66 protein-coding genes (1 of these 66 running past the window's edge) are annotated in these 56,711 nt (G+C 70.9%); 45 read left to right on the forward strand and 21 right to left on the reverse strand.

Features of this window, described 5'->3' with window-relative positions:
- The 21 genes from AQJ91_RS42335 to AQJ91_RS42435 form a co-directional block, all read right to left on the reverse strand.
- Window positions 1–598, reverse strand: a 598-nt coding sequence (locus AQJ91_RS42335; RefSeq protein WP_234383368.1) for an MSCRAMM family protein, incomplete at its 3' end; no start/stop codon positions are given.
- Between the two features lie 62 nt (window positions 599–660).
- Window positions 661–1,170 carry a hypothetical protein gene (locus AQJ91_RS42340; RefSeq protein ID WP_067033544.1) on the reverse strand — a complete coding sequence of 170 codons (510 nt, stop codon included), beginning with the start codon at window positions 1,168–1,170 and terminating at the stop codon, window positions 661–663.
- A gap of 26 nt (window positions 1,171–1,196) precedes the next feature.
- Window positions 1,197–1,691: a hypothetical protein gene (locus AQJ91_RS42345; RefSeq protein ID WP_067033546.1), complete on the reverse strand. Its 495-nt coding sequence runs from the start codon at window positions 1,689–1,691 to the stop codon at window positions 1,197–1,199.
- Window positions 1,692–2,615: an SPDY domain-containing protein gene (locus AQJ91_RS42350; RefSeq protein ID WP_067033549.1), complete on the reverse strand. Its 924-nt coding sequence runs from the start codon at window positions 2,613–2,615 to the stop codon at window positions 1,692–1,694.
- A 45-nt stretch (window positions 2,616–2,660) separates the two neighbouring features.
- On the reverse strand, window positions 2,661–3,341 hold the full coding sequence (locus tag AQJ91_RS42355; RefSeq protein ID WP_067033551.1) for an HAD family hydrolase: 681 nt from the start codon (window positions 3,339–3,341) through the stop codon (window positions 2,661–2,663).
- Window positions 3,338–4,423 (reverse strand): MFS transporter, encoded by a 1,086-nt coding sequence (locus tag AQJ91_RS42360; RefSeq protein ID WP_407697041.1) that lies wholly within the window; start codon window positions 4,421–4,423, stop codon window positions 3,338–3,340. Before AQJ91_RS42360 ends, AQJ91_RS42355 begins: the two co-directional genes overlap by 4 nt.
- A gap of 74 nt (window positions 4,424–4,497) precedes the next feature.
- Window positions 4,498–5,730 carry an ATP-grasp domain-containing protein gene (locus tag AQJ91_RS42365; protein WP_067033722.1) on the reverse strand — a complete coding sequence of 411 codons (1,233 nt, stop codon included), beginning with the start codon at window positions 5,728–5,730 and terminating at the stop codon, window positions 4,498–4,500.
- Window positions 5,731–6,227: 497 nt separating this feature from the next.
- Complete coding sequence (locus AQJ91_RS42370; RefSeq protein ID WP_107122688.1) at window positions 6,228–7,421, reverse strand: MFS transporter; 1,194 nt, start codon at window positions 7,419–7,421, stop codon at window positions 6,228–6,230.
- Between the two features lie 44 nt (window positions 7,422–7,465).
- Complete coding sequence (locus tag AQJ91_RS42375) at window positions 7,466–8,047, reverse strand: winged helix-turn-helix transcriptional regulator (protein WP_234383369.1); 582 nt, start codon at window positions 8,045–8,047, stop codon at window positions 7,466–7,468.
- Window positions 8,044–8,931, reverse strand: a complete 888-nt coding sequence (locus AQJ91_RS42380; protein ID WP_067033557.1) for a winged helix-turn-helix transcriptional regulator — start codon at window positions 8,929–8,931, stop codon at window positions 8,044–8,046. The genes AQJ91_RS42375 and AQJ91_RS42380 overlap by 4 nt, the downstream gene beginning before the upstream one ends.
- A 30-nt stretch (window positions 8,932–8,961) precedes the next feature.
- Entirely contained in the window at window positions 8,962–9,384 is a 423-nt protein-coding gene (locus AQJ91_RS42385; protein ID WP_067033559.1) for a hypothetical protein, read from the reverse strand.
- A gap of 15 nt (window positions 9,385–9,399) precedes the next feature.
- Window positions 9,400–9,843: a hypothetical protein gene (locus AQJ91_RS42390; protein WP_067033562.1), complete on the reverse strand. Its 444-nt coding sequence runs from the start codon at window positions 9,841–9,843 to the stop codon at window positions 9,400–9,402.
- On the reverse strand, window positions 9,840–10,307 hold the full coding sequence (locus tag AQJ91_RS42395) for a hypothetical protein (RefSeq protein WP_067033565.1): 468 nt from the start codon (window positions 10,305–10,307) through the stop codon (window positions 9,840–9,842). Before AQJ91_RS42395 ends, AQJ91_RS42390 begins: the two co-directional genes overlap by 4 nt.
- Window positions 10,308–10,417: 110 nt before the next feature.
- Complete coding sequence (locus AQJ91_RS42400; RefSeq protein WP_067033567.1) at window positions 10,418–10,762, reverse strand: SH3 domain-containing protein; 345 nt, start codon at window positions 10,760–10,762, stop codon at window positions 10,418–10,420.
- A 202-nt stretch (window positions 10,763–10,964) separates the two neighbouring features.
- The gene (locus AQJ91_RS42405; protein WP_067033570.1) at window positions 10,965–11,678 is read right to left on the reverse strand and encodes a hypothetical protein; all 714 of its coding nucleotides are present in this window, start codon (window positions 11,676–11,678) and stop codon (window positions 10,965–10,967) included.
- A gap of 56 nt (window positions 11,679–11,734) precedes the next feature.
- Window positions 11,735–12,427: a hypothetical protein gene (locus AQJ91_RS42410; RefSeq protein ID WP_067033574.1), complete on the reverse strand. Its 693-nt coding sequence runs from the start codon at window positions 12,425–12,427 to the stop codon at window positions 11,735–11,737.
- 29 nt (window positions 12,428–12,456) lie between these two features.
- Window positions 12,457–12,912 (reverse strand): GNAT family N-acetyltransferase, encoded by a 456-nt coding sequence (locus tag AQJ91_RS42415; RefSeq protein WP_067033577.1) that lies wholly within the window; start codon window positions 12,910–12,912, stop codon window positions 12,457–12,459.
- A 29-nt stretch (window positions 12,913–12,941) separates the two neighbouring features.
- Complete coding sequence (locus AQJ91_RS42420; RefSeq protein ID WP_067033579.1) at window positions 12,942–13,577, reverse strand: DUF3631 domain-containing protein; 636 nt, start codon at window positions 13,575–13,577, stop codon at window positions 12,942–12,944.
- Window positions 13,574–14,065 (reverse strand): hypothetical protein, encoded by a 492-nt coding sequence (locus AQJ91_RS42425; RefSeq protein WP_067033582.1) that lies wholly within the window; start codon window positions 14,063–14,065, stop codon window positions 13,574–13,576. The genes AQJ91_RS42420 and AQJ91_RS42425 overlap by 4 nt, the downstream gene beginning before the upstream one ends.
- A complete protein-coding gene (locus AQJ91_RS42430) occupies window positions 14,062–14,655 on the reverse strand; it encodes a DUF4913 domain-containing protein (RefSeq protein WP_067033584.1) in 594 nt (197 codons plus the stop codon). The genes AQJ91_RS42425 and AQJ91_RS42430 overlap by 4 nt, the downstream gene beginning before the upstream one ends.
- Window positions 14,656–14,862: 207 nt before the next feature.
- Entirely contained in the window at window positions 14,863–15,618 is a 756-nt protein-coding gene (locus AQJ91_RS42435; protein WP_067033587.1) for a DNA-methyltransferase, read from the reverse strand.
- 535 nt (window positions 15,619–16,153) lie between these two features.
- Between AQJ91_RS42435 and AQJ91_RS42440 the strand changes: the two genes are divergently transcribed.
- The 45 genes from AQJ91_RS42440 to AQJ91_RS42665 form a co-directional block, all read left to right on the forward strand.
- Window positions 16,154–17,263: a C40 family peptidase gene (locus AQJ91_RS42440; protein WP_067033590.1), complete on the forward strand. Its 1,110-nt coding sequence runs from the start codon at window positions 16,154–16,156 to the stop codon at window positions 17,261–17,263.
- 214 nt (window positions 17,264–17,477) lie between these two features.
- Window positions 17,478–17,786 carry a DUF6112 family protein gene (locus tag AQJ91_RS42445; RefSeq protein ID WP_067033593.1) on the forward strand — a complete coding sequence of 103 codons (309 nt, stop codon included), beginning with the start codon at window positions 17,478–17,480 and terminating at the stop codon, window positions 17,784–17,786.
- A complete protein-coding gene (locus AQJ91_RS42450; RefSeq protein WP_067033596.1) occupies window positions 17,786–18,469 on the forward strand; it encodes a hypothetical protein in 684 nt (227 codons plus the stop codon). The genes AQJ91_RS42445 and AQJ91_RS42450 overlap by 1 nt, the downstream gene beginning before the upstream one ends.
- A 41-nt stretch (window positions 18,470–18,510) precedes the next feature.
- A complete protein-coding gene (locus tag AQJ91_RS42455) occupies window positions 18,511–19,875 on the forward strand; it encodes an SCO6881 family protein (protein ID WP_067033599.1) in 1,365 nt (454 codons plus the stop codon).
- Between the two features lie 87 nt (window positions 19,876–19,962).
- Window positions 19,963–21,435, forward strand: a complete 1,473-nt coding sequence (locus AQJ91_RS42460) for an SCO6880 family protein (protein WP_067033602.1) — start codon at window positions 19,963–19,965, stop codon at window positions 21,433–21,435.
- A gap of 22 nt (window positions 21,436–21,457) precedes the next feature.
- Window positions 21,458–22,051: a hypothetical protein gene (locus tag AQJ91_RS42465; RefSeq protein ID WP_067033605.1), complete on the forward strand. Its 594-nt coding sequence runs from the start codon at window positions 21,458–21,460 to the stop codon at window positions 22,049–22,051.
- Between the two features lie 30 nt (window positions 22,052–22,081).
- Window positions 22,082–22,531 (forward strand): DUF6238 family protein, encoded by a 450-nt coding sequence (locus tag AQJ91_RS42470; protein ID WP_067033608.1) that lies wholly within the window; start codon window positions 22,082–22,084, stop codon window positions 22,529–22,531.
- Window positions 22,532–22,558: 27 nt separating this feature from the next.
- A complete protein-coding gene (locus tag AQJ91_RS42475; protein ID WP_067033611.1) occupies window positions 22,559–24,073 on the forward strand; it encodes an ATP-binding protein in 1,515 nt (504 codons plus the stop codon).
- Between the two features lie 193 nt (window positions 24,074–24,266).
- Window positions 24,267–24,671: a hypothetical protein gene (locus tag AQJ91_RS42480; RefSeq protein ID WP_234383370.1), complete on the forward strand. Its 405-nt coding sequence runs from the start codon at window positions 24,267–24,269 to the stop codon at window positions 24,669–24,671.
- Window positions 24,668–25,144: a hypothetical protein gene (locus tag AQJ91_RS42485; protein WP_067033618.1), complete on the forward strand. Its 477-nt coding sequence runs from the start codon at window positions 24,668–24,670 to the stop codon at window positions 25,142–25,144. The genes AQJ91_RS42480 and AQJ91_RS42485 overlap by 4 nt, the downstream gene beginning before the upstream one ends.
- Before the next feature lie 17 nt (window positions 25,145–25,161).
- Window positions 25,162–25,950: a hypothetical protein gene (locus AQJ91_RS42490; protein ID WP_067033621.1), complete on the forward strand. Its 789-nt coding sequence runs from the start codon at window positions 25,162–25,164 to the stop codon at window positions 25,948–25,950.
- A 48-nt stretch (window positions 25,951–25,998) separates the two neighbouring features.
- The gene (locus tag AQJ91_RS42495) at window positions 25,999–26,508 is read left to right on the forward strand and encodes a hypothetical protein (protein ID WP_067033624.1); all 510 of its coding nucleotides are present in this window, start codon (window positions 25,999–26,001) and stop codon (window positions 26,506–26,508) included.
- Between the two features lie 133 nt (window positions 26,509–26,641).
- Window positions 26,642–27,598 carry a DUF8094 domain-containing protein gene (locus tag AQJ91_RS42500; protein WP_234383371.1) on the forward strand — a complete coding sequence of 319 codons (957 nt, stop codon included), beginning with the start codon at window positions 26,642–26,644 and terminating at the stop codon, window positions 27,596–27,598.
- A 40-nt stretch (window positions 27,599–27,638) separates the two neighbouring features.
- Window positions 27,639–28,349: a hypothetical protein gene (locus AQJ91_RS42505; RefSeq protein ID WP_067033627.1), complete on the forward strand. Its 711-nt coding sequence runs from the start codon at window positions 27,639–27,641 to the stop codon at window positions 28,347–28,349.
- Window positions 28,346–28,891 carry a hypothetical protein gene (locus AQJ91_RS42510; protein ID WP_067033629.1) on the forward strand — a complete coding sequence of 182 codons (546 nt, stop codon included), beginning with the start codon at window positions 28,346–28,348 and terminating at the stop codon, window positions 28,889–28,891. Before AQJ91_RS42505 ends, AQJ91_RS42510 begins: the two co-directional genes overlap by 4 nt.
- A 138-nt stretch (window positions 28,892–29,029) precedes the next feature.
- Window positions 29,030–29,515, forward strand: coding sequence for a hypothetical protein (locus AQJ91_RS42515; protein WP_234383372.1), 486 nt, complete (start codon window positions 29,030–29,032; stop codon window positions 29,513–29,515).
- A gap of 122 nt (window positions 29,516–29,637) precedes the next feature.
- Window positions 29,638–30,330, forward strand: coding sequence for a glycosyltransferase (locus AQJ91_RS42520; protein ID WP_067033732.1), 693 nt, complete (start codon window positions 29,638–29,640; stop codon window positions 30,328–30,330).
- Entirely contained in the window at window positions 30,330–30,863 is a 534-nt protein-coding gene (locus tag AQJ91_RS42525; protein WP_067033633.1) for a hypothetical protein, read from the forward strand. The genes AQJ91_RS42520 and AQJ91_RS42525 overlap by 1 nt, the downstream gene beginning before the upstream one ends.
- 20 nt (window positions 30,864–30,883) lie before the next feature.
- A complete protein-coding gene (locus AQJ91_RS42530; protein ID WP_067033636.1) occupies window positions 30,884–32,062 on the forward strand; it encodes a hypothetical protein in 1,179 nt (392 codons plus the stop codon).
- The gene (locus tag AQJ91_RS42535) at window positions 32,040–32,513 is read left to right on the forward strand and encodes a hypothetical protein (protein ID WP_234383373.1); all 474 of its coding nucleotides are present in this window, start codon (window positions 32,040–32,042) and stop codon (window positions 32,511–32,513) included. Before AQJ91_RS42530 ends, AQJ91_RS42535 begins: the two co-directional genes overlap by 23 nt.
- Before the next feature lie 2 nt (window positions 32,514–32,515).
- Window positions 32,516–32,857, forward strand: coding sequence for a hypothetical protein (locus AQJ91_RS42540; RefSeq protein WP_067033639.1), 342 nt, complete (start codon window positions 32,516–32,518; stop codon window positions 32,855–32,857).
- Window positions 32,858–33,010: 153 nt separating this feature from the next.
- Window positions 33,011–34,225 carry an MFS transporter gene (locus AQJ91_RS42545; RefSeq protein ID WP_067033642.1) on the forward strand — a complete coding sequence of 405 codons (1,215 nt, stop codon included), beginning with the start codon at window positions 33,011–33,013 and terminating at the stop codon, window positions 34,223–34,225.
- An 80-nt stretch (window positions 34,226–34,305) separates the two neighbouring features.
- Entirely contained in the window at window positions 34,306–34,749 is a 444-nt protein-coding gene (locus tag AQJ91_RS42550) for a hypothetical protein (RefSeq protein ID WP_067033645.1), read from the forward strand.
- A 287-nt stretch (window positions 34,750–35,036) separates the two neighbouring features.
- On the forward strand, window positions 35,037–35,258 hold the full coding sequence (locus AQJ91_RS42555; protein WP_067033648.1) for a hypothetical protein: 222 nt from the start codon (window positions 35,037–35,039) through the stop codon (window positions 35,256–35,258).
- A 194-nt stretch (window positions 35,259–35,452) separates the two neighbouring features.
- The gene (locus tag AQJ91_RS42560) at window positions 35,453–36,595 is read left to right on the forward strand and encodes an AAA family ATPase (RefSeq protein WP_067033651.1); all 1,143 of its coding nucleotides are present in this window, start codon (window positions 35,453–35,455) and stop codon (window positions 36,593–36,595) included.
- Window positions 36,592–38,391: a vWA domain-containing protein gene (locus AQJ91_RS42565; RefSeq protein WP_067033654.1), complete on the forward strand. Its 1,800-nt coding sequence runs from the start codon at window positions 36,592–36,594 to the stop codon at window positions 38,389–38,391. Before AQJ91_RS42560 ends, AQJ91_RS42565 begins: the two co-directional genes overlap by 4 nt.
- A gap of 250 nt (window positions 38,392–38,641) precedes the next feature.
- On the forward strand, window positions 38,642–39,091 hold the full coding sequence (locus AQJ91_RS42570) for a hypothetical protein (protein WP_067033737.1): 450 nt from the start codon (window positions 38,642–38,644) through the stop codon (window positions 39,089–39,091).
- A gap of 106 nt (window positions 39,092–39,197) precedes the next feature.
- Complete coding sequence (locus AQJ91_RS42575) at window positions 39,198–39,635, forward strand: hypothetical protein (RefSeq protein ID WP_234383374.1); 438 nt, start codon at window positions 39,198–39,200, stop codon at window positions 39,633–39,635.
- Window positions 39,632–40,378 (forward strand): hypothetical protein, encoded by a 747-nt coding sequence (locus AQJ91_RS42580; RefSeq protein ID WP_067033657.1) that lies wholly within the window; start codon window positions 39,632–39,634, stop codon window positions 40,376–40,378. The genes AQJ91_RS42575 and AQJ91_RS42580 overlap by 4 nt, the downstream gene beginning before the upstream one ends.
- Before the next feature lie 461 nt (window positions 40,379–40,839).
- A complete protein-coding gene (locus AQJ91_RS42590; protein WP_107122687.1) occupies window positions 40,840–41,589 on the forward strand; it encodes a hypothetical protein in 750 nt (249 codons plus the stop codon).
- Complete coding sequence (locus tag AQJ91_RS56830; protein WP_234383375.1) at window positions 41,586–42,344, forward strand: hypothetical protein; 759 nt, start codon at window positions 41,586–41,588, stop codon at window positions 42,342–42,344. The genes AQJ91_RS42590 and AQJ91_RS56830 overlap by 4 nt, the downstream gene beginning before the upstream one ends.
- 37 nt (window positions 42,345–42,381) lie before the next feature.
- Window positions 42,382–43,128, forward strand: coding sequence for an SPDY domain-containing protein (locus AQJ91_RS42600; protein ID WP_067033663.1), 747 nt, complete (start codon window positions 42,382–42,384; stop codon window positions 43,126–43,128).
- Between the two features lie 288 nt (window positions 43,129–43,416).
- Window positions 43,417–43,782, forward strand: coding sequence for a hypothetical protein (locus AQJ91_RS42605; RefSeq protein WP_234383376.1), 366 nt, complete (start codon window positions 43,417–43,419; stop codon window positions 43,780–43,782).
- Window positions 43,779–44,579, forward strand: a complete 801-nt coding sequence (locus tag AQJ91_RS42610; RefSeq protein WP_067033669.1) for an SPDY domain-containing protein — start codon at window positions 43,779–43,781, stop codon at window positions 44,577–44,579. The genes AQJ91_RS42605 and AQJ91_RS42610 overlap by 4 nt, the downstream gene beginning before the upstream one ends.
- A 111-nt stretch (window positions 44,580–44,690) precedes the next feature.
- Complete coding sequence (locus tag AQJ91_RS42615; RefSeq protein ID WP_067033673.1) at window positions 44,691–45,056, forward strand: hypothetical protein; 366 nt, start codon at window positions 44,691–44,693, stop codon at window positions 45,054–45,056.
- Window positions 45,057–45,252: 196 nt separating this feature from the next.
- Entirely contained in the window at window positions 45,253–46,080 is an 828-nt protein-coding gene (locus AQJ91_RS42620; RefSeq protein ID WP_234383377.1) for an SPDY domain-containing protein, read from the forward strand.
- Between the two features lie 68 nt (window positions 46,081–46,148).
- Entirely contained in the window at window positions 46,149–46,745 is a 597-nt protein-coding gene (locus tag AQJ91_RS42625; protein ID WP_067033675.1) for a hypothetical protein, read from the forward strand.
- 453 nt (window positions 46,746–47,198) lie between these two features.
- Window positions 47,199–48,656, forward strand: coding sequence for a type IV secretory system conjugative DNA transfer family protein (locus AQJ91_RS42630; RefSeq protein ID WP_407697040.1), 1,458 nt, complete (start codon window positions 47,199–47,201; stop codon window positions 48,654–48,656).
- 201 nt (window positions 48,657–48,857) lie between these two features.
- A complete protein-coding gene (locus tag AQJ91_RS56835; RefSeq protein WP_234383378.1) occupies window positions 48,858–50,447 on the forward strand; it encodes an alpha/beta fold hydrolase in 1,590 nt (529 codons plus the stop codon).
- Between the two features lie 23 nt (window positions 50,448–50,470).
- Window positions 50,471–51,343: an adenine nucleotide alpha hydrolase family protein gene (locus AQJ91_RS42640; protein ID WP_079085625.1), complete on the forward strand. Its 873-nt coding sequence runs from the start codon at window positions 50,471–50,473 to the stop codon at window positions 51,341–51,343.
- Window positions 51,343–52,611 carry a DNA cytosine methyltransferase gene (locus AQJ91_RS42645; protein WP_107122691.1) on the forward strand — a complete coding sequence of 423 codons (1,269 nt, stop codon included), beginning with the start codon at window positions 51,343–51,345 and terminating at the stop codon, window positions 52,609–52,611. The genes AQJ91_RS42640 and AQJ91_RS42645 overlap by 1 nt, the downstream gene beginning before the upstream one ends.
- Entirely contained in the window at window positions 52,611–53,738 is a 1,128-nt protein-coding gene (locus tag AQJ91_RS42650; RefSeq protein WP_067033686.1) for a DnaB-like helicase N-terminal domain-containing protein, read from the forward strand. The genes AQJ91_RS42645 and AQJ91_RS42650 overlap by 1 nt, the downstream gene beginning before the upstream one ends.
- 64 nt (window positions 53,739–53,802) lie before the next feature.
- Window positions 53,803–55,173 (forward strand): SPDY domain-containing protein, encoded by a 1,371-nt coding sequence (locus tag AQJ91_RS42655; protein WP_079085626.1) that lies wholly within the window; start codon window positions 53,803–53,805, stop codon window positions 55,171–55,173.
- A 169-nt stretch (window positions 55,174–55,342) separates the two neighbouring features.
- Window positions 55,343–56,647: a helix-turn-helix domain-containing protein gene (locus AQJ91_RS42660; protein WP_079085627.1), complete on the forward strand. Its 1,305-nt coding sequence runs from the start codon at window positions 55,343–55,345 to the stop codon at window positions 56,645–56,647.
- A 10-nt stretch (window positions 56,648–56,657) separates the two neighbouring features.
- Window positions 56,658–56,711: the beginning of a restriction endonuclease-related protein gene (locus AQJ91_RS42665; protein ID WP_159054794.1), read on the forward strand. It continues 1,194 nt past the right edge of the window; the window shows 54 of its 1,248 coding nt (coding positions 1–54); the start codon lies at window positions 56,658–56,660; its stop codon lies off the right edge, out of view.

Here is a 56,711-nt window from a genome sequence, read left to right on the forward strand (position 1 = left end):
CGATCTGCTTGACCCAGAACGTTGTGCCCGTACGGCTGTTGACAGGCAGCTTCGCGGAGGCGGTACCGCCTGCGCCGGTGGTGAGAGTGAGAAGGGTGGTGTCGCCCGTCCCGATGTTGACGGTGGATCCGGGCAGCAGCTTGCCGCTCTTGCTGTCCCTGGCCTTCAGGGTGACCGTGGCGGGCTTGAAGGGGTCGATGATCGTCAGCGGAGTGTTGGCGCCGGGGGTGACGATGACGTCCTGGTCGTCGACCACGTCATGCAGTGGGCTGCCGCTGGAAGCCTCCTTGAGCCGGTAGACCCCCGGCGGGAGGTCTTCGAAGGCCAGTTTGCCGTCGGCGTTGGTCTCGCCACTGGCGGCCTGCTGGCCTTGGGAGTCGAGCAGGGTGAACGACGCGCCGGCGAGGACGTCTCCTCCGGGATCCTTTTTCAGGATGGTGACCCCGCCGGTCTCAGCCGCGCTCAGCGGGACAGTGGAGGTGGACGGGGTCGGCTCGGAGGTCTGTGCCGCGGCGGCCGGTGCCAGGGACACGGTGCTGGCCACGGCGGCGAGGGTGACGGCTGTGGCGGGCAGGCGGCGGGCAGGGCGGGTGTGCAAGAAGGGGAGTCTCCTGAGTGGGGCGCGGGCGGGGCTGCCCGTCGAGTGATGGCTGAGGCCGGTCAGCGGGTACGGCGCGGGGGCTGGACCCGTGGGGCAGTTGGTACTTGACGTGTTCGTGCCGGGCGGCGTGACGGCTCGGTGGTCGCGTAGCGGCGGGCCGCTGCTCGTACGAGATTTTCCTGGTCTTCGATGGGCAGTGTCTCGATGCGGGCCAGGCCCTGGGCGATGGTGGGGCCGAAGAGCGGGCCGGCGGGCTTGCCGGCGGCTTGGACGATCTGGGCGGCTGCGTCGGCTTCGACGAGGATGCCGTACTGGTCGGGGATGTTGAGCAGGTCGGCGGCGTGGTAGCGGAAGCCGTCGATGGCCTCGGTCAGGGTGAAGTCGTCGTGCATGACGTCCTCGACCAGGTCGAGCAGGGTCAGCGTGGCGGAATGCAGCCGGGCGGAGAAGTCCGGGTCCGTGAGCCAGGGACCCTGCGGTCCCAGCGGGGTACGGGACTCGGGTTCGACGGTGCGGGTGGCCTCGGGTTGCAGCCGGCGCCGGAAGGCAAGCCAGCGGGGCGGGGGCATGGGCTTCTCCGTGTTCGGGGAGCGGGTCAGCGTGTTCGGGTTCCTGTGGGGCCGGCCTGGGCTGTGGGGATGTTGCGCGCCGTACCGGCCGCTGGCCGGGAGCGTGCGGTGGTCGTCCAGGCTCCGGGGAACCAGACCTGCGTGTACTGCTCGATCGCGGCCCGCAGTCCGCTGACGTCCGCGCCGCTCCACGGCGGCTGGCGGTTGTGGTGGCGCAGGTCGAGGATGCGGGCGTAGCCGCTGTAGCCGGGTTGGACCTCATGTGCGGCGTCGCGCCGGGTGAAGGTGTCGTGTTCGTCGAAGGTGAGGACCACGGCGTCGACGTCCCCCTTCTCGGGGTGGACGACGGCAAGGCGCAGACCGTCGTACTCCCTTTCGCGGATGGTGCGCGAGAAGTCGATCCGCAGCCGTAGCAGGGAGTTGGGCAGCGGGGTGGCGTAGTAGGTGTTGCCGACGATGGTGCTCTCGGTGAACGGGAGCGTGAGGTGCTCGGTGAAGAACTGCTGAGCGTGCAGGGACACTTACGGGTTGCCTTCTGACGTGCGGGGCAGGAGAGGCCGGTTCAGCGGCGTGGGCTGCTGCGGGCTGCTGCGGGCTGCGGCGGGAGCTGTGGCGACGGTGGTGGTGCTCCAGCGCGGGACACTGCGAGTTCCAAGGGCCGGCGGGCGGCGGGCGGCGGCGCGCTGGACGTCGAGGGGCGTGGGAACTCGCGGTGCGGGCGGCGTGATAGGGGTGAGCTGTGCGGATTCGCGCAGCCAGGGGAGCATGCCGTCTTTCCAGCGCGGCAGCGGTGTCGGGTCGGCGACGCTCTGGGTGATGGCCTTGACCAGGGCGGTCGGTGTGTGGGTGGTGGCGGTGGCGTACCAGCGGGCGTGGCCGCTCTTCGGGCCTCCCCAGAGGTGCCAGCGGGCCTGAAGGGTGGTGAGTTCCTTCTCCGGGTCGAGGCGGCCGGTGGTGTATTCGAGGGTGGCCATCCCGTCGGGGGGCTTCAGTTCCATCACGCCCCAGCGCGGGTGCTGGAACTGCCAGCCGTTCTTGATCAGCGGGACCACGGCGTCGAAGGCGCCGAGCTCGGGGTCCTTCAGGTCGGGCGGGGCGAGATAGGTGTCGGGGCCGGCGGTGTATGCCTGGGCGAGGGCTGTGGTGAAGGCGGTGACGAACTCCGTCGGGCAGTTGTCGTTGAAGCTCACGCCCCATGCGGGCGGGCCGAAGCGGTCACGGTAGGCGTTGATCCTCCATAGTCCGTCGTCGTCTCCCTCGGGCAGGAATCCGAGTCGGATGCGGTGGTCGGGTGCGGTGACGTAGGCGTTGCCGAGGTCATCGTTACGCAGGTCGAAGCCGAGCGCGAGGAGCGGCTCCAGCGCGGGGTCGCCGACGGCGGTGCTGCCGGCGAGGTAGCGGGGAGAGACGAGGACGTCGCCGTCGATCTCTTCGGTATCGGGCACAAGGGTCCTGGGGTCAGCAGTGGTGTCGAGCAGGGGAAAGCGAGATCAGCGGCTGGTGCCGCGCGGGGCTGCTGTCGGGCGCACGGAGGCCGGGCCGACGGAAAGGAGCTGCTCGGCCAGGTCGGCGGGTTGGCCGGTGTAGTGCAGGGTGCGCAGGCCGAGCTCGGCGGCAGCCTGGCAGTTGTCTTCGCGGTCGTCGATGAACAGCACACGTCCGGGATCGGTGATGCCGGTGGCCGTCAGGGCGTGTTCGTAGGCGGCCGGGTGGGGCTTGCACAGGCCCAGGCGGGCCGAGTACAGGGCGTCGGCCATCAGCTCGCGCCGCCAGCCGGTGGCATCCAGGACGTTGCTGAGGTAGGCAGGGGCGTTGGAGAGCAGCACCATGGGCAGCCCCGTGGCGCGGGCGCGGCGCAGGATGTCGAGGACGCGGTCGTCGGTGCGGATCCACATGGCGGTGTCGGCTGTGCGTAGGGTGCGCAGCCACCACGCGCCAGGGTGGTGACCGAGGACCTTGGCCCAGTAGGCGAGATCGCTGAGTCCGCCGGAGTCGTACGCCTCCCGGGGTGCCCAGAAGGCGTCCTGGAAGGAGGCCACTTGCCCGCTGGGCCACTCGGCCAGATCAGCGAGGCGGGTCCACATGGCGGAGGTGGGCTGTCGGCCCAGGACACCGTTGTAGTCGATGATCACGGCGTCCGCGCGGGTCGGCGTAAGGGAAGTGCTGGTCAAGGGGCGGAGTTCTCCAGGGCTTTGCGGGACAGGGTGGCGACGCCGGCTGCGAGGAGGGCTGGCAGCAGCAGCGCCATCGGCAGGGTGGTGAGGGTGGCGAGGGCGCCGATGAGAGCGGGTCCGGCGAGCAGGCCGACGTAGCCGGTGACCGCGACGGTGGCGACCGCGCGGGGGCCGCCGACGCCGGCGGCGGTGATCAGGCTGGGGATCGTGACCGACAGGCCCAGGCCGAAGGCCGCCCACCCGGCAAGGGCGAAGGCGATGGTGGAGCCGGCCAAGCCCGTGGCGAGGCCGAGGGCGGCCAGGGCGGCACCGGTTCGCACGACGGCGACAGCGCCGTAGCGGGTGGTGAGCCGGTCTCCGGCGAGTCGTCCGGCGGCCATGGCCGCGCTGTAGAGGGCGAACGCTGCCGCGCTGGTCGCGGCCGTCGCATCCAGGCTGTGCAGGTGGACGGCGGCCCAGTCAGCGGCGGCCCCCTCGCCCAGCAGGGTTGCTGCCGCCAGCGCGCCCAGCAGCCACAGACGGGGCCGGGACGAGCCCCCACGCTCGTCCGGACCAGGTGTGTCGGGGTTCTGGGCGGGCTCGAGTCCAGAGGCGGCAACGCAGCGCGTGAGCCGAGTCGTCGCGCAGGCCGCTGCCGTGGCGGTGGCCCCGACACCGGCGAACAGGACCGTGTGCGGGGTGTGCGCGGTGGCCGCGGCCACCGCGGCACCTGCGAGCGCGCCGAGGCTGTAGCTCGCATGGAGCCCGGCCATGATCGGGCGTCCCTGCGCATCCTGGCAGCGGACCGCCGAAGAGTTGGCTGCGACGTCGAGGACGCCGTGCGCGGCGCCGAAGACGAACGCCACCGCGAGGAGGGAATCCAGGCTCCGGCAGGCGCCGAGGGCGGCGAGGCAGACGGCCAGACCGAGGGCCCCGCCGGTCAGCAGGGCGGGGAGCCGGGCCGGGTGGGCGAGGCGTCCTCCCATCTGGAGGCCGACGACCATGCCGAGGGCGGCGGCCAGCAGGACCAGGGCGAGCTCGGCGGTGCTCAAGCCGGCACTCTGTTGGACGGCGGGCATACGCGCGCCCCACACGGCCATCACCACACCGAGACCGGCGAAGTACCCGATCAACAGACGCCGGCTGCGCACCAGCTCGGTCGCCACAGTGCCGCTCACTCGGCGAGACCCTCTCCAGCCTCATCCACCTGCGCAGCGGGGATGATCTGAACATTCAGGTGGCGGTACGCCTCCTGGGCGCGCGCCTGAGCGACGGCGGCACTCCGCCCGGTCGTCACCAGGAAGCCGATGCGCGCGGTGAACAGATCGCCGCCGTCCTGCGGCAGCACCAGTTCCTCGCCCACCTGCCGCTGGAAGCGGACCCGGTCCAGTCCCTCGGCCTGCTCGGCAAAGCCGTCGGTGAGACGGCAGGCGGTGAGCAGGCCCGAGTAGGCAGGGTAGACGAACCGGATGGCGGCAGCCTCGTGGCGGGTGGGCGTCAGGTCGGGAACGCGACCGCAGGCGATGTCGGCGGCGGCACGGGCGAGGTCGACGCCGGTGGCGAGGTAGACGAGGTGGCCGATCAGGTCGCCGGCGAGGCGCGCGTTGACCTCGATCAGCCGCGGACGGCCGTCGACCAGGCGCATCTCGACGTGGCTGATCCCATCGGTGATGCCCAGCGCGGCGATCGCGGCTTCTGCGGCCGGGGCCACGGTGGCCAGCAGCGGGTCGGCCGCGTCCACCGTGTGGGCGAGTTCCTCGAAGTAGGGCTCCAAGCCGACGGTCTTGCGGGTGACGGCGACCACCGTGGTCTGGCCCTGGAAGGTGGCGCACTCGACGCTCACCTCGTCCCCGTCGAGGTACTCCTCGACCAGGACCTCGGTGCTCTCCACGCCACGTCCTGCCGTCTGGGCGGCGATCGCGTACGCGGAGGGCAGTTCGCCGGAGGTGTTGACGCGGATCACGCCGATGCTGGCCGCGTGCGCGGCGGGCTTGAGGACCACCGGGTAGCCGATCCGTGCTGCGGCCTGCGCGGCCTCCTCAACGGTGCGGACCCGGGCGGATGCGGCCGAGGGAACGCCGTGGCGGGCGAAGAGAGCGCGTGCGGTGGCCTTGTTGCGGCAGCCCTGCATCACCTCGGGAGGGGTTGTCGGCAGGCCGAGCCGGCGGGCGAGGCGCGCGACGGGAACGAGGTACCACTCGGTCCAGGTCGTGATCCCGTCCAGGCGATGGCGTTCGGCGAGGGCCTGACCGGCCGCAGTCAGGGCGGCCTGGTCCGTTGGGTCGGCAACTTCCCAGTCGGTGATGAAGGCGCGCTCCCACGTCGGTTCGACGCTGGTGATGAGGACCACGTCGTAGTGAGCGGCGACGTTCTCCAGACAGAACGCGCGGTACGCCTCGGCCTCCATGTCCGCGGCGGCAACGATCAGGACGACCGGGTTACCGGTACGAGAGGGCAAGCAGGGCTCCAAACAGGGGGAAGGGAGAAGACGGTCGAGAGCTGGGCTCTCGGCGGATCAGGGCGTTCGTCGGCGTCGCAGCTCGAATGCGGAGGCCCAATGGGGGTGATCGGCGATCAGCTTCCGCGCGTACAGGGCGGTGAAGTTGTTGTTGAGGCCGCGGATGCCCTCGGGCAGCTGCCAGCGCAGATCTTCGAAGAGGGCCTTGAGCCCGATACGGGTGGCCCCGGAAGCAAGCCGCTGGGCCGTCGACGTTCCAACGCCCGGTAGCCGTACGGGTGCTGGGCGTCAAAGGCGAGGAAGCGGTCCGTGATTGGAGGGCCTCGATCCCGCGCGGTGCGACGGACGGGTTGCCGACCTGGGGTTTTGGTGGGCGCAGGCGTGGGGCGTGGGCATCGGGTGGTCTCCGTGAGGACGAGCCGTCGGCAACGGCCGGCCGAGCGGGTTCAGGCGAAGGAGGTGCGCAGGCCGGGGAAGGTGCGCAAGCGCGCGAAGGTGACGGCGAGGCCCAGGGCCTGCAGGACGGCGAAGCCGGTGATCGCGTGGCCAAGCAGCGACGGCGGTACGGCGGCGACGAGGATCCCGGCGACGGGGAAGGGCAGCAGGAGCAGCAGGATGGTCAGCGAGAGGGTGGCGCCGAACACTTCCGGCGGGATGAGGTGGGTGCGCAGGGTGCGCAGCACCACGGTCAGGCCGCCTTCGCCGGCCATGAGGACAGCGGTGAGTGCGAGATAGGCGCTGTAGGTGTGAGTGAGGGAGATGGCCAGGCATGCAGTGGCGGCGATCGCCGCGGAGACGGCGCCCACCGGCCACAGGCCGTAGCGGTCGATGGCCTTGCGGCAGACGGCCACCGCCACGAGGGAGGCCAGGGCGGCTGCGGACCAGATGAGGCCCACGTCGGCGGCGGTGTGTCCGAGCTGCTTGACCACGATCACCGGGGCGGCGGCCTGCAGCAGTCCGACCGCCAGATTGGACAGGGTCAGGCCGGTCACCAGCCAGCTGAGTGTGGGCAGCGACCGAAGTGTGGACCAGCCGGTACGCAACCCCTTCCGGACGGTGGCTGCCTCGCGAGCCTGTTCGCGCAGTCTCCGGCACGGGACGAGGGCACAGCCGAGGAGAGAGAAACCGGCGATCGCGATCAGCATTCCGGTGGCGCCCGTGAAGTGGAGCAGCAGTCCGGCGAGCGCGGGGCCGGCCAAGGTCATCGTCTGGTCGATGCCGAGCAGGACCGCCTGCACACGGTGTGCACGCATGCCAGCTTCGCGGCCGGCCACGGCGCCCGCGGTCTCGGCGGCGACGTAGGAGAACTCGGTGAGCGCTCCGGTGCCGGCGGCGAGCAGCAGAACGGTGACGGTGGCCGCGGCGGGATCGCTCTGATGCGGCAGCACCAGCGCGGCGGTCACCACCACGAGCGCCCGCGCCGCTGAGGCGAGGCGGAAGACACGAGTGGTGCCGTGGCGGTCGACCAGGGAGCCGGCCAGCGCGAACGCCGCCAGGCGGGGAATCCACTCCAGTGCGAACGCCAGCCCGGTCAGGGCCGCGGAGTTCGTGGTGGCCAGGACCAGCAGGGGGATGCCGTACGTCGTCATGGCGAACGCAGCGGCGTCCATGCTGCGCGGCAGGTAAATGCCGCGCAGCATGGTGGGGACCGTTCGGCGTGCGTGCCGGTGTCCGACACGGGATCTCACGCAGCGCACTCCAGGTCCTGCGCCGCGTGGGATGAGCGGGGTGCGGTCGAGCGCAGGATGTGGGGATGCGTCTGGAGCCACTCGGCCAGCGCCGCTTCGGCAGCGTCGGGTATCAAGGCCACGTCTGCGTCGGTTTCCGCCTCTAGATGGCCGGTCGCGGGCACGGCCGGCTTGCCGGCCTGGTCGGCTTCGCGTACGGCTGCCGTCGGCTGGGTGAGGAGCTTGAGGGTGTGTTGGACGCGGGTGACGAAGTCGCTGGTAGGGCTCGGGTATTGGTGGGTGCGGGCCCAGCGGGCCGCCACGTCGTACACGCCGGCCAGATCCTCGCCTGCTTCGGTGAGCCGGTAGCGGGTCGGTGCTTGGGGGTCGGCGTGCACTAGGCCGAGGTCGCGGGCGACCTCGATGGCGTAGCGCAGCTGGTTGACGGTGAGGTCGCCGAAGGCGCTCTGCAGGCTGCCGCGTCGGTGGCTGATGGGGCCGTTGTCGTCGATCTCGCTGACCAGCCGGATCAGGGACGGCAGAGACAGGGCGCTGATCGCCCGGCAGGTGTGCGGGTGGTTGAGCATTGTGCTGGTCACCGGCGCGGGCCTCCTGCCGGGGAGACCTGGAGAGGACGGGTGGGTATCTGGTGGGAGAAGAGGTCGCCGGTCCGCCACGCCGGAGCAGTGGCCGATGGGGCGGCGGGGCCTGCGGGGGCCGGGAGACGGGTCTGTGTGGTCAGCCACGGTCCGGACCGGGTCCGGGCGGAGGCGGGTGTCTGCCCCCACAGCGGGTGGGCGCCGGCGGTGCCGAGCGGGCGTCCGGCCGCCCAGGCCGAGAGGCTCTGGAAAACGGGCGCGAGGGCCCGGCCGGTGGCGGTGAGCTGATACTCGCCGGCGCCCGCGGCCGTAGAGCGGTTGATGACCAGGCCGTCGGCGACCAGCCGGTCCAGCGGCAGGTAGACGGCGGGCAACAGGTAGGTAGGCATGGCCTCGGCGGCCAGAGCCTTCGCACTCGCCGCCCCTCGCGCCTTCAACGCCCACAGGATCGGGGTGGCGTGCCGCGGGCTGATCAGGGCAATGGTGTCCTCGGCGTTCTGGGCCGCGGCGATCGGCTCGGGCTCCGTCTCTCCCGTGCGCGCGTTGCGCACGAACTCCTTCTCCAGGTGTTCGTCCCCCCAGGCAGCGATGACGGTCAGGACGGGCAGCAGCTCGGCGGCACGTGCCGTCAGGCCGTACGTGACGTGATTGCGGGCGTGTTCCGTGCGCTCGATCAGGCCCGAGTCGGTGAGCTTGCGCAGCCTCGGGTTGATCTGGCCTGACTGCAGCCACGACATCTGGGACTGGATCTCCTTGTAGCGCAGCGGCTGTTCGGCGAGCGTCATCAGCGTCCACACGCTCCAGCGCGGGGCGAGCATCTCCAGTGCCTCGGTGACGCGTGCGAGATCAGTACGGGTGGTACGGGACAGACCGGTGGCGGCCAAGGGAGAACTCCTCAGGCAGGGGCGGGAAGATCAGCGGGTGCGGGCGGCAGCACGCGCGGGAGCAGGAACGACTGCAGTGCAAGGGGCCGGACCCTGCTCGGGTTCCGGGTCGGGGACGCGGTGCAAGCTGGCCAGGACGCCGTTCAGGGTTTTGGTGTGGGCGTCGCGGGTGGCGACGGAGTCGGCAAGCCGGCGGGCGCAGTCGAGGATGTGGACGGCCTCGACGGGGCCGATCTGACGCTCCGGGTGGGCCAGTTCACGTAGCCGCTGCAGCTGGAAGGCGATATTGCGTTCGGCGAACTGCAGGTCGGTGAGGCTGCCGATCAGGGCGGCCAGCATGCTGCCGTCGGGATTGGCCTCAGCGACGGTTTCGAGGTCGCGCAGGGGCTTGGCGTAGAGGTCCTCGATGCGCCCGGCGATCTGCTGCGAGTCGCTGGCGGAGGGCTGGGACAAAGGTCAATGGGACTTTCAGTGGCGGTGGGTTCGCACCGCCCCGGCGCGCGGGGGCGCCGGGGCGGGCGCGGCAACAGCCGTGATCTTCTGCTGGGCGAACTGGAGAGGCCGAGCCGGGCGTTGGCCGGGCTCGGGCATGGTCCGCAGGAGCTCGCCGAGGGCGGCGACGTAGCCGTTGCGTCCGGACAGGGCGGCCTCCAGCCACTGGGCGTCGAAGCGCAGGTCGTCGGCGGACAGCTCGTTCATGTCCCGGTCAGCGGCGGTGGCGCCGTGGACGCGGTCCCGTACCTGGGCCACCTGCTCCTCAGCCACCACCAGGAAGCTGCGCAACTCCAGCGCACGCACCAGGGCCGCGGAGGCGTCGGGCCCTGTCGCCTGCGCGTACAGCTCCCGGACCGGGGCCCCGAACGCCTCCTCCAGAAGGGTGTCCCGTGTGGAGGTCTTGTCGATCACGCTCATCGGACCGCTCCGCGTACGGGAGCCTGGCCAACGGCGGGCAGCGACGGTTCGGTGGTCGGCAGGGCCGGGCTCCGGCGCGCCGCTGGGGAGCGCCATACCGCTGTGCGGTTTCCGATCGCCTGGGGGTCGAGGAGGTGGCGCACCGTCATGGCACGTCCCTCACGCACCGTGTGCGCGCTGTTCACCGTGTGCGCGAACTGCATGATGTGCTCGGGCAACTCGACGAATTCGTCATCGGGTACGGCGTCCATGTGCTGGGCGAGGGCTTCGGCAAGGGCGTCTTCGGCCTGGTCCAGCACCTGCTGGGCCTCGGTGAGCATTCCGTGCCAGCGCACGATCGTGGCGGCTTCCGGGCTGGCCTGGGGGGCGGCGGCTACGGCTTGGCGCAGTTCGGCGATCGGCATCTGGAAGCGGGTCTCTATCTGCTCGGTGAGGACGCCCAGCACGTCGTCGGCATCCGGCACAGCAAGCTCCTTTCCGTGGGCATTCGGGGAAACAGGGCCGACAATTCACGACCCAACCGCCTTACAGGTGGCGGCGATACAGCACGGACGGTGCCGGGGCAGCTTTCTGGCTAGTCCAGGCACATGCCGACGGAGCGGTAGACGTAGGTGGCGGAGACCCAGCCCTTGACGCCGGTCGTCTTGTCGGTGATGTAGCGCCACTTTCCGCTGGTCTTGTGCACGGTGAACTTGTGGCCCCGGTACAAGATCCCGACGGCGGTGGACGTGGCGGACGCCTTGGAGCGGATGGTGACGGCGTTGGTGCCGATCACCCAGGGTCCCGGGCCGGTGCAGGACGGGTTGCCCATCGAGGCAGGCACCTGGGCGGGTGCGGCGCTCGCAGCGGTCGCGGAGACCAGGGGCAGGGCGAGGGCGCCCAGAAGGGCAGCAGAGACGGCTATTCGGGTTGAGCGCATGGGGAATTGGACTCCATAGAAGGGGAAGGAGAAATGCAGGAACAGGCCCGGGCAGATGCAGTGCGGGCCGAGTTCAAGAGTCCGGAGAATCCCCGGTTTCGGTAACCGGGCATGTGCTGCTATATTCCGCACTCACATACGCGGAACGACATCCGTTCCGGCGCGAAATGGCGTGACACAGGAGGAGGTTCTCGTATTCGGCTCAGCGCCTTGGGCTGCGTGGCGGCGTGGGGCGTGCCGGCGACGAGGGCAGCGTGGTGCGGTGGGTGGGTGGTGCGGGGGCGGGCAGCGGGATGTCCTCGCCGCTCCAGTGCGCCTCCCACCAGGTCGTGGCGGCCTCAGAGGTGGCGAAGCCGCCCTCGCGCAGCGTGTGCGTGAAGGTGTCGGTGTCGGCCTCTTCCAGCAGCACCCGGAACGGCACGGGCGCTCTCTCGTCGAGGGCGCGCAGGAGCACGGTCGTCTGGATGGGCTCGCTGTCGTTTGTGTAGCTGGTCAGGAGGGCGAAGTGGTCGCCGTCGCGGCGCAGCCGCTCCTCCAGCGCTCGGGTGGCGTCATCGGCGGGCGTGGTGCCCATGCCCTGCGGCAGGAGGATCTTCTCCTCGGGGCAGCCGCGGGCGATCAGCCACGACTGGGCCATGGCTGGCAGGGGCAGCTCGGCGCGGGCGAAGCGGAAGGTGCGCGCCGCGGTGTCGCGCTTGAGGTGCAGGGCGACGATCTGGGGCTCGCCGGGGATCCCCCAGGTGACGGCCCCGTTGTGCAGGACGTAGAAGCTGTGCTTGTCGTCGCTGGTGTGATGCTCGGCCAGGACGGTGAGCATGTCGTGCTCGCTGGCGATGTGCTGCCAGAACTGCTCGTCAACGCGTTCGTTGACGGCCTCGTAGCCGTCGAGGCGGAGGTCCGGGGTGGATCTGGGCATCGATGCTTTCGGATCGAAGGCAGGAACGGGACTGTGCGAGTGGGCCGTTGAGGCGTTCAGCGCCGAGGGGCGGACGCAGTCGGCCAGGCTCCAGCTCGCCGCACGGGCGGCAAGGGCTGTGGTCCGGGTGGTCGTGGCGCGGCGAGGAGTGGGCGGCCGGCGTCGGTGAGGGTGACGGGCTGCCCGGCGTGCAGCGGGTGGGAGTCGTCGCGTGCGACGAGACCAGCCTGCTCCAAGCGACGGAACTGGCTGTAGGTGACCCGGGTGCCAGAGGCGGTCACGACCGACAGGCGCTGGGTCAGCAGGTGTTCCCGCAGTGTGGCGCCCTGGGCGATGGCGAGCAGGGCCGCATGATCGGGCGGAGGCAGCTCTGCCGATGGACCGGTCCCGCGACTTCGGGTGGCGGCTTCCACGGGCTCCAGCGCCGCCTTGACCTGTTGTTCGCGATCATCGCGTGCGGCGGCGGCCTCCTCCAGCGTGGTGACGGTGCGGTTGATGCGCGTGAACAAGGCATGGTCGACGGCGAACTCACCGGAGGCCAGCCTCTGGAGCTGGACCCGGTAGAAGGTCACGGTGTGTTCGGCCTGGACAAGAGCGCGGTGTGCCTCAGCCAGGCGGGCATGCGGCTCGTCGAGGAGGTCGCGGTCGCGGTGCTGCCACAGCTGATCGATGCTGTGGCCGACAGCCGCCTCAATGCGGTGATCGAGGGCCGTGAGCGCCTTCTTCGCAGGCGGAGGAGTGGGAGGCATAGGCGGGGTTGGTTTCTCGGTGGAAGTGATCACGGTGGCCCGCTGTCGGCAGACGTCTCGCCGAGGGCAATGCGGACATCGAGGTGGGTGCCGTCGCGCGTGTGTACGGCTGGGCCGAGAGAAGCGAGAAGACGCAGCATCGGGATGTTGGAGGCGTCGGTGTACGCGGTCAGAGTGTGAGCGCCCCGGGAGCGGGCGGCGTCGGCCGCGTGCCGGGCCAGGGCAGTGCCGATGCCCTGGCGCTGGCGGGCGTCGGCGACCTGCAGTCCAAGGTCGACGACGCCCTCCTGGCGGCTGACAGGGCCGACGCAGACGAGGCCGACCGGTTCCTCGTCGACGTCGAGCCCGACCCAGCACTCCGCATGGGCGAGCAGCCGCGAAAGGTCACGGCGCGCGAAGCAGGTTCGGCCCCAGCGGCGCAGCAGGCTCGTCTCCGAGCAGTGCTGGTGGAAAGCATCGACCAGGTCCCAATCCCCGGCCGTCACCCGTCGCGTGCGCGCGAGAGCAGGGTGCGTCAGCAGGAGCAGCCCGCCCGTGCGTCCAGCAGATCGGTACGCCGGTACGCCTTGTAGCGGCGGCCGTCGTGGCCGGTGGTGTCGCGGGTGCGGACCCCGTAGGGAGCCAGGAGCTGGGCAAGGCGGACCTGGGTGAGGTCGGCGTACGGCCAGCGGCCCTCGGCGTCGCCCGGCAGGTCGCGCAGGCACAGGACAAGATCGGCGGAGGCCATGGTGTCCGGGTCACCGACGACGTCGAAGACATCGAGGCAGGCGTGGACGATCGTCTTCGGCCGGCTCGGGCAGGACAGGAAGTCGGCGTCCTCATCCTCCGCCTCGTCCGGCACATCCTGCGCATCGTCTTCGTCGTCGCCCTCGGGTGCAGCGGCGCAGCAACACGAGGTGGACAGCAGCACGTTGAGCTCGGCGCCCGCGGCCATGCGCTCGACGAGGACGTCGGTGAGCTTCTCCAACTGCTCGGCGGCGCTGACGCCGTCGGGCAGCTTGTCGCCGGACAGGGCGCCGAGCTGCCGGTCGAGGTCCTGGACCTCGGTGAACACGTCGAGGATGGCGCGGTGGTGCGGGTTCTCGGTCGCCGCGACGGGCGCCAGGACGGCGGTGGCGACCTGGTCGATCAGGGTGGGGAACTGCGTCAACGAAGGGGGCCCTTCAGGGGTGTGGTGGGTGCGGGGCGGGGAAGGCCGGGCATCGCGGACGGCGGCGGGCCCGGCTTGGGGATCGGCCGGGGTGCGTCCAGCTGGGGGGAGCGGGTGCGGGCGGCATGCGTCCGCGCGCCCGTTGGACGCCGGGCGATGCCGAGGCGGGTGCGGGCGGTGTCGTACACGTCGTGCCTGGCGCGCGGGCGGACGGCCACCACGTGGATCTCGGTGCGGTGTGTGGAGTTCGCGGGCGCCGGGCGCTGGGCGTAGACGATGCGCCACTCGTTGCGGTGATCGACGTACAGCTTTCGGCAGCCGGCGAGGTCGCGTTCGAGCTTGCTGCCGAACAGCCGGGCGTTGACGACGTCCTGGAGCTGGGCGAGTGCCAGATCGCGGATGCCTTCCGGGGCCTGGAGCAGGTCGGTCAGGGCGCGGGGGTCGAAGGACAGGCCGAAGGCCGGCCGTGCCTCGGGGCTGCCGGTCATACGGCCTGGCCTGGAGGGACGTCCTCCTCCGGCTCCCTGGAGGAGCGGGAGGAGGGCTTCGGGCCGGGCAGCAGGCGGTGGGCGGGCCGGTCCGGGTCCGTCATACACGCCGACAGCGGCCCGCCGGGCGCCCGTACGGCGGCGATGGCGTGCGTGAGGAAATCGCGGTGCCACACGAACATGCCCGACAGGCCCGCCTCGGGTTCCCTGTGGTGCTGGTAGGCCAGCCACAGGGAGTGCAGCCAGGCCACGACGTCCTCGTGCTCCTGCCACTGCTCGCACCAGGGCGCCGCGGTGGTGACCTCCGAGCCGTACCGGACGAAGTAGCCGTTCACCCAGTCCGTGAGGGCGTCGAGTTCGTCCTCGTACTCCTCGCCGTCCAGTTCCAGGATCGGTCGCGGCTCCGGCGGAGCGGGCGGCAGGGGCATGCCCGCGAATCCCGGCATGTCGTAGGCGGTGAACGGTGAGGGGGCGGGTGCGGAGGACAGGCTGTCGAGCTGGCGGGCCTGCTGTTCCGACTGATCGAGCAGCTTGCGGACCTTCGCCTCGATGCTCTCCAGATCGGATTCCGGCAGCCGGACCGGTTCCATCTCCCCGTCATCCGGGGTGTTTATGGATTCAGGCACGAAAGGGGGTCTCCTTGAAGGCGCAGCCGACGGGTGGGATTTCGGCTCCAACCATCCGGACGATCCCCGGTTTCGGTAACCGGGACTTGCGTGCTACAACGCCTCTGCGGGTGAGGGAGAAAGACGCCAGGCAGCATTCAGCGGGCCGCTCCGGGCATCGGAAGACGGCGGTCAGGACGTGAGGGTGACGTCGTCCTGGGTCAGGGTCTGCTGGAGCGTTTCGGTGAGCCGGGCGGCGGCGATTTCCGCATAATGGCGGGTCTTCTCGACGCCGATGAAATCGCGGCCCTCCAGCAGTGCGGCCACGCCGGTAGAGCCGGAGCCGCAGGTGAAGTCGAGCACAGTGCCACCCGGCGGGGCGATTTGCACCAGCTCACGCATGACCGAGACAGGCTTCTGCGTGATGTGCTGGCGGGCCTTGCCTGAGGGCTGCGAGGCGCTGTAGAGGCCCGGCAGGTAGACGGGATTACGGGAGCCGTCGATGGCCCCCTTGGACGCCCAGACGATGAACTCGCAGTTCTGGGTGAAGCGGCCCTTCTGCGGCCTGGCCTGCGGCTTGTGCCAGGCCAGCACTCCACGCCACAGCCAGCCGGCCGCCTGGATCGCGTCCGTGGTGATCGGCAGCTGACGCCAGTCGGTGAACAGCAGCGCCGTGCCACCGCTCTTCGTCAGCCGGTGGGCCTCGGTCATGATCTGCGTCAGCCAGAACCCATACGACCGCTGATCCATGTTCTCACCCGTGAAGTCCGGCAGGTCATGACCGGCGTCGACGGAGGTGTACTTCTGCTTGGCGCTGCGGCTCGTGCGCTCCTTCGCGGTCCGGCCGCCGGAGTTGTAGGGCGGGTCGGTGATGACGGAGTCGACGCAGTTGTCCGGCAGTTCGGCGAGAACGCTGAGCGCGTCGCCCTGATGCAGGGAAAAAGGCAAAGAGGTACCCCAGTTCGGATCGGTGAAGAGGACGGGACTGCCTCCAGACCCGCAGCAGTGATCCCGTCGTCGGCATTCGGGCGTGACAAGGCCCGCCGACGGAAGACGGGGATGCGAGGGGGAGGGACCAAAACTGTAGGGCACGATCCCCGGTTGAGCGCTATCGCCGCCAAAATCCCCGGAATCAAGCCTTGATCACGAACGATTTCGGCAACCGGGGATCCGCCCTTACTGTTTAGGGACTGCCCGGCGGAGACCGCCGATGGCCCACTCCCCTACCCCTGCCCCTGCCCTCGTGGAGGTTCCCCATGTCCCGGCACACCTGACCCAACACCCTGCAACGGCGTGAGGTGCAACTCCGCCCCGTTGCCCAAGGCATCCCGATTCACCCAGCCCGGCCGCCCGCTCCCTTTCCACCCTGCGTACGCGCGGCCAGGGCTTCGCTTCCAAGGACACCGTTGACATCGCTCTACCCTCCCCTGCCCACGGGCGCCCCGCCGCCGGATCGTAGCCGTCCGCCGGGAGGCCAGCCGGATTGAAGGGCATAGCCGCCGGCATTGGCGTCTTCGTCCTCTCCCCCTTCCTCCTCGCCGGCACGGCCATGCTGATGGCCTCCTCCAGCGAGGCTGCCCAGAGCACCTACTCGTCCCTCGCTTGCGTGGGCGACATCGACACCGATGCCGTCGTCGAGCAGGTCACCAAGATCCTCAACGGCGCGTCCGCCAAGGACGTCCACGTCGAGGGCCTGTCCCTGCCCGAGGAGCAGATCCCCAACGCCCGCACCATCGTGGCCACCGGGATCAGCCTGAACGTGCCGAAGAAGGGCCAGATCATCGCGCTCGCCACCGCGATGCAGGAATCACGGCTGCGCAACCTCGCCTCCGGCGACCGCGACTCGCTCGGCCTGTTCCAGCAGCGCCCGAGCCAGGGCTGGGGCACCGCCGAGGAGATCCACGATCCCGTCTACGCCTCCACCCAGTTCTACAAGCACCTGCTCGCCGTGGACGGCTGGCAGCAAATGACCGTTGCCCAGGCCGCCCAGGCCGTGCAACGCTCCGCCTACCCCGACGCCTACGCGCAGTGGGAGGAGCTGGCGACCGCCCTGCAAAAGGCAATCGCCGCCACCTTCCCGGACGCCTCCGGCACGGACACGGACACCACCTCCAGCACCACGTCCTGCACGGCGACCGAGGACGGCTCCGGGTACGGCACCATCCCTGAAGGCTCCGTGCCCAAGGGCTACTCGATCCCCAAGGACGCCGATCCGAAGGCGCGCAAGGCGATCGCGTGGGCGATGGCGCAGCTCGGCACGATGTACCAGTGGGGCGGCACCTGCACCGCACCGCACGGCCCGGACCCGATGGGCCGCTGCGACTGCAGCTCGCTGACCCAGCAGGCGTATGCGCATGCCGGCATCCAGCTCACCCGCACCACGTACACGCAGGTCAACGAGGGCAAGGCCGTCTCCCCGAAGGCGCTGAAGCCCGGTGACCTGATCTTCTCCCGCGGCAGCGCCGCCCGCCCCGAACATGTCGGCATGTACATCGGCTCGGGTCTCGCGATCGAGGCACCCCGAACTGGAAAGCCTGTTCGAATCACGCCGCTTGCGGACTGGGACATCCTCGCCGCCCGCCGCGTCATCTGACCCCGTCTGCCGGGGCGCGCAGCCCCCACGTGCTCGTCTCACTAGCACAGCACCGGCACGACTGGCCCGGCACCCGAACGGGGTCGACGCCGCCCCCTGAGCCGCTCCCTCACGCCCCTGGAGACGGCCCATCGGCAGGACCGAGCCGCTCGTCCGCTTCCCTCCCCCTTCTCTTGTCATTCGCGCGTCGCTTCGGCGCGCGCAAGGAGCACCTTTGCATCTGCTCGACACCGTGCAGTACCTGGCCTACGACCCCGGCATCACACCCTCGGGCGGTGGCCTGCCTGGCCTGGCCGTGCTGAAGAACGTCGTCAACTCGATCAACCTGTTCGCGATCGTCGCCGTGGTCGGCGCGCTCGCCGTTTCGCTCGGCGTGTGGGCCTGGGGCCACCACACCGGCGGCCACCAGGCCGAGGCCAACGGCAAGAAGGGCGCCGTCGTCTCGGCCGGCGCCGCACTCGGCCTCGGGGCGGCCAACGGCATCGTCGCGTTCTTCTCCGCCCTGGGATCGCAAGTCCATTGATGCCGAAACGACTTCCCTCCCTGTCCGGCTACGGCCTCGGATGGTCCACCCGGCAGCGCATCACGGTCATCGCGATCGGCCTCACTGTGCTGCTCGCACTCGCCGCCACCGTGGCCCTGTTCACCGGGCGCACCGGCAACAGCGCCAGCCACACCAACACTCCGACCGGAGCACGCAGCACCGCCTCAGCGTCCGCCGGTCCGACGGTGTCGGCCGGGGCCGGTTCGGTGGCCAAGCCTCCGCCGCTTGCGGACCCGGTCGCGTTCGCCAAGGCAGCCGCCGCGATGGTGTGGTCGTACGACACCCGGACCACCAGCCGCAGTGAGCAGCTCGCCGGGATGAAGGCGTGGCTGACGGCGGAGACCAAGTACGCCGACTGGCCGTCGATCGCCGCGCAGGTGCCGGATCCGGTGCTGTGGTCGCGGATGGCGGATCAGGACCAGTACGCCACCGCCACCGTGTCCGAGGCCCACTACCCCTCGGCGTTCAAGCAGGCCCTGGCCGATGACCCTGACGCGATCACCGAAGCGTATATCTACGCCGTCACTGTCACCGGCAAGCAGCAGATCGCCTGGAAGCAGGGCGGTGCCGGCGCCGAGGACCGCTCGATCACCCTCGCCGTGCAGTGCCGCCCCAACGCGAACTGCTCCCTGGTCTCCATCGCTCCCCACGTCGTGCCCTGACGTGCCCCGCGCCCACCTGAGAAAGGAGGGGTGACTCCCCTTTGGGCTTCTGTGACCTCCCCCTCGCGGACAAACTCTGCGCCGTCGGCGACGCGGTCGACTTCGCCTCCAACCCCGGCGAGGCCATCGGTAACTGGATGGCCAAGAGCGCCGGCGAACTCGCCGCCGCCGCTGCCGACCTGGCCGCCGAGGCGGTCAACACCACCACCAAGGTTGACCTGAACGCCGGATGGTTCCGCGACAACTACGAGATGATCCTGCCGATCGGCCTGATCGTCCTCGTCGCCACGTTCTGCGCCCAGCTCGTGCGCGCCGCGATCCGCCGCGACGGCCAGGCCCTCACCCAGGCATTCACCGGCACCGCCACCGGCGTGCTGTTCGCCTTCACCGCGATCGCCTTCACCAGCGTCGCCATCGAAGTGGTCGACGCCCTCTCCGATGGCCTCTTCAAAGCCGCGCACCTGGACATCGCTACGGCGGTGCGACGCATCGTCAAGGTGGGCCAGATCGCCTCCCTGTCCGGCCTGGGCTGGCTGGTCACGGTCTTCGTCGGCGTCGGCGCCGCCCTGGGCGCCTTGCTCTACTGGTGCGTGATGATGGTCCGTAAGGTCGGCATCCTCGTCATGGTCACCCTCGCTGTCTTCGCCGGAGCGGGCGGAGGCTGGGAGGTCGCCCGGCGCTGGCGCAAGGGCTGGATCGAAGCCACCGCCACCCTGGTCGTCTCCAAGCTCCTGATGACGGTGATCTTCGTGCTCGGTATCGCGGCGATGGGCAAGACCGAGGTGAAGGACGGCATCGCCGCGCTCGCCGACGTGATGGCCGGCATCGTCATCCTGGCCCTGGTGTTGTTGTGCCCGTACGCGACGTTCAAGTTCGTGCACTGGGCCGCCTCCGAAGGCTCGGACGCCGAGACGCTGCACCGCTCCGGCGGCGCGGGCGCGCAGATGGCCCGCCAGCACGCCGAACGCGCCGGACGCAAGGCCGCCGCCGCTCTCGCCACCGCCGGAACAGGTGGTGCCGCGGCCGGAGCGGGCGCCGCTCCCCAGGGTCCGGATGCCGTGCCGGGCGGTTTCCCCGGCGACATCGCCACCAACCCCACGCCGGACACCGGTAACGAAGGCAGCAGCTCCACAACGCCGTCGTCCGGAGGCGAGGGAATCAAGAGCGGCCTGGAGAAGGCGGTGCAGCCCGCGCCGACCAGCGCGCGCGACGACACCAGCGGCCACCTCGGCGGCACGCCCGGGCCCGGCGGGTCGGGTAGCGGGTCCACCCGTCAGGGCAGCGGGTTCATGTCCGCACCCCCCACCAGCGCCTCCGCCCCGCCGCCGCAGGGCTCTCCGCCGGCCACGGACTCCACGAGTACGGCCTCAACCGGCACGCCGCCGCCTCCGCCCACCGGCCTGTGACCCATCCCCGCGCCGGGACGGCGCCCCGCACTCCGCGTGTGGGTGCGCCGTCCCGGCCCCGCCCCGCGCCTCACCGGAAACCGGCTCTTGTCTGAACTCTCCGTCTCCCCGATCACGGTCAAATTCCCGCACCGCTCCAGGCGCGGCATCCTCCTCGGCCTCTCCCTGCCCCAGCTCCTGCTCGTCTCTTCGGCGTTGGCCCTGCTGCTCATCACGGTGGTGACCACCGGGCTGCTCGGCGCGATCGCGCTGACCCCGCTGTGGGCAATCGTCGCTGCCCTGGTCGCCATCCGCCGCAACGGCCAGTCCCTGATCGACTGGGCTCCGATCGTCGCCCGCTACGCCCACCGCCGCCGCACCGGCCAGACGCTGTGGCTGGCCCACCCGGTCTCCCGGCCCCGCCAGGACGGCGTGCTGCACCTGCCCGGCACCACCGCCTCGTTGAAGGTCGTCACCCCCGGCGACTCAGCCAACCAGGCTGCTGCCGTACACGACCCACAACGCCAGACCCTCACCGCTGTCGCCCGCGTCAGCAGCCGCGCGTTCGCCCTGCTCGACCCCGCCACGCAGAACTCGAACGTGGCGGGCTGGGGCAGGGCCCTGGCCGGCATCGCCCGCACCGGACACGTCGCCACCGTGCAAGTCCTCGAACGCACCGTCCCCGACTCCGGCGACACCCTCGCCCGCCACTGGGCACAGCACGGCCGCCCCGACACCCCCGTCGCGGGGCAGGTGTACTCCGAGCTGGTCTCTTCCGCCGGCCCGGCCGCCGCTCCGCACGAGGCGTACCTGGCCATCTCGCTGGATCTCAAGGCCGCCAAGCGCCTCGTCAGCCAGGCCGGTGGCGGGCTGCCGGGCGCATTCACGGTCATGGAGCAGACCACGTCGGCCATCGCGCTCGCGGCGCGCAGCGCGGGATTGATGGTGACCGGCTGGCTTAATGCGCGGGAGATCGCTGCGGTCATCCGCACCGCCTACGACCCCCACGCCCTGTCCGCGCTGCAGCAGTGGTCGCCGACCGGGCGGGCCGAAGCCGAGCCTGCTGCGGCCGGGCCCGTCGTCCAGGTCGAGGAGTACGACCGCCTCGGCACCGACAGCGCCCGCCATGCCACCTACTGGATTGAGAACTGGCCCCGCACCGAGACCACCCCCGGTTTCCTGCACGGGCTGATGTTCACCGCCGGTGTGCGCCGCAGCCTGTCCCTCATATACGTGCCGCAAGGACTCGAGTCCGCGCTGCGCGATGTTCAGCGCAAGAAGGCCGCCATCATCGCCGACGCCAACGAACGCGCCCGCCGCGGACAAGTCGACTCCGAGGCCGACTCCGTCGAGTACGCGGACGTCAAGGTCCGCGAGCGGCAACTGATCGCCGGTCATGCCGACGTCGCCCTGACCGGCCTGCTCACCGTCAGCGCCGAAACCGACGCCGCCCTCGACGCCGCGTGCGCGCAGATCGAGACCGCCGCCGTCACCGCCCAGGTCGACCTGCGCCGCCTGTACTACCAGCAGCCCGACGCCTTCACCCTCGCTGCCCTGCCGCTCGCCCGCACGGCGCTGTGACCAGCCCTCCACCCCGTTGCCGATGACGATCACCGACCACGCCCGACTCATCCACGCCTTGCATGGCCTCCTCGCCGCCTGCCAGGACCTCGCCGCCCGTCACCAGGCAGCCCTCGACCAGTACCGCGACCTCGACGGCTATGTGCGAGAAGACGCGTATGCCGACTACGAAGACGCACGGATCGTCACAGCCATCGAGGCCAGCGACCACCTCGACACGGTCGTCGCACAGCTCACCCGGCTCGTTGGGCCGCTACCGCCGCGCACATTCACCCTGACCTTTGCCGGACGCGAGCGGCACGACGGCGAACGGCCCACCAGCTTCGCCCTCCGGGCCGCCGACCTACACGAGGCCCGCCGTGTCATCGAACAGATCCCCGGCTTCCAGCAGTGGTGCCAGGACAACGCACCCGACGACGCGCCAGGCCCAGCGGGCCCGGACGTGGTCTTCCTGTCTGACCAGAGTCACCCCGGGCTGCGCGCCCCCGGTGAGTACGTCGACCTGCGGCCCGAACAGGCATCCTCCGCCCCGGCCGCCACCGGCCACTCGTCGCCGGCCGGTCTACGGCCGCCGCCCATCACCTCGCTGCCCGGGCCCCGCTCCCGCCCGCGATGAACGTGCCGCTCTGCGGCACCAAGGACCCCTTTGAACGCACCCCGCACCACCGACGCGCACCCCTACCTCCGTGCCGCCACCGCTGGCCTGCGCCACCACACCCGCACCGCGACCGGTACACCGGCCGACCGCATGCACCTGGACACGCTGCACGCCCACCTCACCGCAGCCCATCAGCTCCTCGACCAGCTCACCGACAGCACCCGGCCCCCGAACCCCGCCGCCGGGCGTCACCTGGCCGCAGCCCACCTGCGGCTCTGGCAGGCCACCGCCGCCGTGCACGACGCCTTCCACACCGTGCCAGCCGACGCGGAAGGTCCCATCGACGAGGAGTGCCGGCCCGAACGTCTGCCGGACGGCCCGCTGGTGCTGACCATCTGCCAGCGGCACCTGGCGGCCTCCCATGCGATCCGCCGCAAGACCACCCCCACCGACCTCAACACCCCGCTGCACGGCCACACCACCACCTGCAGTCAGTGACCCCCGCTCCGTGAAAGCCGCTCCGTCATGACCCACCGGCCCGCGCGCCGAGCCCGCCACGCCTCGGCCTCCCCCCTGTTCACCCCGCACGGCACCGACCGGGCCAGCCGCAAGGCCGCGCGCCGTCAGCTCGCCGAAGCCGCTGCCAAGGCCCGCGCCGAAGCAGGCGCCCACCCGGACGGCCATGCAACTGTCGAACCCGAGATGCCGCCGCCGCTGTTCCCGCCCCGCGGCCGTCCCGGGCCCGCCTCCGCACGCGGCGGACGACTGAAACTGCCACAGCACCGCATGACCACCGCCACCGCCAGCGGGGCGTATCCCTTCCTCGCCGAGGGCGGCCTGGGCGCCGAGGGCATCTACATCGGCCGTGACGTCCACGCCGAGGCCAGTTTCACCTTCGACCCGTTCTCCCTGTACGGGCGCCTCGAAGGGTTCACCAACCCCAACGTCCTGCTCGCTGGAGTGATCGGCCAGGGCAAGAGCGCGCTGGCCAAGTCCTTCGCCCTGCGGTCGATCGCCCACGGGTACCGCGTCTACGTGCCCTGCGACCCCAAGGGCGAATGGACCCCGGTCGCCTCCGCGCTCGGCGGCACCTCCATCGCACTGGGCCCCGGCCTGCCCGGCAAACTCAACCCTCTGGACGCCGCCCCGCGACCGGCCGGCGTGCCGGAGGCCGATTGGGCGGGCGAGATCCGCAAGCGCCGCCTGCTCCTGCTCGGCTCCCTCGCGCGGACTGTCCTGGGGCGCGATCTGCTGCCCATGGAGCACACCGCGCTTGACGTCGCCCTCGACGCGGTCGTCACCCAGGCCACTGCCGTCCACCGCACACCCCTGCTGGGCGATATCGCCGCCACCCTCAACAACCCCGACCAGCTCGATGCCGCCGCCGGGACCATGTCCGGACGGCTCGGTGAGGCCGCCCGCGACCTCGCCCACGCCATGCGCCGCCTCGTCCACGGCGACCTGGCCGGCATGTTCGACGCCCCCTCCACCGTCGCCTTCGACCCCAGCTCCCCGATGCTGACCATCGACCTGTCCCGGCTCGGCGGCTCCGGCGACGACACCGCCCTCGTCCTCGCCATGACCTGCGCAAGCGCCTGGATGGAATCCGCCCTCACCGACCCGCACGGCGGCAGGCGCTGGATCGTCTACGACGAAGCCTGGCGCCTGATGCGCCACCCCGGACTCCTCCAGCGCATGCAGTCCCAGTGGAAACTCTCCCGCGGCCTGGGCATCGCCAACCTCATGGTCATCCACCGGCTGTCCGACCTGCTCACCGCAGGCGACGCCGGCTCCCAGGGCCGCGCGCTCGCCGAGGGACTCCTGGCCGACTGCTCCACCCGCATCATCTACCGCCAGGAAACCGACCAACTCCACGCCGCAGCCGCCCTGCTGGGCCTGACGAGCGTGGAGACCGAAGCCATAGCCCACCTCAACCGCGGACGCGGACTATGGCGCGTCGCCGGACGATCTTTCATCGTCCAACATCAACTCCACCCGCACGAGCTGGCGCTGTTCGATACGGACGCCCGTATGCAGTAAGCCGCCGCGAGGCGCACCCCAAGCCCCCACCGAATGAAAGAAGACCACACTGCAGCACCCCGACTTCGAGCTGTACGACAACGTCGGCCGGACCGCCCAACAGATCCACGCCTACCACACGCGGTCCGCCACCACGGATGACCTGTACCGCTGGGCGAAGCGAGACGCCGAAGGCTTCCGCACCGAACACCCATTGCCTGACAAGCCGTTGCCCGTGCCGGACCTGGACCCGTACCTGACGGCGCTGGCCGCAGCCGAGACTCCCGCCGAGTTCAGCACGGTCACCAACGCCCTGCTAGATGCCGCCGAACCCCTTCTCAACACGGTCGTCGACTACCTGGCCGCAGCCGCGCAATGGCGCCGACAGAACCGCGGCGCCGCCCCCGGCTCCCCGCCCAAACTGCTGAGGGATGCCGCCAGCCGGATCAAGACCGCCGTGGCCATGGCCGCCGACGCCGACCTGCAGATCCTGCGTGCCCACTACGACCCGCCCCCGGACCTCGACGCACTCACCAAGCAGGCCCGCGCAGCCCACGACACGCCACCGGCTCCCCCACCGCCCGTTCAGCAGCCAGGTCCGGGTGGGCCACGGCGGTGACCGAAGCATCATCACCGACCGCCGCTGAAACCGGAGAAACCCACCTGCCACCCCAGCCCGACACCCCTGCCGCCCAGGACTGGGCGGCCGATGCCGTACGTGATCTCACCGACCGGCTGAACGCCGCCCGCTCGTACGACGAAGCCGCCGGCCTCCTCGATGAGGTCCTGGAGCCGACCGAGGGACTCCTCGCCGGCCTCGAAGACTTCTTCGAAGCGGCAGCCAAGACGGCCAAGGCAGCCGAACGCCAGGACGGCTTCGACCTCTACCACGACCTCCAATCGGCCGCGCTCACGCTGCGCCGGCTCGGCGAAGACCTGCACGTCGCCGTCGACCGCATGCATGCCCTCGCCGTTCCCCGGCGCCGGAGCTGGCAGGAAGCCGTGGCCGACTACTACGCCGCCCCCAGCGCTCCCAGCCATTCGGCACCAGCGGCCCCGCCCGCCGGACCGTCCCCCGGCCGCACCCGCTGACAGCGCCTCAGGAACCCATGACCGCATCCCGCACCGACCTGTCCGCCTTCGCCACCGCCCTCGCCCAGCACCTGCCTGGGCAGTGGTACCGCAAGTACGAAGGCTTCCCTCCTCCCAAGGACCACCGGTTGATCGCCGACCGCGTGTGGGACTGCGGTCCCGCCAACTCGGCCGTCCTGGACTTCCTCGACGCCCCCATCCCGCTCCTCGAAGGGCCCGACGACGCACAGCTCTGTGTCATCGAACGACCCCGCTACCCCCGCCAGTACCTGGTCGCCCCGCTGGAGCCCGAGGGCTTCAAGCCACACCACTTCCGCATGGTGGACGAGCCGAACGGCATCGCCGTCCCCGACGACCCGGTCCGAGCCGCCGCCGCGGTCTCCCGCCGCGTGCTGCCCCGCTACCGCCAAGCCATGGACGCGGTCCGTCACAACGCCCGGACCCAGCCCGAGCCCCCGCACCGGCTGCCCGCACCGGAGGTCACCCAGACCCTCACGCTGAACTGGTACCCCGACGGGGTCGTGGGCGCACCGTATAAGTCGGTGCCCGAAGACGCCCGCATGGTGCTGTACGGCTGCCGTTTCCAGTACAGCCCGCACGAGGCTGCCTTCGTGCTGCCCGCCTCATACAGCACCAGCGACCGCGCCCTGCTGATCCAGACCGCCGTCCGGCTCCTCACCGCCCAAGGCATCGGCGTCAACTTCCGCCACGCTGCCCCCGCCTCGGCGGGCCCACCGACCCGCCCGCCCACAGCAGCGCCCTGCACGCAGCCAACAGCGGGCACGCCGTCCTCAGCGCGGCGGTAGACGACCCCACCTCTCCTGGAGTTGCCGCTGTCCGATCCTGACCAGCGGATGCTGCTGCACGACGTGGCCGACCGGCTCAATACCGTGGCTGACCACCTCCCGCTCCCCGACCAGATCCAACCGGACCCGGCCCTGAGCGAGATCCTGGACGACGAAGTCCGCCACCTGGCCCGGCTGCTGGGCTATCTGGTCGGGGAGAGCGCCTTCCGCCACCGGGCCGCCGCCCGCTACCCGACCCGCGTCACGGAAACCCACCGCCGCACCACCCTCGCGCTCGCCCAAGCGGCCGAGCCCACCAGTGCCGCGCTCGCCGCCCTCGGCTCGGCCGTGCACCACCTCGGCCTCCTCGCCGACCGCACCCACCAAGCACCTGGTCCCGCCCGCAGCCGGGCGATCGCCTCCACGTACCAGGGTCTCGTGGACCGGCTCGGTGAGAGCCGCACCTGCCTCGCCCGCGCCGCGAAGCAACTACGTGCCGCCGCCGATACCCGGGCAACACCGGCCGTGACCGCGCCGTCCACGCCGACGGCATCGGCCACCGCATCCCGTACCCGCTGATCCGCTACTTTCCCGGAGCTCCCTCATTCCCCTGAACACCTCCGCCCGCCGCACCGCCCTCGTACTCACCGCCGTATCCGTCGCGCTGACCGCGTCCGCCTGCGCCACCTCCGGCAGCCCGGACGCCGACACCATGGCCACGGTCACGGCCACCCGCAGCGCCTCCCCCACGCCGACCGCCGAGCCGGCGCTGACGAAGAAGGAGGCCCTCGCCCAGATCGCCCATTACTCCAAGATCAACAACGAGGCCAACGCCGACAACAACCGAAAGCTCCTCGACACCATCGAGGACGGTCCGCTGTACGCGATGTCGGTCGCGGACTACAAGCAGGACGAGGGCCTGCCCAAGGCCGACCGCGAGAAGTACAAGCCGTGGTCGTACAACCTCGCCTCCACCGACGTCTACATCCCCCGCTTCACCGCTGGCCAGCCCAAGTGGTTCGCCGCCGTCACCTACAGCGGCAAGAACAACAAGTACGCCCGCGTCCTGATCATGGCCGAGCAGCCCAAGGCGCAGCGGTGGGAGATGGTCGCCGCCGTCGACCTCGACGACACCAAGCAGGTCCCGAAGATCGCTCTCGACGCAGACGGCTACGCCACCGCCATCGACGCGACCTCCCCCAAGGCCGTCGCCGCCCCGGCCGACGTGCTGCGTTCCGCCGTGATCGACAACTTCTCAACCGGCGGCGACCTGACCGGCAAGAAGGTCTTCGCCACGACGAAGACATCGAAGCGGCAGATCAAGGTCCACGACGAGACGATCCACAAGTTCGGCAGCCGCGGCACCACCGAGTTCTCCTCCGCCGTCACCGAGTTCCCCGACAGCTACGCGCTCAAGACAGCCGATGGCCGTGCCCTCGTGGTCCTCGCTCACGCGCACACCCAGCGCGACGCCGTTGCCCACTTGGGGCTGCAGATCGTGCCGGACAAGGAAGACCGCGCCTGGCTCGGCACCACCCCGAGCCCTTCCTTCACGTACACGTTCACCTGCTCCGACGTGGCCACCGTCCCCACCACGCCGGGGAAGTCGCAGCTGATCGGCTACACCTGCCGCCGAACCGCCGCCGAGGGCCTGTCCACCTCCGCGTGAGCACCGCCCCCCCAGAAGCCACGTGGACGAGGAACCACCCTTGCATGTAACCGAGTTCGCCACCGCGCTCGCCGACCGCCTGCCCGGCCGGTGGCAGCCCGATCCGGCGATCACGCTCATCGCCCAGGACGTCGCCAGCAACCGCATCTGGGACAGCGGCCCCCTGGCGTACACCGCCTTCGAAGCCGCCGACGTGCAGCGATGCGTACTCACTTCCCCGCACGGACTCCAGCTGTACGTCATGCCTCGCCCCCACCGCCCGGAGCAGTACCTTGTGCTGCCGATGCTGCCCGCCGGCACCAGCCACGAACACGTCCAGGGCCTGCCGGATGCCCCGCGCGGCATCGCCGTTCCCGCGCATCCCGCCCGCGCCGCAGCCGCCGTACGCCGCCGCTTCCTGATCGACTACCGTCTCGCGGCCATGCCGGCGTGGCGCCGCGCGAGTCCCGGCCGTCTGCGGGTGGAGATCCGGTTCGACGCCGGGGCCCGCCCGCGCATCACGTGCACCTACGGCCGCGCCCTCATTCATCTCCTCGCGTACGGCGGCTTCCTTCTCGACCCCGCCACGGGCGAGTGCCACCTGCCGCAGGACCTCCCGCCCGAGCAGGCCTCCCGCCAGCTCCACCGCGGCGTCGCACGCCTGGAAAGCCTGGACTTCACCGTGGCCGTCCGGCCCCCGCACAGCCCGGCACCAACCGCCGACCGGCCCGTGCCGCCACCGGCCGACCCGCACCCGGGCAGGCGCCGATGAGTCTTGCCGACGACGCCTTCATCGACGCTCGCCTGGCCTACTGGCAGCGCCACATCACGCAGACGGCCGCGAGCCTCATCCCGCCGCAGACCGGTCCGGCACGCGCTGCACTCGGGCCTGTGCTGGACCAGCTCGTCGCCGTGTACAACCTGGCGGGCGGCCTCGTCGCCGACCTGCGCCAGTCCGCCGACGGCTCCCTCGCGACGAGCGACGCGGGATGCGCGTACCTGGCCCAGTTGGCCACCGCGCTCGCGCACAGCAACCGTGCCGCAACTCACCTGAGCACGGCCGTGATCGGCCTCGCCGACACGCACCGGCTCACCCCAAGTCCCGGCACCGCCGCCCCCGTCGAGAGCCGGCTGGCCGTGACGCTCGGCCACGCCGCCGCGCTGCGCAGCCTGAACCGGGCACTGGCAGCCGTCACCATCCCACTCTCCGACGCTCAGCCCTGCACAAGGCCGGCGCCAGCGCCCGCTGCCGCCGAGCAGCACCGCCGTGCCGCCGACAGCACCAGCGCCCACCCCGTGCGCCGCCGCCCCTGAATTTCGGGGTCAACCACCCACCGTCCGAACGTCCTTGGAGAACTCCTGGCCACCCGTTCCTTCATCGCCCGCCCCACCGACACCGGGTACGCCGGCGTCTACGTCCACTGGGACGGCTACCCCAGCCACCATCTCCCCTTGCTGCTCGGCGCCTACCAGTACCGCTTCGGCGGTGATGTCGACGCCCTGTGCCGGCACCTGATCGACGAGGCGCCCGACGGCTGGTCCCAGCTGGGCACCGACCTCCTCGACGGCGCCCCCGAACCCCTGCGCGCCGAACTCGTCGGCAGCGACGAACACCCCAGCAGGAAGCTCGACAACGTCCACGTCATCACCGTCGGCGCAGCCGAGGCCGAGCCGTGGACCGTCACCGAGACCTCCCACCGGGGCCTGGACTGGGGGTACGTCCTGCACCCGCACGGCATCGAAGTCATCCCGCTCGACGCGGAGGACCGCGGTCCCGTCGTGGCCTGGGACACCGACCCCAGAGCCCGGTTCAGCAACAGCCCTTACCGGTGGCGCCCCGGCCACCCGGTCCCAGCGACCCTGCCGCCCCGCACGACGGCCTCGACCATCAGCCCCGCCGCTGCGGCGCCCACCGCCCGGACCGCTCCCCGCCGCTGACGCAACTGTCCTCGCCCCGTTTACCTGTCCCGGAGAACTTCCTGCCCGCGCCATCCCCCGCCAAGATCACGGTCGTCATCGCCACCCAGCTCAAGCCCGAGCGGCTCGGCCACCTGACGGCCATGTACGAAAGCCTCACCCGCCAGCAGGTGTCCTGGGAGGCGGTCGTCGCGCTCGACGGCGCCGACCCCGCCCGGCTCCCGGCCCCGCTCGCCACCGATGACCGCGTCCGGGTCCTGCCGCTGCCCCGCCCGGTAGGGGCAGCGTGCGCCCGCAACCTCGCGCTCAACGACGTGCGCACCGACTACACCAACTGGGCCGATGATGATGACGAGTTCAGCGACCATGCGATGGCCGTACGGCTCGGCGTATTGGAGGCGACAGGTGTGGGCTGGTGCGCGGGATACAGCCAGGACGTGCACGCGGACGGGTCGACGACGCTGTGGCGGTGCCCGACTCCGCCCGGCCGGCACGAGGCCGGGGACGTGTGGACGTACTGGAAGAAGCCCGAGGACACCATCCCGATCGGCCCCACCACCATCCTCGCCCGCACCGACCTCGTTCGCGCCGCTCCCATGGGTGGGCCCGTCCAGGGCGAGGACTACGTCGCCGCCCTCGGCGTCACCAGCCTCGCGCCCGGCATCCTGGTGCCCGTCCCGGTTTACCGGTACCGCAAACACCCTGGCCAGATGACTCGCCAGGACGCGTACGACGCCCTGGAGGCAAGCGCTCGGCGGCATGCGTGGAACTTCGGACGCAGCCTGCGGGCCGCCCTGTCCCGCCTGGAGCCGAGCGATGTGAGCGAGGCGGTCTGATGCGCGCCTCCGCCACCCAGGCCGCTCTTAACTACCTGGGCCGGCGCCTGGACGAACTCGCCGACGCCTTCCCCACCAACGCCGCGGCGGTCGACGTGGTCGCGTTGACGGACGACATCAACGTCCTGGTCCACCATCTTGAGTACGCCACCGAGCGCGCGCAGGAACGGTTCGCTGTGCCGGAGACGGTCTACCTTCCGGAACGCGTCGGCTTGGCCCGGCCCGCCGAGGCCGCTGCCGGGATCGCGGGTGCCCTGAACATGCTCACCGAGGCCCTGACCTACGCCGCGACCGGCTTCCACCGGGAGGCCCTGCCGAACCTCGCCGCCTCCCCTCTACGTAACGACCCGGAAGTCATGCGGAGTATCGCGGCCGACAAGTACGCCGAGGCCGCCGCCCGGCTTCGCGAAACCGCCACGCTCCTGCGCCCTGCGCCCGTCCCGGCGGCACCTTCCACACCGCCCTCAGCCGCGCTACGGACGCAACCGCCTGCCCATGCCGGGTCTCAGCCATGGCAGCGAGCGCAGCGCTGAGTCCACCGAAAGAACCCCGCATGCCTTGGAAACCCCCGGCCGAGATCGCGCTCGCGTTGAGTCCCCGCGCCGGCATCGTCGCCGTCGCTCACGGCGAGCACTACCAATGGGCCCAGACCGCACTGAAGCTCGTCGGATTCCACCGACGCGACGACGGCGCGTTCGCCCTGGCGGTCGACGATCCGCAGGCGGCGCGTGACGCCGTGCACCAGCTGATCCGCACCGCCCGCCGCCACCAGGCCACCGTCACAACCAGCAACAGGCGCTACCTCGGCGACGTCGCCGACGAGATAGCCGCCCACCTACCGGGCCCTTGGAGCGCCAAGGTAGGTGTGCACAGCCACCCGGTATGGCAGCACGACCTGCTCCCGTGGCTGTGGGATGCCGGCGAACTGATCCACGCCGTCCAAACCGAGCGGCTCCCCTACACGGCGATCCTGACCGACGACACGGGGATCGAACTGCTGCTCATTGAACGGCCCAGACACCAACACGACTACGTGCTCGGCGCGTTCGCACCGAACGGCTTCGATGAACACGTCGCAAAGACGAGCCCGCCGAGAAGCATCGTCCTGCCCGCCGCGCCCGGGCAGGCCGCCCAAGCGATCGCCAACCGGTTCCTGCCCGCCTACCACCACGCCCTTCACACACGGCGGTGGGCCACCGTCGCCTTCGCACTCGAGCGGATCCGCGAGGAGTACGACGCACGGCAGGCGATCACGGAGTCCGGCCGCTCCAGCGACAGCAGCCCCATGAACCCCGACCACATCCCGGACCTGGAAGGGCAGTCAGCCAACTTCACCTGGCAGGAGTTCCTCGACGTCCTCACCCACGCACCGGCCCTGCTCGATCAGTGCCGCCCCGCCACGACCACCTGGCCCGAAGACGCCGCCGCACTGCACCGGCTGCGCGACGCCCTGGCGCAGGGCACCGGGATCCTGGCCAACTGGAACGCCCGGCTGGACGATCTCCGCCAGACTCCGGCCGGACTGCCGGCCGAGACGTACGGGGACGCGAAGGCCGAGCGCGACGCGCTCATGCTGCCCGTGATCGAGGCATGGATGGCCGAACGCGAAGTGTTCCTGCGCCAAGCCCGCGCCGCCGCCCCGCTCCACCCACTCGCCGCACACGACCACGCTGTCCGCGCGCTCACGCCAGTCCCTACCCACGCTCCCGGTGCGAGTTCCGCGCGCCGGTGACCCGAGAAGAAAGACCCCGCACCTGTCTGACCACTTCCGCTTCAGCGCCCACCCCGAACACGGCTTCGTGGCCACCGCCACGGCGAACATCCCCCCACACCTGGCCCAGTGGTTTCTGATCCGTGAGCAGTTCGAGCCGGTCCCCGATACGCCGGGTCTGTACCGGCTGACTCATCCCGAGAAGGACGGCCTGCGCCGCACCCGCCAGGCGGTGAAGGACCTTCGCCGCCACGGCTACCAAGTGCACACCGAGCCCGCCCTCGACCCCGGCCCGCCTCAACCGAACGTGCAGCAGGGGCTGGCGACACCCCGCGCCCGCGTCGCGCAAGCCGCCGCACGCCCTGCGTACCTGCCTCCCGCTCTCACCACCACGCCCGTCCCGGCGCCCCGGCCAACCACCGTCCCCGGCACCGGCATCGGTCCCTCCTCCAGACCCGGGCGAGGCAGGTGAGCATGACCAGCACGCCGATCCGCATCCTCCGCGGCCCTGGTGGCGAGGTTGAGGTCGAGGGCCCGTATGACGCCTTCGCCGCGAGCGTCCTGGCCCGCGCCGGATTCGAGACCTACCCCACCCTGCGCGGGCAGTGGGTCCGTCTCCCGTTCGACCTAGGCCGCACCTGGGAGAACGACCGCGCCACGTGGGCGGCCGACATGCTCACCGCCGCCTGCTACAACGTCGACCTCGACCCGGACCTGCGCAGCAGCCCGCCCGGTACGTCCACGCCGCCCTCGGCACCACACCGCACGAAGGCCGCGATGACCGCACAGCCCACCCGTCGCGGCAGCCGCCGCTGAGGTACGGCCACGGCACCCGAGATATCACCAGGCCGCCCTCCACAGCACCCGTGCCGGCGCGAGTCCGTACAACACCGTCGCCCGCACCCCTGGTGTCCGCCAACAGCACCGCCCTACGCCGCTGACCCCTTGAATGGAAGCCCCTCTCTCCAATTGACCACCACCGATCATGTGCCGGCCCAGGTCCCGGCCGCCGCCTCGACTTCCTATCGCGCTGTGCTGGGCAGCCGGCATGTCGCCCGGCTGCTCGGTGGCACCCTCGTCGGACGCATGCCCAACGGCATGGCGCCCGTCGCCATCGTGCTGCTGATCACCTCCCAAGGCGCCTCCCTGGCCTCAGCCGGACTGCTGAGCGCCCTGTACGGGCTGGCTGGCGCGCTCTCCCAGCCGGTCAAAGGCCGCCTGATGGACCGCCATGGCCAGATGCCGGTGTCCGCGCCCGGCGCAGTCATCAGCTCCGGCTGTCTGCTGCTCTTGCTGGTCGGGGACGATCCGACCCTCGCGCTCTTCGCCGTCGTGCTTGCGGGCCTGTGCTCCCCTCCCCTGGAGGCGGGACTGCGGGCTCTGTGGCCCACCGTCCTGCCTGACCCTGGCCGGCGCCGGGTCGCCCTCGCGCTCGACACCGGCTCCCAGGGCCTGCTCTACATCGCCGGCCCGCTCATGGTCTCCGCGCTCGCCACCGCCTACGGTCCCCCCACCGCGATTCTCGCGACTGTCGCGCTCGGCCTCGTGGGCACGGCCGTGGTGCTCACGGCGCCCCCGTCCCGCGCCTTGCGCCCGCAGCACACCGCTGGCTCCACCGCGACCGGGCTGCACAGCACACCCCTGTCGCTGGTCTTCCTGGCCCATGCCGGCTTCGGGATCGTCCTCGGCGCCATGAACGTCTGGGCGGTGGCCATGGCCGAACTGCACGAGGTGGAGCTGCTGTCCGGCCTTATCCCCGCAGCCTTCGCCACCGGCAGCTTCCTCGGCGGCCTCCTCTACGCCCGCCGAGACTGGCCGGGCTCGCCCATCGTCCAGTTGCTCACAGCCGCGGCCGGATTCTGCGCCGGGTGGCTGCCGCTGCTCGCCCTTCCCGGCCCTCGCATGGCGACCGTCGTGGTCACCGTGCCGGGCGTGTTCCTCACCGTGGTGATCGCCTGCGGCTTCACGACCGCGGATGTCCTCGTGCCACCTCTTCGGAGAACCGAAGCGTACGCCTGGCTGATCGCCTCGGTCGGCGTCGGACAGGCCGTCGGCACCGCCCTGGCCGGGGCCCTCGCCACCCACCGCATCACCGCCGCGGCCCTGCCCACGGCCGGAGCCGCCCTCGCCCTGGCGGTCCTGGCCGCCGCCCGCCACCGCATCACCGCCCGCGGTGAGCACTGAGCCCACCGCCGTCGTCCCCCTGCCCCGGGGACGTCGCCACCGCCTCGCTTCCCATGCCCCAACTGAAAGGACCTTCCGCCATGCCCCGCCCCTCTTCGCCCGCCTGGGACCACCACATCGAGGACTGCCCGGTCTGCACCTCGCCCGACCGAGACGAGCCCACCCTGCTGCGCTGCGCCGTCCTGACACTCCTGCAGCACGGCGTCTTCATGGCCGAGGACGACATCCCGCTGCCCAAGATCCTCAGCGACGGCGGCCACTACCTGCGCGGCCTGGCTTCGTCCTTGGGCGGCGACGAGACCACGCCGGTGCCCAAGACCGAGCAGTGGCCCTGGGTCGACGCCGAACTGCGCCTGGCCGTCGCCCGCGCCGCAGGTCTGGACGCCGTCAGCACCCTCGATGCCCGTATCGACGGCGCCCTGGCCACCGCTGCCCGCAAGGCCCCGCGGCGCCAGGCGGACCTCCTCGAACGCGCCGCCGAGCAGTTCGCCCAGCAGCACGCACCCGCCTCCCGCACCCCCTGACCCCGCCGACGCCCGCGCCGCCCCAACGCAAAAGAGAATTCCCGCCCATGGCCGTTGTTGGTACACCCGGCTATCGGAACGTGCGGAAAGGCGAGTCAGGTAGCTGCGGGGCGGTGAGGCCCGCCCTGGAGCAGGTCGGCAGTCATTGCCCATCGTTCGTGGTCCAGCCACGCACCGTTGGTGTGCTGGAAGCTCCGGGCCCGCCTCGCCTTCGCCCAACACCCCACCGCTTTCCCGCCACCACCGATAGGGGATCCGCCTTGCCCGAAGCACCAGCAGAGCCGTTCATGACGATCCGGCACACCATCACCGGCGAGATCACCACCACCGGCTACAACGCCGCCGCCCGGCGGATCCTGCTCCAGGCCGGCTTCGAAGAGACGCCAGGCTGCGCCTGCCGGGCGACGGAACCCGGTACGGAGCGGACGCACGGGCCTGCTCGGCAGTCAGCGAGCTGCTCGTCGTCGGCCATCCCGTGCACCTGGACCGAGCCCTCGGTCGGCCGGTGAGTGCCGACGGTACGCCCCGGTTGGCCCGGTCGCCGATGTCGGCACAGTCCGTGATCCGCTCCGAGAGCGGCCAGCCTCTCCAGCGCATCGCCCACCCCGCCCGCACCCGCACCTGTTGAAGGATCCTCGTTTTGACCACACCCGGAACGCCTACCAGTCCAGCGCGCACCAAGGGCGGCGAACTACGGGCCAAGGTGGCCCGACTGCTGGCCGACCGGCCGGCGGACACGCTCACCATCGGGGACATGGTCAGGCAGCTGGGCCACTCCCACGGCGCCGTCCGCAACGCCGCCCTCACCCTGGTGCGACGCGGCGAGGCCGACCAAGGCGGAACCGGACAACCGGAGTTCCGCGCGAACGCGAAAACCGCCGCAGCCGCGCAGACCGCTGTGATCAGCCCACCGGGCACCCACTCTCCCCGCGCCCAGGCGGCCACGGCCCGCACCACCACTCCCGCAGCAGCCACGCCCAGGCAGACCGGCCCGATCCGCCGCGCGGGGGGCCAGCTCTACCACCCCCGGGAGCTGGCCGATCTGCCCGACGTCGAGGCGTTGAATCGCCTGCGCGACGCCGACGTGCCGGTGCTGCTCTACGGCCCTCCGGGCACCGGCAAGACGAGTCTGGTCGAGGCGGCGTTCCCGGACCTGCTCACCGTCGCCGGTGACGGCGACACCACGGTCGGCGACTTGATCGGCGAGTACACACAGGACGACGCGGGAGCCTACGTCTTCCAGTACGGTCCGCTGGTCACCGCGATGACCGAGGGCCGCGCCCTGCTGATCGACGATGCCACCCTGATCTCACCGAAGGTCCTGGCGGCGCTGTATCCCGCGATGGACGGGCGCAGGCAGATCCAGGTCAAGGCCCACAAGGGCGAGACCATCAAGGCCGAGCCCGGCTTCTACGTGGTGGCGGGCCACAATCCCGGCGTCCACGGCGCGGTTCTGACGGAGGCGCTCGCGAGCCGGTTCAGCGTGCAGATCCAGATCGGCACGGACTATGACCTCGCCCTGGCGCTGAGGATCGATGCCCGGGTGGTCCGGGTCGCCCGACACCTCGCCCACCAGGTCGAACTCGGCGAGCTGGGCTGGGCCCCCCAACTGCGGGAACTGCTCAGCTACCAGAAGACCGAGGCCGTCCTCGGCACCAAAGCCGCGCTCGCGAACCTCGTCGGCATCGCTCCTCTGGAGGATCGCGACGCCGTCGCCGCCGCCGTCATCAAGGCTGTCGGCGTCAAGAAGATCGCTCCCCTCACCCTCGGCAAGCAGCTCCCCGCCTCGGCCGCCCGGCAGCCCCCGGGCAGCACCGGCTCCGCACACCGGGGCCGCTCGCGATGAGCGCCCACCACCACGTCCAGTCCCCCGCCACCACGCCGGACGACGACGCCGACCTCGCTCGATGGGACGACGACGGCGCCCCGCCCGCGCAACCCCGTTCCTCCCCGCACTTGTGGCTGCGCGTGGGAGCCGAACTCGGCGACCGGCTGGTCGACCTCTCCGGCCGCCAGGACCTCCTCGTCACCTGCCGCCCCGGCACGCGCAGCGGCGCACCGGCCGCGTTCTTCCCCACGCTGGGCGAGGTCGAGTTCGACGCCGGCCTGTTCGCCCCGCTCCAGCCCCACGAGATCCATCCGCGGATCGTGGGTGACGAGGAGCGGTATCCCGCCGCCTGGGGAGTGTTCGTCCACGAGGCCGCGCACGCGGCCCACTCCGTCTGGACACAGCCTGCCGGAGCGAACCCCCGTGTCGTCGAGGCCGCGCTCCTGCTGGAGGAGAGCCGTGTCGAAGGCGCACACCTGATCACGCGGCCCACGGACCGCACATACCTGCGCACCAGTGCCCGAACCCTGGTCATGCCCGACATCGCCCACCCCACCCTCCAGGGCATCGAGCACGCCGCCGCCGTGGCGGCCCTGGTCCTCGGCCGCCGTGACGTCGGCATCCTGGACGCCGGCGAGACCCGGGCCGTCGCCGATCTGTGCGAAAAGGTGCTGGGCGCAGACCTGCTGGCCACACTCACCCGCATCTGGACCGCAGCCCACCAGTGCGCCGACCACGACGCCACGACCATGCTCGCGCACGCTCAAAAATGGTGCGACGCTCTGGACACCGCGGCCCCCGCCCTGCCCGTGCCGGAGAACCTCACCGATCTGCTGTCCGGCGCCGTGGGGGTCGTCATGGACAGCACGGCAGCCACCGACGCCGCCGACCTCGCGGCACAGGCCGCAGCGACCAACGCCATGGCCGCGCAGTCCAAGGCGCAGGCTCAGGACCGCGCCCAGCGGGCCGGCCAGCGACGCAAAGCCGCCGCCACCGCCAAGTCGGTCTTCAACGCCCGTGGCACCACCGTCACCCCCGACGGCACACCGGCGCCCTACGGCAACCCGGTCACCGGCACCCGCAGGCCCACCGCCGCCGAGCAGAGTGCCGCCGCGCGCCTGAGCCGCGCCCTGCGTGCCGCCGCCTACCGCGAACGGACCGAGGAGCGGACCACCAGCCCCACCCCGCCCGGCCGCCTCAACATGCGCGCGGCCCTCGCCCGCGACGCTCAGCGCGCGGCCGGGTCGGTCCCCACCGCGGAACCGTTCACCCACACCCGCCGCCGGAACTCCCCCACCCCACCGCTGCGTGTGGGTATCGCCGTCGACGTCTCCGGCTCCATGCGTGCCGCCTGCGCGCCCGTCGCGTCCGCTGCCTGGATCGTGGCACGCGCAGCAGCCCTGACCGACCCCGACTCCCGTACCGCCACCATCGCCTATGACAGGCACCTGACCGCATTGACCCGGCCCACCCACCGAGCACCAGAGCGCGTGACGACGTTCGATGCCACCGGCGGCCACCACAACCTCGGCGACGCCATCGACGCACTCGACCACGGCCTCGAACTCAGCCGACCCGGCGCCGGCCGCCTCCTCGTGATCGTCACCGACGCCCGGTACGGCAGCGACGAAACCGCTCAAGCCGTCACCCGCGTCAAGCAGCTCACGACCGCCGGCTGCGCCGTACTCCAGCTCACCCTCACCGCGAAGTCCCACCACTTGCCGGGGACCACCTTGCTGCACCTGCCCCAGCCCTCCAGCGCTCCCGTCGCCATCGCCACGGCGGCCACAGACGCCATCCGCAGGACACGCTGAGACGACGCAGAAGGCGGAAGCGTCCCCGAGACCACCGCCAAGCACTCCAGACCGCCTCCGTCCGCCGCATGAATCGTGCATCTGATGCACGACCCGCCGCAACGACGCAGGCCACCACCCCAACCGCCAACGAAAGGCACTCGATTTGAAGCCCCAGACCAGCAGCCCGACCTCGAACGTAACGCCCATCAAACGGAATTCCCCGGGGGTCCAGAAGACCTGGACCGTCGTCCACGCCTGTGGACACGAGATCACGCACGACCTGTCCGACCGTCCCGCCGACCAGCGTGCCGGATTCGCCCGCTGGCTCACCGAACGCGACTGCACCGACTGCTGGAAGGCCGCCCGTGACGGCGACAGTGCCAGCAAGGAGGAGTGGCTCGCCGCCCGGCGCACCGAAGAGCAGCAGGCCGCCGCTCAGTGGGCCGAGCAGTTCGACATGCCGCCGCTGGAGGGCACCGAACGCGCCCAAGGCTGGGGCGAGCGCTGCCGCCATCAGCTGGCCACCCGCGCGTATGCCGCCCTGGTCACCGAGGGCACCTGGGACGAGACCGACTGGACGGTGCTGGAGGAAAAGATCCGCACCGTCACCCGGGCCGGATGGTGGATCGACCAGCGCGATGCCGAGGGCACCGATCTGCCCGAACTCCTCGACGCCGCCACCGAACACGACCGGAGCACCGAGAACCCCTTCCGGTAGCCGACCAGCGGTTATACCCGACGATCCCCGGTTACCGAAACCGGGGATCCGCCGGAGCATTGAGCCTCCCACCGCCATCCGTGCCGCTCGTGGAAGGACCCATGCTGTGCCCGACGCTCCCGGCCCCTCGCACATACCCGCCGCCTGGACGCCGTCCCTGGAGACGCTCACCGCCAGGCGGGACATCACCCACGCCCATTTCGTCCCGGGCGACACCGTCGTGATCCCCACCGGCGTCGCCGACGGCCATCTGTCGGGCGACGTCATGACCATCGTCGCCCCCTCCTGGCACACACCGACGGACGAGGACGGCTGGCGGCTGCGCAATCCCAAGGGCGGCGAGCGCACCTTCATCACCGCCCACCCCCGCTACATGATCCACCTCTCCCGTCACTGCCCCGACTGCCTGATCTACCGCCGGGCCCTGGAGGACTACGTCCTGCCCAAGGTGCCCTCGGCCAGTGGGTCCTTCGACTGCGGCTGGTACTCGCTCACCCACCTCAACCAGCTCGTCCACCGCGCCGACGCCCGAGGTGGCCGGTGACCCTCCAGCGGATCCGGACGTCCAAGGACTGGGCGGACCACCCGGACGCGCCGTCGTGGGAGCATCCCCGCGCCAAGGGCCCGCAGAAGGAACGCTTCGCCATCTGGCACGCCGACGTGCGTCTGGCCCCCCGCGACCGCCAGTTCACCGGCCCGGAATGGTCCGAGATCGCGCACCGCCTGGCCCGCGCCGCGGGTACCGCCGCCCCCGGCGACACCAAGGGCTGCCGCTGGATCGCCCTCCAGGCTCAGCCCCGGCGGCTCGACCTGATCGCCAACCTCATTCGCCCCGACGGCACCTGGACCGTCCAGGCCAGCTTGCTCCTCCGGATGGCGGCGGAATGCCGACTCCTGGAGACCGCCCTCAGCCTCCTTGCGCCCCTGCCCGCCCGGTCGTCGCGGCGCACCGCCGCTCCCCCGGCCGCCGTGCGCGCGGCTGTCGGGACGACGGGGCAGCTCGGCGAGCTGTTGCACCAGCTCGCCGACGAGACCACCGGGCCGCTGGCCACCGCGCGCGGGCTCGTCGAGCACGCGGCGCACCGCCTCGGCGCCCTTCCCCACCCCGATGGCCTGGTCACAGAACACCAGTTGGAGTGGATCGCTCGCCGCCTGTACGGCATCCAGCAGGACCTGGACAGCGTTGCCGCGGACCTGGCCGCCCCATTCCGCCCGCCCGTCCCCGCCCCCGGGGCGTCTGTCCCCCGTTCCACGTCCGCGTCCGCTCGTACTCGATCAACTCCTTAGAAAGTTGCCGCTCTTTACCGACCGCCGCGAAGCGTACGAGCTTCCGCTCGGCGTCCAGGTCGCACATCTCGCCGAGCGCCTACGCCAGGCCATCACCACGGACGAAGCCACTGATGTCCTCATCGAGTTACCGCCACCCACGACGGCATCCTGACCGCCCTGGGCGACGTACTCGCCACTACTGCCGACTTCTACGAACACCTCGGCCACCCCGCCGACTGGCACACCACCAGCGGCTGCAGATCGTCTGAACCGACCTGGCCCACAGGCGCGCCGACCTCGCCGACCGGCATCAACACCCCGGGCGGCGGCCGTTGCACCGTCGAGACCGGGCCGGGCGAGAGGGAAGCCTCCGCCGTCTGCTCCTGCCCGCCGCCCCACATCCCCACCACACTGCATCCCCTCCCCGCCGTGCCGACTCCCACCGGCCGCCGAAGATGCCCCATCCCTTGAGGAAACTCTTGCCCGCCACCGATGACTCTCTCGCCTCCTTCGCTGCCGTCCTCGCCGGCGAACTGCCCGGCCAATGGAGCAGCGAGTACCACCCCGACCGCGGCGGCTCCACCGACCACGGCGAACTGACCGCCGAGGTCTGGGACCTGGACCAGGTCGCCGCCGCTCTCGCCGAGCACTCCCTCGACCACTGCGCGGTTCTGACCCGGCGCGCGGACGGCACCCGGCTGTTCGTCATGGACCGCAACGACGACGGCTTCCTCATCTCCGCCATGGCCCCCAACGACCTGCCCACCGAGGCGTACCGCGGGGTCCGCGAGCCCGACGGCATCGCCGTCGTCGCGAACCCCTTCCGCGCCGCCAAGCACGTCTCGCTGCGCCTGCTGCCCCGCTACGAGCAAGCCCTCGCCCAGGTGCGGGACAACGCCGCCCGCCTCTCCGCCCAGGCGACCGACCAGCAGGAGCGTGTGGTGCTGACCTGGTCCGGCGAGGACATCGTGACCGCCCGGCCCGACCGCGCAGACATCGCCAAGGCCCTTACCGAGCACGGCTTCGTGTCCGACGAGGCACGCAACCTGTTCGTGCTGTCCGACGGCGATTCAGCCCAGGTGGCGGCATCCGTCCGCGCCGTCGGCCACCGGCTGTCCGCGCTGGGCCTCGGCGTCCTGCTCTCCCGCCCGACAGGCCGGCCCGCGCCGGACATCACCCACGCCCAGCCTCCCGCCAGGCCAGTTCCGGCCTCTCACCGCACGCGGTGAACGGCCGCGCACAGGGGGGCGAGCCGGACTTCTTCGTCCTCGACTACATCACCATCACCCGCGATCCGCGCACGCAGCTGGTCGTCGCCATCGGCGGCGACGACCGCGCGGCCGGCATTCTGCAGGCGGCCGGGGGGTTCATCGACGCCCCCGGCCCTCGCGGCCCGTACCACCGCCAGCCCCACACCATGGCCGTCGACCAGCAGCGAACCGGCGCCACGGCCGCAGCCCTCGCGCTGTTGCAGGCCGGATACAGCGTCCACATCGACCCCGACCTCAACACGCTGAACACCTCGGACGGGGACCGCAAGGCCGCCCACCGTTACCTTCACCGGCTCGCCGAGCGCGCCCGCGAAGCCGACAGCGATCGCGACGTGGCCGGTTACCGCAAACCCCTGACCGACACCGTCCACGCCGACACCCCCACCGGCGCACCCGAGCAGCTCCTCGCGCTGCTCGACCGGCTCGGCTTCGATCGCAACACCGTCCAGCCCGCGGGCCCTTCGGGCCCGGCCTACCTCTGGCACGAAGCCCCCGCCCACCTCGGCGAGGACGAGAAGAAGCAGCTCGCCTCCCGCGCCGTTCCCACGCTGTTGATGGCCGGATACGTCGTCCACATCCCCGACTACCTCTTCGACGAAGCCGCCTACCGCAGCGCCGCCGCCCAGATCCGGGCCCAGCGCGCCGCACCCACCACACCCGCGCCCTCAGCCGGGGCGTCCTCCCGGGCCCGCAGCGCGCGCCGCGCCGGCTGACGTCGCCCAAGCCCTCTGTTCGTTCCGCAGGAGCCCCATGCACCACCCCACCGTCCCCTATGTCCTGGCGGCGCCCGGCTACCTCGCCGGCGGCAGCGACTGGGAGCATCTGACCGAATGGCTGCTGCGCGGCCACGGCTGGCGGGACGTGTCCACGATCGACCAGCACACCGCCCTGGCCAGCCCCGACGGCCGCCTGCACGTCGCCCTCAACCGCCGGGGAGCCTGGACCTGGACCCTGCGCGCCACCGCCCCCGCTGGCCGCGAATGGGCAGCGATCCTCGGCGCGCACCTTCCCGTCGAGTACATCACCGCGCTCGTGGACACCATGCTGCGGCCTGACCCCCACCACCGCCCTGATGTCCTCGGCTCGTTGCACGCGGCAGGCTGGACCGCGGACGCCGCGGCCCCCACGCCTACGGTCGTCTCGCCGGACGGCCTGGTCCGCTTCACCGAGGAGAGCGCACTAAGCCCCACGCGCGGGCCGTGGCGCGCCGCCTGCACGGTCGACGGACATACCTGGTGGACAGCCGTCTTCAGCACCCACACCCCGCCCGGCGTCGTCGCCGCGTTCACCCGCAGCCTCGCCTCCGACGACCCGCTGCCGCGCATGGCCATCGGAACACCGCTGTACGGATGCGGGCCCTACACCCGCCTCACCCAGACCCTCTACGGATACAACGACGAGCAGGCACAGCTCGAAGCGCGGATCACCGAAGCCCGCGGCCACCGCCTCGCCGTCGCACCGCCGCCCTCCTCCCGTCGCACGCCCCGCACCCGCTGACTGCCCCTCCCTTCCGCTCATCACCTCGTCTCAGGAGCTTTCCGTACCTCTCGTACCGCATCGAACCCCGCCGCCGATCACAGCTGAACGTCCGCCCCGCCTGGCTGTCTTCCTCTTCCGCCGATACCTGCGTGCCCTCGTCCTGAGTCCTCGTGAGGGGGCCACTCCGCTGGCCGCCGGCCGACCCGAAGCCGCCCTGGACGAATCCCGCCGCCTCGGCCACCACATCTGACTCCCACGCCCCGCATCCCGACCAGGAGGCCCGTGACCGACCACTCTGTTCACCCCGTGAGATTCGCCCAGGAGATAGCCGACCAGATCGGCTGGCTGACCGAACATCTCGCGCTCGCGCCGCCGCGCGAGGCCGCCCACATCCTCGCCACCGTCCTCGACCAGGACGTCGGTGTACTGGGCCGGTTCACCGCTTTGATGGCCACCGGCTCGCAATTCGCCAAGCACCACTCCGAGCGCGGCATTCTCCCGCCCGAGGTCTGGCTCGCGGTGGGCCGCGCCGCCAACGAACTCCACAGCATCGGCCAAGACCTCGACGAGCACGTCGAACAACTCGACGCCCTCGCCAACCCCGCCGCCCCGCCCCGGCCGGCAACACCGCCACCGGCCGCTTCAGCGCTCGTCGTCAGACGGCGCCGATGAAGAAGCAGTGGACCGGCTGGGGGCCGGGGCAGCAGCCAGAGCAGCACTACCTCATCCAGCCCCGCCATCTCGCCGGTGGCGGCGACCTGCGGCACGTCACGGAGTTCCTGCGCGCCTCAGGCTGGAAGGACAAGTCCACCACCGGGGGCCGTCTCGTCTTCGACAGCCCTGACCGTACGGTCCGTGTCGGCTACGACCCGTTCACCCAGCCCGGCGGCTGGACGGTCTCCGGCAAGCCGACCGCGCAGCAGCACGCGTGGCATGCGACCTTCGGACGACAGGTACCTGTGGAGATCGTCGCCGGGTTCACCGACGCGCTCACCCAGCCCCGCTCCGCGCACGCGCCCAACGTCTGGGCACCGCTTCAGCAGCAGGGCTGGAGGACCGAACGCGACGGGCAGTTCACCGCGACGAGCCCGGACGGCGACGCGTTCGTGCAGTTCTACTCCGACGGGGCCGGTCAGGCCCACTGGTTCGCCGGAGCCGGTACCGAGCACGGCCGGAGCTGGGACGCGACGTTCACGCCGACCACCCCGATGCATCTCATCCAGGCGTTCGCTACCGCTCTGGCCGACCCACGGCCGGTGATGCGTCCGCGCGGGCACGTCCCGCCGTCTACCCGGATCCGCACCACCTCCGTCTCCGTGCTGCCCTCCGAGCTCGGAGCCTGGCAGCAGGCCCGGATCACCGCCGCCCGCGCCGCGACCTGGGCGCGCAACTCCTGGACTACCGCCCGGCCCCGGCGTACCCCCGCCCCGGGCCCCTACTCCGCAGCGGGCAGCGCACGCCGCCGCTGATTACACACCGTCGCCATTCGCACAGCCGGACCCGATGCCAGCCCGACGGGCGACGCACTCCCACCCGCGGTCTTCCGCCGGGCCCGCTCCCACTCAACCCGAGGACCCTTCATGCCCGACCACTTCCCGGACGACGTCACCCCCACCCCCGACGACATCCGCGACGCCGCCGAGACCCTGTCGCAGCTCACGGAGTATCTGCGCACCAACCCCGACCTGCGCACGGCACTCGCCCTCATGGAGCCGCTGCTCGACGAATACGCCGGCCTTCCCATCCAACTCGGCGACACGCTGCGGGCCTTCGCCCGGGCCCTCACCGACAACCCCACCATCCCGCACGGCGCTGCCCCCACCCTCGTCGCCGACCTGCGCAGCGCAGCGTGGGAGCAGACTGGCCACCACAGCCTGCACTACACGCTCGACGAACTGCGGGCCATCCTGCGCTCCGAACTCGGCACTGCACAGGGCCGTTCGTGACGCACGCGGAGCGGCAGCTGACCGAGCACTCCGTCCAGATCTCCTGGAGCATCCGGCACGACACCAATCCCCGTCACCTGGCTGGAACCGGTGACGCCCGCCGTCGCACGCCCACCGGCACACCGGCCAACGCCGATCAATCCGAGCGGACTGGCAACGGTCTGGCCCTCTCCATCCCTCTCCCATCCACAGCCCAGTGACCCACCCCTACTTCCCCACCCGCGCCAACGAGCCGCACAACACCATCTGGTTCGAGACCCGGCCTCGGCACCTGGCCGGACGCGGCGATCCCCGACGCATCACGCAGACGCTGCGCGCCGCCGGGTGGAAGAACGATTCCGACCCGGACTATCCCCACGTCCTCCTGGCCAGCCCCGACTACCAGCACACCCTGGTCCTGGAACCCGGACCAGAGCCGTACGCAGCATGGTGGCGCATCCGCAGCGGATCCCAAGAGCGGCGCTGGTACACCGAGTTCGGCGGCAACACCCCTGTCGAGATCCTCGCCTCACTCACCGACGCCCTGCTTCAGCCCGCACCCGAGACCACCCCAGACATCTGGCCGACCCTCACCTCGGCGGGCTGGACCTACGAGCGCGACGAGAACGGCAACGAGAGCGCCGCGCATCCGGACGGCATCCTGAGCCTGCGCCGCTGGACCGTCTCCCCTGCTGAGCGCTTCTTCTGGACCGCGGAAGCCACCCTCTCCACCGGGCTCGGCGGCCTTAACCGGCTGTGGCGCGCCTCCCTCGACGACAACATGCCGCAGCATCTGATCGCCGCGTTCGCCGCCGCCCTGGCCAGCGACGAGCCCGTGCAGCGCGGCCGTTACGACGTGCCCCACTCCCATCTGGTCACCCAGCACCAGCGTGGACCACAGGGCGAACAACTCGCCGCCGCCCACGAGGCACGTCTGAAGGCCGCCCGCACCGCTGCCCGCAAAATCCGACGCAGCACCGCCCTGCCGACGCACAGCGGACCAGCTCCCGCCACCGCCTCCCCGGCCACCGTGCGGGGTCGCTGACCCGGCCAGGCGGCCCGGCCGCCCGGCTCACCACCCACCCTGCCCTCACACCAGACCCTGCACCCGGAATGCCTTTGATCCCCACCACGCCCACCCCGAACGAGATCCACCAGTTGCAACTGGACCAGTTGGACGCCTTCCTGCGCGAGAGCGAACTCATCCTCGAAGCCTGGAACATCTACTCCGACGAACACACCGACCTCGACGGCTGGCCACACGACGATGACGCCTACGGTCGGCGAGCCGCCCAGCGCGACGCCGACACAGCCAACGCGTTCGAGGCAGTCCGCGAGCAAGTTCACCAGCTGCTCGCCACGGCCGAGATCCAGCTCGCCTCCCTGCCCGCCCGCGCGGTGCAGAACCGCTGGGTATGGCAACTGGGCACCCTGCGCGACGCGCTCGACAGGCTCGACGCCCTGCATGACGAGGGGCACCAGGCCCTCGACGGCTTGCCTGCCGACGCCCGTCCCGGGACCGAGTTCTTCGACGACGCGCTCGCCATCCACCATGCCGAGGCATGGAGCTCGCTCGACGACTGGGCCACCCACGGACACGTCATCCGTGACATTCACGCCGCCGCCCGCCACGCGCCCTCGGCCCTGGCCCCGGCGCCGACCACGACCGCGGCCTCCGTTCCCGGCCGGCACAGCCCGGCGCGGAGGTGACGGTGTCCGGCATCGCCCCGTCACGTACGTCGCCCCGCGCCACCTCGCCGACGCGGGGCGACAGCGGCCGCGTCCTCGCTCACCGCGCGAGCCCCCTCGACTCCCCATCACAGGAACCGCACCCTGTCCGATAACTCCGCCAACAGCACCGACGGCTACGACATCGTCCTCCGGCTCCTCCTGGCAGTCCTCGCCGTCTTCGTTCCCCTCTCCCACCTCGCCTGGCTGTCCGGCAACGTCACCGCCTACCTCACTGAGGGTGCCTGGGCTCCCTACCAGCCGACCGCTGCCCTGCTCCACCCCGACCAGCTCTGGCCCAAGGCCGGAGAAACGTCCCTGCTCATCGGGGCCCGCATCGTCCCGACTGTCGTCCTCCTCGCGCTCGGTGCCACGGCCGGAGCCCTGTGGGCCCGCCACAAGAACCGCAGCGGCGGCCGGAAGAAGATCAACGGAATGGCCAAACCGCGGGACATCGAGCCGCTCATGGCCAAAGCGATCACCGCCAAGGCCCGCTCCCTGCGCCCAAGTCTCAAGAACGCCAAACACGTTGAAGCCCGGGACACGGGCATCCTCCTCGGCAACCTTCAGGGGACCCGTCATGAGGTGCGCATGGGGTACGAGGACGTCGCCGTCGCCATCATGGCGCCGCGCTCCGGCAAGACCACCAGCCTCGCCATCCCCTCCATCCTCAACGCCCCCGGCCCGGTGCTCCTGACCTCGAACAAGGCCGCAGGCGACGCCTTCACCGCCACATACGACGCCCGCGCGAGCGTAGGGCAGGTGTGGGCCATGGACCCACAGCAGATCGCGCACACTGCCCGCGAGATGTGGTGGAACCCCCTTGCCGACGCCAAGACCCTCGACGGAGCGGGCAGACTGGCCGGCCACTTCCTCGCCGCCTCGGTGGACGCCTCCCAACAGGGCGACTTCTGGTCCAAGGCTGGCAGCAACATCCTGTCGCAGCTGTTCCTCGCCGCAGCGCTCGACGACCGCGCGATCACGGACGTCATGCAGTGGCTGGCCTTCCCCGCTGACCGCACACCGCTGGACATCCTCCGGGACCACGGTTTCACTGCCGTCGCCGCGCAGCTCAAAGGCACCGTGGAAGGCCCGCCCGAGACTCGCGACGGCATCTACGAAACCGCCCGCCAGTACGCCGCCGCGCTGCTCAACAGCGAGATCGCCGCATGGGTCACACCACAGAAGGATGTCCCCGAGTTCCGGCCGACGGAGTTCGTCACCTCCACCGACACGCTCTACCTGCTCTCGAAGGACGGCGGAGGAGGAGCCTCAGCGTTGATCGCCGCATGTGCGGACTCCGTGATGCGGGCCGCGACTGCTCAGGCCGAACGCGCCGGCGGACGGCTCGACCCGCCGATGCTCGCGATCCTCGACGAGGCCGCCAACGTCTGCAAGATCAGCGACCTGCCCGACCTGTACTCCCACCTCGGCAGCCGAGGCATCATCCCGATCACCATCCTCCAGTCTTACCGCCAGGGCCAGAAAGTCTGGGGCGACGCGGGCATGGACGCCATGTGGTCCGCCTCCACCGTCAAGGTCATCGGCTCCGGCATCGACGACCCTGACTTCGCCGACAAGCTGAGTCGGCTGATCGGCGACCACGACGTCGAGACCACCTCCACCTCCCACTCCGAGTCCGGCAAGTCCACCTCCGTATCGATGCGACAGGAGCGGATCCTGCCCGCCGACGCGATCCGCGCCCTGCCCAAGGGCACCGCGCTGTGCTTCGCCACCGGCATGCGCGCCGCGATGCTCGACCTGCGCCCCTGGTACCTCGAGCCCGGCGCCGACGAGCTATCAGCCGCCTCCGCCCGCGCCTCAAAGGCCATCACCGCCCGCGCCGTAGCCAAGGCAGCGCCGAATCAGAGCGACTACCGGCCCGCGGCCTAGGAACGGCGACCCGGTCCTGAGCGCCCTGATCAAGCGAGGACTCGTCGCGGTGGACACCACGACACTTTTGCACCCGGGCCAGCGCCTCCGCGTCACCGCCGAAGGCCATCGCGCCCTCGCCCATCACAAGCCCACCACGGCCCCCACCCGAACAGCGGCGGTGACGCCACCAGCAGCGCAGCAGGCCGCGGGACGTACGCGATGACCAGCACCGACCCACCTGGCCCGCCATCTCCTTCCACCGGGCACAGCGACACCCAACCCTGCGGTCCTGCCGAACCGCCCTTCTCCGCCGCCGAGCTGTCCGCCATCGCACGCCGTATGACGTGGCAGCAGCGCGCCGCCCTACGGGTCCTCGCCCGGACACCCAGTCGAGTCCGGCAGCGGAACAACGGCTCGCCGTACGTGGACACCCAGACCTCATCACACATCGCGATCACCACGTGGCACGCCCTGGAACGCAAGGGCCTGGCCTACCGCGACGCAACCGCCCACCCCGCATCCCTCATCGGTCAACGCCTGGCACTGACTCCCAAGGGACTGGCCGTCCTCAACCACCTCGCCCAGGCCACCTTCCCTCCCTCGGCGACCCAACTCTGGCCACCCACTCCGCCGCGTCATTTCCGCACACCCCAGCGCCCACAACGCCCGCGCACCCCACGCCCGGCGCAGCGGCTGACCACCCGCGCCCCACGAGGCCCGCTCCTCGCCATCCGCCCGCCCGCTCACGCGGCCAGCCGACATCCAGGCCGAACAGCTTCCACCAGCGCCGAGTGGGCGGGGCACGGCGGCGGCCCTCAACTGATCCCCCTCCGGAGTTCCTCTGTGCTCAATCTGCCCTATGCCACCGAGGTGTTGTCGGTCCCCACCGCTGACGGCACTGCACTGTCCGTCTACCGCGACACCCCAGCCCGCCCGCAGCCCGACGGCGCGACGATCGTGCTGGTGCACGGCGCGTCGGTCACCGCCGACCTGTGGCGCCTCCACACCCGGCACCTGACCAGCCTGGGCTTCAACGTGCTGCGCTACGACCAGCGCGCGCACGGCCGCACCCCGCGCGGTCAAGCACCGCTGACCATCGAGCAGCTCGCCGACGACCTGCACCACATCCTGCGCGCCCTCACCCCCACCGGGCCGCTGGTGCTCGCCGGCCACTCCCTGGGCGCGCTCGTTCTCCAGGAACTTGCCGCCCTGCACCCCCAGCTCCTGCCACGGATCCGGGGCATGGTACTGCTGTCGGCCACCGCCCACGGCGCGAGCGTTATGCCCGGCCACAGCCCGCGCGCCCTCCTTCTGGCCACTGGACGCAGCCTGTTCGCTCTGACCTGCACCCACGCGCCCCAGGCGGTGGACCGGGTGCGACGCCTGCTGCCCGACACTCACCCCTACACCCTCACACCCCGCCCCGGCACCGGACCGGACGACAGACCGCTGCCGTGCCGCCACGGCGTACGTCACACCACCACCGCGGATCTCGCCGCGCTCTGGCAGTCCCTGCGCCGCTACCGGGCACGGCACTTGCCCGTGCTGGAGCAGCTCGGCGGGCGTCTGCTGCTGATGGCCGGCGCGGAGGACCGGCACATCCCCGCCGCCCACACCGCGCAGCTGGCCGACCGACTGTGCGGCGCCCGCCTGGAGATCCTTCCGCGCACCTCGCACGCCCTGCCCATCCGCCACCCAGCACTCATCAGCGCCCGCATCGCACACCTTGCCACCGGGCCGCACTCTGAGTCTCACTTCCCGAAGGACCCGCCATTTCCGAACTCTCAGCTTTTCGAGCAATTTCACTAGGCGCCGGGATTCAGTCCAGCGCTATGCTCGCCCTGTCAGCCGAAGGCATTCTCCCGAAGGTCGACTACGCGATTTTCGCCGACACAGGATGGGAACCCAAGGCCGTCTATGCCCACCTGGACCGCCTGGAACGCGAGATAGCCGAACCCGCAGGCATACCCGTTCTGCGTGTCTCCTCGGGAAACATTCGCAAGGACGCCCTGGACCCAGAACACCGCTTTGCGTCCATGCCGCTCTACGTCCTCAACAAGGATGGCAGACCCGGTATGACCAGGCGCCAATGTACAGGGGAATACAAAATAAAGCCGATCAAGAAGAAGGTGCGGGAACTCCTCGGCTACCCCTATCCGGCACGCATTCCCAAGGGCGTATTCGTCGAGCAGTGGGTGGGTATTTCCACCGATGAATTCCATCGGGCCAAGGACGCCGATGTGAAGTACATGCGCAACCGGCATCCGCTCATCGACATGGGCTGGTCGCGATCCGACTGCGTGCGCTACCTGACCTCGCTCGGACTGGCCGACACGCCGAAGTCGAGCTGCCTCGGTTGCCCATTCCACGGAAACGCCCAATGGCGGCATATCCGCGACAACTCTCCTGAGGAATGGCAGGACGTGGTGGAGTTCGATGCGGCCATCCGAATGGGGAACGCCCGCGCCAACGCCACCGGCAACAGGCTGCTCGGTGAGGCGTTTCTCCACCGCTCCCGCGTCCCTCTCAGCGAAGCCCCGATCGACCACGTCACCGCCGCCGAGTGGGCGGCGATGCAGCAGGAACTCACCGACACCGGACCGGACCTTGAGGAACTGGAGCAGGGCGTCATCGACGGCTGTTCCCCGTGGGCCTGCCGCGGTGAAGTCGAACCGGTGCAGGACGACTTCGGACTGGCCTCTTGATCACCCTGGACCTGTTCGCGGGACCGGGTGGATGGAGCCACGCACTGAACGTCCTCGGCGTACGGGACGTGGGCCTGGAATGGGACGAGTGGGCCTGCAAGACTCGTGCGGCAGCAGGGCAGTTGACGATTCGCACGGACGTGGCCATGTATCCCGTCTGGCCTTTCCTCGAACGGACCACCGGGCTCATCGCGAGCCCGCCCTGCCAGGCATGGTCCATGGCCGGCAAACGCCTCGGCCTGGTGGACCAGCCGCTGGTGCACCAGGCTGTCGCGGATCTTGCCGCCGGCCGCGACACCCGCGCCAAGCTGCTCGCCTCCTGCCAGGACGAGCGCAGCCTCCTGGCCGCCGAGCCCATGCGCTACCTCCACGCCCTGAACACGGTGGGCCAACCGGAGTGGGTCGCTATGGAGGAGGTCCCCGACGTCCTGCCGCTCTGGCGCCAGTACGGGGTCATCCTCCGCCGCTGGGGATTCTCCGTATGGACCGGCATCCTCAACGCCGCCGACTACGGCGTACCCCAGACACGAAAGCGCGCGATCCTGCTCGCCTCCCGCGTCCGTACGGCCGAACCGCCCGCGCCCACCCACGCCCAGCTCGCCGAGCCTGATTCGCTGTTCGGGCCGGGCCGCGCCCGCTGGGTGTCCATGGCCGAGGCCCTCGGCTGGGGCGCCACCGACCGGCCCGTCCCCACCGTGTGCGCCGGCGGCGGACCAGGAGGCGGCCCCGAGCCCTTCCCTTCCGGCTCACGAAAGACCCTCTCCGACGCCCGTGACCGGGGAACCTGGGCACCCCGTGCCGACGGGATCGTCCTGCAGCCCCGCCGGGAAGGAGCAGGCTGGGCCGTCCGGCACGGAGTCCGAGACAGCCGGCCCGCTGACACACCCGCTCCGACCTTCACGGCGGAAGCGCACCGCTGGTCCTGGTCCCTGCGCAGCAACAACCAGGCCAACGCCACGGTCAGGTCGATCGAGGAGCCGGCCGGGACGCTGTTCTTCGGGCACCGCGCGAACGAGTGCACCTGGATCGCCGAGCCCGTCGGCACCCCGCCGGAGAATGAGACGGAAGCCGCGCCGGAGCCGATCCGGATCACCGCACGCGAGGCCGGCATCCTCCAGACCTTCCCCGCCGACTACCCGTGGCAGGGCAACAAGGGCCAGCAGTTCTCCCAGATCGGCAACGCCGTGCCCCCGCTGCTCGCCGGCCACCTCCTCGCTCCGCACCTGCGCGTTCCGCTCAACCCCGACGACTTCACCCTGGCCGCCTGATGCCCCGCACCCCCGCCCTCGACGAACCCGAGGACGACCTCGCCGACCTGCCCGACACGCATCCGCCGCAGCCCGTGTACTACGCCGAACAGGCCCTCCTCGGCGCCCTCCTCCTCGAACCGCGCCGCCTCACCGACATCGCTGGGATCGGGCCCGACTCGTTCTCCAACTACGCGCACTGCGCGCTGTTCGCCGCAATCCGTTCCCTGCCGGCCCCCGACCCGCACCAGCACGCACAGGACACCAGTTGGCTGAACGCGGTACTCACCGCCGCACGCGAGCACGCCCGCGGGCTGACCGCCTCCTACCTGCACACGCTCATCCAGGTCTGCCCGTGGCCCCGGCATGCGTCCGCGTACGCCCGGATGATCGAGACCGAGCATGCCCGCCGTACCCTGCGCGCCCGCGCCGAGCGCCTCGCGCTGACCGCGACGGACGTCACGCTCCCGCACCCGGTGCCCACCACCCTCGCCGAAGCCGACGCCCTCGCCCGCGCCGTGGACGACATCGCCGCCAGGTTCCCGGCACACGCCGGCTCCCTGCCCCGCACCCCCGCACCCCCGTCGGCAACCAACTCCGACCACGATGAGGAAGCGGTCGAGGAGGAGCGGCTGCTGCTCGCGACCGCGACGGCGTACCCTGCTGACGTCGAGCAGATGCGGTGGCTGACCGCCGACGACTTCACCCACCCTCTGCACGCCGGGCTGTGGCAGTGCCTGACAGCTCTGGCCCGGCGCCGTGCTCCCGTTGACCCGGTCACCGTCCTGTGGGAGGCCCAGCAGCGCGGCCTCCTCGCATCCGGGGCCGAACCGGCCGAACTGCTCGACCTCCTCGGAGCACCGGCCGGTTCCGCTGAGTACTGGGGCGAGCGGATCCTCCAGCGCTCCGTCCTCGCGACCGCGCGTCACGTGGGCCTGCGTATCGAGGCGCTCACCGATGACCCGGCGACCACGCCGTACCAGCTCATCCTCGGCAGCCGCCGCGCGCTCGCCGATCTGTCCGCCGTACGCGCCCGCTGGCACCACGCCACCTCACCCACACCAACGACCACGCGCACCAAGACCACGGCACCGCCCCGGGCCGGCCCGCCACGGACCACGGCATCCCCCGCCCGTATCTCCCGCTGACCCCGAACCCGCCGGTGGCCTGGCCTCCAACGGTCCGGCCACCGGCAGAAGCGAGCACCCCTTCGTGACGTCCCCCTCCGCCGACGCGTATGTCCGCCTCGACGCCCACCCCAGGCACACCAGCGCCGTTACCGCCACGATCACCGGCCCCCGACGAGGGCACGCCCGTGCTGCGCTGACCGTCCATGGCTTCGAAATCCTCGGCGAAGACACCCTGGTCATGGCCCGCATCGACCACGAAGAGCCCTACTGGGCCGAGAAGGCCGCACAGGCCCTGACCGTAGACGGCTTCATCACCGAGATCACCCCCCGGCTCCGCGAAGCCATGGAGGAGGAGTGGACCTGGGCCAACTACCCGATGCCCTGGTGTACCCGGGCGGAGATCCGGGAGGTCTCCAACGAAGCGCAGAAGATCTACGACGACATCCGTCACGGCCGGCTCATCATCCACGCCCACGCCGACGACAGCGGCACCACCGTCGCCGTCGGCACTTACCGCGAGACCGGCAAGAGCGTCTACCTCCACGGCGAGAACCACCTGCGGCAGATCACCGACACCTTTGATTCACCTGCCCAGGCTCTCACCGCCTTCGAACGCCTCCATGGCGACACCATGTGCCCCGGCCCTGCGCCCGTGACCGACACCGAGCGCGCCGTCGCCGAAGCCCGCATCTCGCTCGACATACCCGCCACAGAAGCCGAACCAGCCGCCCCGGAACCAGAGATCGTGCCCGCTTACACCGCCGATGCCGGCGACCACGACGCGCTCCTCGACCAGTTCCTCGCGGCACACAGCGACTGGGAGAAATGGCGCACCTGGACCGACGACACCACCCACGCCATCCACGAATCACAAACCCTGCGGGTCGAACGCGTCCACGAGGCCGATCCCCGCGAGACTGCCTGGACCGTCGCCGCCTACGAAACCCCCGTCTCCGACCGGATGTGGCACCTCACCGCGACCGGCACCACCCCTGCCCCCGTGCTCCAGACCCTGCTGCACCACCTCGCTGAAGGCGACGGGTGGGACACCGCCATGGGTAGCCCCGTCAACCAGAAGACCGTCACCGCCGCCACGAAGCCCCTCTCTGACGCCGGATGGAAGCACACCGTCGACGGACGCTGGATCGGCTGGACAACTCCGTCCGGGGACGTTGGCATCCAGTTCGACGCCTTCGCGGCCCAGCAGCCGAACAGCACGCTCGTCACCTGGACCATCTGGGCTGGCCCCAGCATCGACCGCCCAACCTGGACCGTCACGGCTTCCCCCTATACCCCCAGCTCGCTGCTGGCCGATCTCGCCGAGACCCTCGTCCACGGCACCGGACCCCGGACGCACACCGCCGTGAAGGTGAGGCACACCACGCACCTCATCACCACTCCCACAGCACCGCCCCCGAGTGCAGCCACGGCACAGGCCAGCCGATCCCGCTGACAGAGTTTGTGCTCGGGGTGCCCATCACTGCGCGTATCACGGCCAGGTGGCTGGTTATCTCGCGGCACGGACGGAACCCTGGTTCGCCGAGAACTGACTTGCGCACCGTGGAAGCCGAATACATATCTTTCTTGGATCTTTTGGACTCTATCTGTTGCGGGCCGGTTGCATGGAACTGTTCCATGCTGTTCTCTGGAGCGGTATGGGACGAGAAGAGTCGTTCAAACCTGAAGTTCTTCGGCAGTTGCGGGAACTAGGGGGAGTGAGCCGTCATGCGCTCGCTGACGCGGTAGGCGTCACTCAGCGGACGGTCGCGTACTGGGAGAGCGGTCAGCGCAAACCGGAAGCCCGCCAACTACACGCTCTGATGAGCTTCTTCAAGGTCGATGTTCACTACCTCACGAACCGGCCCAGGGGGAGTGCGACTCTCCGCGATCTTCGGCGGGAAGGCGGGTTCAGCAGTGCTGACCACGCGGCGCAGGCCGTGTCCGGCAAGAAAGTCATGCGCGGTGTCAGCTTTGACGGCACGAAGCTGCTTCGCCTTGAACGTGGCCTGCCCGTACGCGGCGTAGTCTGCTCCACCCCCGAGCACGCCGGACGCCTGGCCAAGGCCCTCGCCTTGGTTTACAAACTCCCCGAGCACGTGGTCGTTGATGCCTGGCGCAGAACCCGACCTGACGAGCCCGCCCCGGTGCTGCCGAGGCCGGGCCCCCGCCAGGAACGCTCCGCTCTCATGGAAACGTGGAACAGCCTCAATGACCGCCAGCGGATCTACCTGGAAGCCTGCTTCCTCCAGGACATGGAAGAAGAGCGGGTAGAGCGTGAGCGCTACGCGCACACCGGCCAGCGTCGCCCCGCCGTCGAGTGGCGGAAGATGACGCTCGCCCTCTACGCCCCGCCGGAGATCACGGGCTACAGCCGTCTTCAGGAACGCCTCCGCGACCAGGGCGTCCATGACCCCGGTACTGGCCCCTCCATCGCCGCACTGAACCGGCGCGGCCTGATCGCTGTTCACCACGACACCGTCACGATTGCCGGAGCCGGGCTGATCAAACGGACCCAGGTCGAGATGACCAAGCGGGGCAGGGCGGTTGCCCGCGCCGGCCTCGGCGTCTCACGTAGCCAGAGTGCTCCCGCCCCGATGATGTCGGTGTGGTTGTGGCGGACACTGGTGCGTGTTGCCTTTGCCAGTCAGCACGGCGGCGATTACGACCTGGTCGGCCGGGCACGTCTCCACCTGACGGTAAAGACCGGACCTGGCCAGGAGGCGCCCTCTCGGGGCTATCTCGAGCATAGGCTCCCCGACGGCGCTACCTGGGGGCGGCATGCCTGGTATCCCTCAGCCTCCGGCTGGAGACACATCGCCGACTACCTCTCCCAGTACCGGGAGTTGTATCCGACGGTTCCCACCGACGGCCTCGAAGACCTCATCCCGCCGCCGTACCGGACCCCGACTGTCAGTGGTGGCCCGTAGGCTGCCCGGCATGCCCGAGCACGATGAAGTACACCCGGAAGAATGGCAGTTCGACGAGACAGTC

It is taken from the genome of Streptomyces dysideae (assembly GCF_001514305.1).
GTDB lineage: Bacteria > Actinomycetota > Actinomycetes > Streptomycetales > Streptomycetaceae > Streptomyces > Streptomyces dysideae.

Bases quoted from the DNA above. Each gene is read 5' to 3' on its own strand.
- AQJ91_RS42525 (WP_067033633.1), top strand. From the start codon at position 30,330: ATGCGCGCCTCCGCCACCCAGGCCGCTCTTAACTACCTGGGCCGGCGC.
- AQJ91_RS42660 (WP_079085627.1), top strand. From the start codon at position 55,343: ATGGAACTGTTCCATGCTGTTCTCTGGAGCGGTATGGGACGAGAAGAG.
- AQJ91_RS56835 (WP_234383378.1), top strand. From the start codon at position 48,858: ATGACCAGCACCGACCCACCTGGCCCGCCATCTCCTTCCACCGGGCAC.
- AQJ91_RS42615 (WP_067033673.1), top strand. From the start codon at position 44,691: ATGCCCGACCACTTCCCGGACGACGTCACCCCCACCCCCGACGACATC.
- AQJ91_RS42640 (WP_079085625.1), top strand. From the start codon at position 50,471: ATGCTCGCCCTGTCAGCCGAAGGCATTCTCCCGAAGGTCGACTACGCG.
- AQJ91_RS42610 (WP_067033669.1), top strand. From the start codon at position 43,779: ATGAAGAAGCAGTGGACCGGCTGGGGGCCGGGGCAGCAGCCAGAGCAG.
- AQJ91_RS42625 (WP_067033675.1), top strand. From the start codon at position 46,149: ATGCCTTTGATCCCCACCACGCCCACCCCGAACGAGATCCACCAGTTG.
- AQJ91_RS42475 (WP_067033611.1), top strand. From the start codon at position 22,559: ATGACCCACCGGCCCGCGCGCCGAGCCCGCCACGCCTCGGCCTCCCCC.
- AQJ91_RS42365 (WP_067033722.1), bottom strand. From the start codon at position 5,730: ATGGAGGCCGAGGCGTACCGCGCGTTCTGTCTGGAGAACGTCGCCGCT.
- AQJ91_RS42425 (WP_067033582.1), bottom strand. From the start codon at position 14,065: ATGACCGGCAGCCCCGAGGCACGGCCGGCCTTCGGCCTGTCCTTCGAC.
- AQJ91_RS42405 (WP_067033570.1), bottom strand. From the start codon at position 11,678: ATGCCCAGATCCACCCCGGACCTCCGCCTCGACGGCTACGAGGCCGTC.
- AQJ91_RS42370 (WP_107122688.1), bottom strand. From the start codon at position 7,421: ATGCTGCGCGGCATTTACCTGCCGCGCAGCATGGACGCCGCTGCGTTC.
- AQJ91_RS42540 (WP_067033639.1), top strand. From the start codon at position 32,516: ATGACCAGCACGCCGATCCGCATCCTCCGCGGCCCTGGTGGCGAGGTT.
- AQJ91_RS42555 (WP_067033648.1), top strand. From the start codon at position 35,037: ATGACGATCCGGCACACCATCACCGGCGAGATCACCACCACCGGCTAC.
- AQJ91_RS42500 (WP_234383371.1), top strand. From the start codon at position 26,642: ATGGCCACGGTCACGGCCACCCGCAGCGCCTCCCCCACGCCGACCGCC.
- AQJ91_RS42465 (WP_067033605.1), top strand. From the start codon at position 21,458: ATGACGATCACCGACCACGCCCGACTCATCCACGCCTTGCATGGCCTC.
- AQJ91_RS42495 (WP_067033624.1), top strand. From the start codon at position 25,999: ATGCTGCTGCACGACGTGGCCGACCGGCTCAATACCGTGGCTGACCAC.
- AQJ91_RS42340 (WP_067033544.1), bottom strand. From the start codon at position 1,170: ATGCCCCCGCCCCGCTGGCTTGCCTTCCGGCGCCGGCTGCAACCCGAG.
- AQJ91_RS42430 (WP_067033584.1), bottom strand. From the start codon at position 14,655: ATGGAACCGGTCCGGCTGCCGGAATCCGATCTGGAGAGCATCGAGGCG.
- AQJ91_RS42490 (WP_067033621.1), top strand. From the start codon at position 25,162: ATGACCGCATCCCGCACCGACCTGTCCGCCTTCGCCACCGCCCTCGCC.
- AQJ91_RS42390 (WP_067033562.1), bottom strand. From the start codon at position 9,843: ATGAGCGTGATCGACAAGACCTCCACACGGGACACCCTTCTGGAGGAG.
- AQJ91_RS42520 (WP_067033732.1), top strand. From the start codon at position 29,638: ATGTACGAAAGCCTCACCCGCCAGCAGGTGTCCTGGGAGGCGGTCGTC.
- AQJ91_RS42410 (WP_067033574.1), bottom strand. From the start codon at position 12,427: ATGCCTCCCACTCCTCCGCCTGCGAAGAAGGCGCTCACGGCCCTCGAT.
- AQJ91_RS42450 (WP_067033596.1), top strand. From the start codon at position 17,786: ATGCCGAAACGACTTCCCTCCCTGTCCGGCTACGGCCTCGGATGGTCC.
- AQJ91_RS42550 (WP_067033645.1), top strand. From the start codon at position 34,306: ATGCCCCGCCCCTCTTCGCCCGCCTGGGACCACCACATCGAGGACTGC.
- AQJ91_RS42650 (WP_067033686.1), top strand. From the start codon at position 52,611: ATGCCCCGCACCCCCGCCCTCGACGAACCCGAGGACGACCTCGCCGAC.
- AQJ91_RS42565 (WP_067033654.1), top strand. From the start codon at position 36,592: ATGAGCGCCCACCACCACGTCCAGTCCCCCGCCACCACGCCGGACGAC.
- AQJ91_RS42510 (WP_067033629.1), top strand. From the start codon at position 28,346: ATGAGTCTTGCCGACGACGCCTTCATCGACGCTCGCCTGGCCTACTGG.
- AQJ91_RS42530 (WP_067033636.1), top strand. From the start codon at position 30,884: ATGCCTTGGAAACCCCCGGCCGAGATCGCGCTCGCGTTGAGTCCCCGC.
- AQJ91_RS42630 (WP_407697040.1), top strand. From the start codon at position 47,199: ATGGCCAAACCGCGGGACATCGAGCCGCTCATGGCCAAAGCGATCACC.
- AQJ91_RS42360 (WP_407697041.1), bottom strand. From the start codon at position 4,423: ATGGCCGTGTGGGGCGCGCGTATGCCCGCCGTCCAACAGAGTGCCGGC.
- AQJ91_RS42600 (WP_067033663.1), top strand. From the start codon at position 42,382: ATGCACCACCCCACCGTCCCCTATGTCCTGGCGGCGCCCGGCTACCTC.
- AQJ91_RS42400 (WP_067033567.1), bottom strand. From the start codon at position 10,762: ATGCGCTCAACCCGAATAGCCGTCTCTGCTGCCCTTCTGGGCGCCCTC.